Here is a 57,671-nt window from a genome sequence, read left to right as displayed (position 1 = left end):
TCAAAAAAAGATATCACAGTATTCGAAAAGATTTGCTTGCTAAGAGTTTTTCGTTTGGGAGAGCAGTTGATGCGCTTGAAGAGAAACTGGGAACGATGGAATCCGATTTTGCAACTTTTTCACATCTAACAGTAACAGGCGATCACGAAGAAGCAAACCAATTATTGAAACAACTGGATGAAACAATTAGTGAGATGGAAATTTACATGGTAGATATTCCGGTGATATTGGAGAAAATAGAAGAAGAAACAAAAGAACAAATCCAAGAATTGGAAAGTGGCTATCAGAGTTTGAAAGAAGAAGAGTACATTTTCCCTGATGATTCTATAAAAGAAGCACTTTCGCTGATCCACGTTAAAATAGAAAGTATCAACAAGGATATAAGTAAGCTTGAGATCGCTAAAGCGGAAGAAGAATCAGCCGAGTTAGATCAGAAAATCGATTCGGTTTATGATCAATTAGAGCTGGAAATTGAATCCAAGTCGGAAGTAAAAGAACTGCTGAATCAAATCAGAAAAATTCTTCTTTATTTAAAAGAACAGAATCGCAAATTGTTGGTTGAAATCGATCGTCTTTCTCAAAGTTATCATTTGTATCGAGATGAGGCTGAAGGTGCGGAAACTGTGAATGAAAGTATATCGGAACAAGAAAAAATCTTTATGCAAATCAACCAAAGTCTAACAGATAAACAAATTGCTTTTTCTGAAGCTAGTGAAAAATTGAATGGCTTATTTGATGAATTAGAAGAACTGAATGAAAAACAAGTAGAAATTAGTTCGAATCTATCCGATTACCGTAATAGTGAGTTAGAAATTAAAGCAGATTTAGAAGAAATGGAATTGGCAATGCGAGAAATGAAGAGATATGTTGAAAGCAAAAACTTACCAGGATTGCCTCAGGAATATCTAGACTTTTTCTTCTACACAACGGATCATGTTCAGCAATTAAATCAAGTGCTCGCTAAGCCGCGCTTAGACATGAACGAAGTATACAAGCTTCACGAAATGTGCGAAGATGATGTAGACAAACTTGCGGATAAAACGGACAATCTGGTTGATCAGGCGATTTTAAGCGAATTAGTTAGTCAAAGGCTGTATCGATACAAAAATGAGTATAGTGAAGTTGGAGAGACCATTCGCTATAGTCGCAGTTTGTTCTCAGAAGATTACGATTATGAAACTTCTTTGAAAATGGTTCGAGAAAAACTTGAATCAATTGAACCAGGGGCTTATGAATCAGTAGAAAAAACCTATTTAAAAGAAAAAAGTTTTGCTCAATAAAAAGAAAAAAGTTGGATTGTGATCGTCTATTCACAGTTCAACTTTTTTTGCTACTTGATGGGCGTCGCTTTTTTGCTATAATGGAACTCGTTTGAACAATCGATTATAGAGAAGTGACTAGATTGAAGAGGTGGAAGATGATTTATTTCGATAATAGTGCGACGACCATGATAGATAGTACGGTTTTAGAGACGTATAATAAAGTGAATCAACTTTATTACGGGAACCCTTCTAGTCTGCATACAATAGGAGAAACAGCCTCTGGTCTACTCAAACAGTCCCGTAGTTTAACAGCAGATCTCCTAGGTGTTCTTCCAGAAGAAATCTTTTTTACTAGTGGCGGTACTGAAGGAGATAACTGGGCCATTAAAGGTACAGCGATAGAGAAAATTTCATCCGGAAAACATTTGATTACAACACAAAGTGAACATCCAGCAGTGCTTGAAACGTTTAAACAACTGGAACTGCTAGGTTGGGACATCACTTATCTTCCAGTAAATCAGTTCGGTGTGATTTCGTTAGAAGACTTGAGAAATGCGCTTAAAAAAGATACGGTACTTGTCTCTGTTATGGCAGTAAATAACGAAACGGGAAGTATTCAACCGATAGAAAAAATCGGTAGACTACTCGAAGCCTATCCGACTGTTCACTTTCATGTGGATGCAGTGCAAGCAATTGGAAAAACGGATATCAAGTTAGGAAAGACTAGTCGAATCGATATGGCTGTATTTTCTGGACATAAATTTCATGGGCCTAAAGGAACAGGATTTGTTTATATAAAGAATGGTAGAAGATTATCGCCCCTTTTAAGCGGTGGCGGTCAAGAAGCAAATGCAAGAAGCGGAACGGAAAACATTCCAGGAATTGTGTCTATGGCTAAAGCGTTAAATATACTCTTACAGTCAAAGAAAGAAAAGCATCTCGTTATGAATCAAATGATGGATATGCTGAAAAAAGATCTAAGATCACGGAGTAAGGTTACGATATTTTCGCCGGAGGTTCACGCTCCGCATATTCTGTGCTTTGGAATAAAAGGTATTAGAGGAGAAGTCATCGTGCACGCTCTGGAAAAACGAGAAATTTATGTATCGACTACAAGTGCTTGTTCCAGTAAAAAGCAAAGTGAATCTAGTTCGTTGATTGCAATGGGGATTCCTAGAAAGCAAGCTGAAACGGCTATTAGAGTCAGTTTATCTGAATGGAATACAGTTGACGAGATGGCGCAATTTATTGACCACTTTGATGAAATTTACAAAGGATTTAATGGGATTTTTTAAAAGAGAAACTGAGGGATTAGATGATTACAGAAGTTATGGCAAGGTATGGGGAACTATCAACTAAAGGTAAAAATCGTAAATTATTTATTAAGCAACTAGGTAAAAATGTAGCGTATGTATTAAATGATTTTCCAGCGCTGACAATTAAAGCGAACAGAGATCGATTGCATATTGAATTGAATGGAGAAGCATACGAAGAAATTGTGGATCGTTTGAAAAAAGTCTTTGGCATTCAAACCATTTCTCCTGTTATAAAAGTGGATAAGACGATTGAGCAAGCAAATCGTGCGGCACTTTATTTACTGAACCAAGAGTATAAAGATGGAAAAACATTTAAGATTACAGCTAGAAGAGCCGATCATGACTGGACGTTTGAAACAAATGAAGTGAATCAAATCATTGGTCAGTTTATTACAGAAACTATACCTGGAATCAAAGTTAAGATGAAAAAACCGGATATCAATATCAGAGTTGAAATTAGATTAGATGGGATCTTCCTATCTACAGATTCTATTCAAGGAGCTGGTGGACTTCCGGGAGGTACAAGTGGAAAAGGAATGTTGATGATCTCTGGAGGAATCGATTCTCCGGTAGCGGGGTATTATGCTTTGAAAAGAGGTATAGAATTAGAAGCGGTCCACTTCCACAGTCCACCTTATACAAGCCCACAGGCGCTCCAAAAAGCAAAAGACCTGACGGGAAAATTAGTTGAATTTACTGGACCTATTACATTTATTGAAGTGCCCTTCACTGAGATACAGGAAACCATTAAGAAATATGTGCCTCAAGGTTACGTTATGACTATAACGAGACGCATGATGTTGAAATTGACAGACATCATACGGGCACAGCGAAGTGGGTTAGCCATCATTAATGGAGAATCCCTTGGACAAGTAGCTTCGCAGACTTTGGAAAGCATGTCTGTAATCTCAGAAGTAACTAACACACCGGTTCTTAGACCGCTAATTTCAATGGATAAGAATGACATCATCAAAATTGCAGAAGAAATCGATACTTTTGATCTATCCATTTTGCCTTATGAAGATTGTTGCACAATATTTTCACCGCCCAAACCGCGGACAAAGCCAAAGTTATCTCATGTGCTGGAAAACGAAGCTAAAATAGACGTTGAAGGAATGATTGAGAGAGCTATCGCAGGGATCTCCATTGAAGAAATCGGTCTGAATCAGTCAAAGGAAACAGAGCAGAAAGCATTATTCGAAGACCTTCTGTAGATTTTGTTGTACAAACAGCTTGCTTACCGTTAAAATGAAACTATTAAAAGATAGAAAGAGGTTATCAGCATGGATGTTAAAATGAAAGGTAAACCACTTACTACTAATGGAGAGATACCCGCTAAGGGGTCGCAAGCTCCAGCGTTCACTTTAAAAGATTTGAATGACCAATCAGTATCACTTGAAGATTATAAAGGATACGTTGTTTTGATAAGTACGTTTCCGGACATTAACACAAGTACATGTTCAAGACAGACCGGTAAATTTAATGAAATGGCAAGCACTTTGGATGATACTAAAATTATCTCTATATCTTCAAACACAGTAGAAGAGCAAAAAGACTGGTGTGCTGCAAAATCAATCGATATGGATCTGTTACATGATAGTGAAAGAAGTTTCTCTAAAGATTATGGACTTTATGTAGAGGAGATGGATAAAACTGCTCGTGCAGTTCTTGTGCTAAACAGACAAGGTCAAGTCGTCTATAATGAAGTCGTTAAAGAAATGTCTGAAGATCCAAATTACGAAGCAGCGGTTGCGGCTGCCAAACATGAAGAAGCAGAGATATCTTAAATAAAGCTTTATTTTCAAAGAGTAGTTTGATAGAATATCAATAAATCATAAAAGACCAACTAATTGAATATAGAGCAATGATCAAGAGAAGTATCTGTCGTGTATTCTGTTTAAGAGAATGGGTGTTTGCTGAAAATCCCTAACAGAAGCGATAGAGAAGTAGCTTGTGAGCTAACAGAGTGAACTTTGAGTAACTTTGTTTGAAGTAACGGATCATTACATCCGTATATGAAGAGGTTTGAAGGCGCAATCGTGTTCTTTGATCAATTTAGGTGGTACCGCGAATAAGAGCATTCGTCCTATTATTATAGGACGAATGCTCTTTTTATTTTGTGTTTAATTTGATATTAACAATAGGAGATGAGTATATGACAGAAGAAATCAGCATGTCAAAAAAGTATCAGCCTACTGAAGTAGAAGCTGGTAGATACGAACAGTGGATCGAAAAAGATTTATTTAAGCCAAGTGGAGATGAAAAAGCAGAGCCTTATTCAATCGTAATTCCACCTCCGAACGTAACTGGGAAGTTGCATTTAGGTCATGCTTGGGATACAACACTACAAGATATTATTATTCGTCAGAAAAGAATGCAAGGATACGACACTTTATGGCTTCCAGGAATGGACCATGCGGGAATTGCTACCCAAGCTAAAGTAGAAGAAAAACTAGCCCAAGATAATATCTCTCGTTATGATCTGGGGAGAGAGAAATTCTTGGAAAAAGTATGGGACTGGAAAGAGGAATATGCATCAAACATCAGAGCGCAATGGGCTAAAGTTGGGATCTCTGTTGATTATAGTCGTGAGCGGTTCACGCTTGATGAGGGATTAAATGATGCTGTTAAAAAGGTCTTTGTCGATCTTTATAACAAAGGGTTAATCTACCGTGGCGAATACATCATCAACTGGGATCCTAAAGCTCAAACAGCTTTGTCTGATATCGAAGTTGACCACAAAGATGTTAATGGTGCTTTCTACCATATGAAGTATCCTTTAACAGATGGTTCTGGAGAAGTTGAAATTGCAACGACAAGACCAGAAACGATGCTTGGTGATACGGCAGTTGCCGTACATCCAGAAGACGATCGCTATAAAGATTTAATTGGTAAAACACTTAAATTACCATTAGTAGGTAGAGAACTTCCAATCATTGCGGATGATTATGTTGAAATGGATTTTGGAACAGGTGTGGTTAAAATTACACCAGCTCATGATCCAAATGACTTTGAAGTGGGTAATCGTCATAATTTAGAGAGAATCAATGTTATGAATAACGATGGTTCTATGAATGATTTGGCTGGGCAATATGCGGGAATGGATCGATTTGAAGCCCGTAAAGCGATCATTAAAGATTTAAAAGCGCAAGGATATTTGATTAAAGTAGAAGAAATGGTTCATAGTGTAGGACACTCTGAAAGAACAGGAGTCGTAGTTGAACCAAGACTTTCTACTCAGTGGTTCGTAAAAATGGATTCACTTTCAAAACAGGCAATAGACAATCAGGAAACTGAAAATAAAGTTCATTTCGTTCCTGAACGATTTGAGAAAACATTCAATAACTGGATGGAAAATGTACATGATTGGGTTATTTCAAGACAATTATGGTGGGGGCACCGTATTCCAGCTTGGTATCATAACGAAACTGGTGAAATGTACGTTGGAGAAATTGAACCTGAAGATAGTCAAAACTGGACCCAGGATAACGATGTTTTAGATACTTGGTTTAGTTCAGCACTATGGCCGTTTTCAACAATGGGCTGGCCGAATGAAGACTCTGAAGATTTCAAAAGATACTTCCCAACGAGTACGCTAGTAACAGGATATGACATCATATTCTTTTGGGTAAGCCGTATGATTTTTCAAAGCTTGGAATTTACGGAAGAACGTCCATTTAAAAATGTCTTGATTCACGGGTTAATTCGTGACGAGCAAGGAAGAAAAATGAGTAAGTCTTTAGGTAACGGGATTGATCCTATGGAAGTAATCGACAAGTACGGTGCAGATGCTTTACGCTGGTTCCTGTCGAATGGTTCAGCACCCGGCCAAGATGTCCGCTTTAGTTATGAAAAAATGGATGCCGCTTGGAATTTCATCAATAAAATCTGGAATGCCAGTCGATATGTTATCATGAATTTAGAAGACTTTGATTTAAAAGACATGAACTTAAAAGGTAAACAATCAATCGCTGATAAATGGATTTTAGCTAGATTGAATGAAACTATTGCACAGGTAACCGATCTCTTTGAGAAGTTTGAATTTGGAGAAGCCGGAAGAGCGCTTTATAAATTCATCTGGGATGATTACTGTGACTGGTATATTGAAATGAGTAAAGAAATTCTTTTCAATGGTTCAGAAGAAGAGAAAAACTCAACACGAAGTATTTTGGTGCATGTACTAGACCAAACACTTAAGTTATTGCATCCAGTTATGCCATTCGTTACAGAAGAGATTTGGGAGAATATGCCACACTCTGGAGAGTCTCTAGTTGTTGCAGAGTACCCTAAAGTGAATGCTGACTTTGAAGACGAAGAAGCTGTTAGCAATATGGACATGCTGATTGAACTCATTCGATCTATAAGAACGATTCGAGCTGAAGTGAACCGTCCATTATCTAAAAAAATCGATATCTTAGTTCGTGCGAAATCAGATAAAGAAAAACAATTTTTAACAGATAATAAAAGTTTCATTGAAAGGTTCTGTAATCCAGAAGCTTTAACAATCGATACAACGATATCAGTGCCTGATGAGGTGAAGACGGCAGTGATTTCAGGAGCAGATATTTTCTTACCGCTTGCTGGATTAGTAGATGTTGATGAAGAAATTGAGCGTTTAAGCAAAGAACTGGACAAATGGGCACAAGAAATCAAACGAGTGGAAGGCAAATTATCAAACCAGAAGTTTGTTGCCAATGCACCTGAGAAAATTGTTGAAGAAGAAAGAGCAAAAGAGAGTGCATACAGAGAAAGACAAGCTTCTGTTGCAGACCAACTTGAAAAACTTAAAGCTTTAAAAGGAGCAGAGTAATGAGCAAAGTGAAAGCTGTCATTTTTGATATGGATGGATTGATTTTTGATACAGAAAAAATTTATTATCAGTCCAATCAATCCATTGCAGATCAAATCGGTTTACCGTTCACATATGAATTTTATGAAAGATATGTTGGTGCTAGTGATAAAGACTTTTTTGCGGCGTTACACGAAGAATATAAAAACAAATCTTTAGTTGAAGAATTTATTCAAAAAAGTCAAATTGATATTCATGAGACACTTTTAGAGGCGACGATTCCAATGAAAAAAGGATTGCTCGAATTACTGGAATTTCTGAAAGATCAGCAGATTGAGATGGTAGTTGCTTCGTCCACTGAACGTAGTATGGTAGAGACTTTGATCAAAAATGCTGGAATTGCGGATTATTTCATCGGAGTTGTAGGTGGAAACGAAGTTGAGAATTCTAAGCCGGACCCTGCGATCTTTTTGAAAGCGATCAGTCTGACAACAGCTGAAAAAGAAGAAGCTGTCGTCTTGGAGGATTCATTGAATGGTGTAAGAGCAGCGCATGCTGCAAATATCCCAGTATTAATGGTGCCGGATTTACTCACTCCAAATGAAGAAGCCATAGATAAAGCTACGCATATTATTGAAGATTTAACCAAAGTGATCGATTATGTAAAAAATAAGGATAAATAAATCAATAATCCAATTTTTCGTAAGTATATAGAAGAGAGAGGTGATCATTTACCTCTCTCTTTTTATATAGAGGAGGACTTTGATGACCGTCTTGACGCAAAAATTTATAGATGTACCAGAACAATCTAGACCAAGAGAGCGACTGAATGAATATGGTGCGAAGGCTCTCGCAAACCATGAGTTGCTTGCGATACTCCTAAGAACTGGGACTAGAAATTTGAACGTACTACAGCTCAGTATGAATGTTTTATCTGAATTTGATGATTTGTTTTCTCTTCGTCATGTTAGTGTGGAAGAATTGATGAGAATCCAGGGGATTGGAAAAGCAAAGGCGATAGAGTTGATCGCGGCAATTGAATTGGGTGGACGGGTCGCAAGAGCTTCTCAGATCAAAGAAGGCACGGTGACTTCAAGTTCATATATAGGTAATCTGCTTCAAGAAGAATTAGGAGGATTGCATCAAGAGCATGTTATGGCAATCTATCTGAATACAAAAAACGAAATTATAAAAAAAGAAACGGTATTTAAAGGTAGCTTGAATAGTTCTGTTGCGCATCCGAGAGAAATTTTTAGAGGTGCAGTGAAATATGCTGCAGCGAGAATTATCATAGCGCACAATCATCCTTCCGGAAATCCAGATCCTTCAGAAGCGGATATTTCTTTTACTGAAAGAATGACTAAAGCTGGCGAAATGATAGGGATTGATTTACTAGATCATATTATCGTTGGGGAAAATTCTTATATCAGTTTAAAGGAGTGTGGACTGATCTAATTCTATAACCGTACATAAAATTGGTAAAATAAAAATCTCTTTTTTCGAGAAAGCGTTAGTAAAAAGTTTATAAATTTCAAAATTAATTTTAGGTAAATTTTATTTAATTGATGTAATTGCTTGCGTTATTAAAAAAAGCATGGTATAGTTTACTTAGCATTTTGTTAGGGAAAGAAAAAAGATATGTGTAATAACATTCCGATTCGTTACCATAGCAATAATGTGAAATATAATGTGCTTACGGCACGAGGAGGAAAAGTAATATGGAAAATGGTACAGTAAAATGGTTTAACGCAGAAAAAGGTTTTGGCTTCATCGAACGTGAAGGTGCAGATGATGTATTCGTACACTTCTCAGCTATCAACGAAGAAGGATTCAAATCATTAGAAGAAGGACAAGCTGTAACTTTCGACATCGAAGAAGGCGCACGCGGACCTCAAGCTGCTAACGTAGAAAAAGCTTAATTAAACTTAAAAATTTTCAACCGAGAGAGCGTCTAACGCCCTCTCGGTTTTTTAATTACCCAGAAAAAATTTTATCTTTAAGCGTTACATAGAATCTATAGGCAATCTTCATGTCCTATGTTAGAATTAAGCAACAATTTGAGTTTCTTCTATCAAATTGGTGTCAAATATAAAAAAAGAATTAAAGTCACAATCTAGTAGTGAAAAATTCTTTGTAAAAGGGTACAATGAAGCAATGAATCTTTGCAATTAAACGAATGAATATCTAACAAAGATCGTAATGTTTTATTTTGAGAGGGGAACGAACACGTGCGTTGGTTTAACAAAAAAGGAATCGGGATTGATTTAGGCACAGCGAATACAAATGTTTACGTAGAAGGAAAAGGTATCGCTATAGGAGAACCTTCCGTTGTTGCCAAAGATAATACAACAGGAGAAGTCGTTTCAGTAGGTCTAGACGCTCAGAAAATGATCGGCCGTACTCCTGGAAGTATTGTAGCTATCCGTCCAATGAAAGATGGCGTTATCGCAGATTACGATACAACGATTGCGATGATGGAATACTTTATTTCTAAAGGAACAGGCAAAAAAAATTCTAAGCCAAGTGTCATTGTATGTGTACCTGGTGGAGGAACTGAAGTAGAAAAAAGAGCCATTATTGATGCAACTAAAATGGCAGGCGCAAGTGAAGCATTCTTAATCGAAGAACCATTTGCTGCTGCAATCGGAGCAGGTTTACCAGTCAATGATCCTACCGGAAGCATGGTAGTAGATATCGGAGGCGGTACAACAGACGTTGCGACGATTTCACTGGGCGGTATCGTCAGTAGCCGTACAATTAAAATGGCTGGAGATCAGATGGATATTTCAATCATCCACTATATCCGTAATAAATATAATTTATTAATTGGAGAAAGAACGGCTGAATCTGTGAAAATGGAACTTGGTTGTGCTTCAATTGAAGCAGCAAAAGAACTGGGTTCTACAGATATCCGTGGTAGAGATTTATTGACAGGTTTACCAAAAACTATTGAAATCTCAGCTGTAGATATTGCTGAAGCTATTCAAGAAGTTGTAGACAGCATTGTCATTGCTGTTAAAGGAACGCTTGAAGATACCTCTCCAGAAATCTCAGCAGATGTTATTGATAGAGGAATCGTCTTAACAGGTGGAGGCGCCATGCTGAAACACCTAAGTGAAGTGATTGCAGAGCAAACTGAAGTGCCAGTGTTTGTTGCGAATGATCCATTGAACTGTGTAGCAATTGGTACTGGAGAAGCTTTAAATCATTTAGATCTTTACCGTAAACAAAGCAGATAATTAAATTGGATAACTGAAATAGGCGGGAAGGGCTACTTCCCGCTTATTTATTGAATTCAAGTAAAGTGAAAAACTGTTCAGAGATGATCTGATTTTTTTATAGATGACTTTATAAAAACTACGAATATGCTTGGAATTATGGTAAAATGACCAAAGCTATAGTATTTGAGGTGTGAGAAGTGAACCAATTTTTTACAAACAAAAAAATGATCGTATTATTAGTGAGTGTTATATTATTTGTGTCTTTACTGTCTTTATCTTTGACGCAAGTCGGTTCATCTAATTTTGTACAGCAGTTTACAAACGATATCACTGCCGTTACAGGACGAATTTTTGCTAAGCCAGTTAATGCGGTGAATGATCTTTTCGGTTCGATTGATCGGTTACAAGATACTTTTGAAGAAAATCAGCGATTAAAAAAAGAAATTGACCGTATTTATGAAACACAAGCTGAACTTGCAGTATTAAGAGACGAAAATCAAATCATGCAAGAGGAACTGGATTTACAGAATTCTTTAACAGATTTCCAGACAATTACTGGATCCGTCATTTCTAGAAATCCCGACTCTTGGGTTGATCAAGTGACCATTGATCGGGGAAGTCAAGATGGTCTAGAAAATGGTATGTCTGTTATGTCTAATAATGGTTTAGTTGGGAGAGTTATTGAAACCAACCCGACAAGTTCGAAAGTCGTTCTTTTGACAAATCTTGAAGGATCTTCAAATCAAGTTTCTGCGGAAATTTTATCAGAAGAAGTGATTAATGGGCTTATCAGCGGTTACGATGTTGAATCCAATCGATTAATCATGACTCAAATAACATCTACTGCTGAAATTGCAGAAGGAGAACAAGTGATTACTTCCGGTTTGGGAGGATCTATACCTCGTTCACTGGTTATTGGAACGGTAGATGAAGTTACAATGGATGACCATGGACTAGCACAAAGAGTTTATATCAAACCAGCTGCAGATTTTGAACATATTCGATATGTGACGATTATCAATCGTACTGCTGAAAGCGGGGAATAAGAATGAGTCAATGGAAAAAGATTCTTTATTCCCTCATACTCCTTTTAGTAGCCCTGCTACTAGATGGAGGGCTAACGGCTCAATTAAAAGCGGTATTCACAACGGACGTAGGGACAATTGTTCCAAGACTCACAGTACTCGTGTTACTGATCCTTTCTTTCTATCTGAGCTTTAAACATATTATATGGCTCTCTTTGATTATGGGATTTTTATATGATAGCTACTATACTGGGTATTTAGGTATCTATATGGCTACATTTACATTGATCGCCTATGTGATTCTTCAACTTAGAAGTTATTTCAAGCCCAATTTATTGATTTATGTACTGTTAAGTGTCATCGTGATTACACTTTTAGAGTTTTTTGTATTTGGAGTATACCGCGCCATCAACATTACGCAGCTATCTATGCAACTTTTCATTGTAGAACGTCTGGGAATCAGTTTACTTTTCAATGGAATTATGATGTTAGTCATAGGGTATCCTGTGGATAAAATAGGCCAGAAGGTCGTACAAAAAGAAGAAATAAGATTCAAAAGATAAGTGACATTTAATAGGAACGATAAGTGAAATAAGGAATGCCAATCTTTATTACAGAGGTGAAAAACTTGCAGAAGATTGTAACGCTTAAAGGAACTAAAGATGGATTTCAATTACTCGTTGATCAGTCAGCTGCGTTTCTTACAATCGTTGAAGAAACGACGAAATTAATTAATCCATTAAAAAAAGAAGCGACAGCCGCGAAACCAATTGAATTGACGATCAAGACTGGAAATCGATTGTGGAACGAGAAAGAAAAAGAAGAAATCAGAACGTTGATTGAAGAAAAGTCCTATTTGAAAATCAAAGCGATTGATTCAGAAGTCGTTAAAATACAAAGAGCTTTAGAGTGGCATGATGAAGTGAGCACGAAGCTTGAAGTCAGTACTGTCCGCAGTGGTCAAATCATCGATGTAGAAGGTGATTTACTATTAGTTGGTGGAGTACATCCAGGTGGGACTGTTAAAGCGTCCGGTAGTATCTATATTATTGGAGACCTCAGAGGTATTGCTCATGCGGGTACGAAGGGTAAAGAACAAGCTGTTGTTATTGCTAATTTTTCTTACAATGCACAAGTTCGTATTGCTGACCATGTCCATGTAGTCGATACTGCTGAAAAAGAAATGCAGGATACTGCAGCGAAATTTGAAGTGGTTTATCTAGATGATTTACATATTTTGAGAGTGTCGCCACTCAATGAATTGAAAAAGATTAGACCAGAATTAGGAAATGTTACAGGAGGATTAATCAATGGGTAAAGCCATCGTTATAACATCAGGTAAAGGCGGAGTTGGAAAAACAACTTCAACGGCTAATATTGGTACTGCATTAGCGCTACAAGGGAAAAAAATCTGCCTAGTCGACATGGACATTGGATTAAGAAATCTCGATGTTATACTAGGTTTAGAAAATAGAATTATATATGATATCGTAGATGTAATTGAAGGACGAGCTAAGCTCCACCAGGCCATTATCAAAGACAAAAGATTCAATGATCAGCTATTTCTACTACCAGCAGCTCAGCATGCGGATAAAAACGTCATCAATGAAGATCAGATGATTGAACTAATTAGCGAGTTGAAGAAAGATTATGATTATGTACTCATCGACTGCCCAGCTGGAATCGAACAAGGATTTAAAAACTCAATTGCAGCAGCAGATGATGCTATCCTTATCACTACTCCAGAAATCTCGGCCATCAGAGATGCAGATAGAATCATAGGCTTAGTAGAACAGACTAAGATTGGTTCACCAAAACTAGTCATTAACAGAATTAGAAAGCGCATGATGCAACAAGGTGATGTCATGGATATAGATGAGATTACGAGACATCTTTCTGTTAAGCTTCTAGGAATTGTTTTTGAAGATGATGAAGTCGTCCGTTCTTCAAACAAAGGAAATCCAGTTGCATTAGATCCAGATAATATCTCTTCTCAAGGATATAGAAATATAGCACGAAGAATTCTTGGAGAAACGGTACCTTTAATGACGCTTAAAGAAGAAAAGAAATCTTTCTGGCAAAAGATATTTAACAAAAACTAATTGACTTGAATGGTTCGTTTTGGTATGATAATAACGTTGTATTTGTGCCGCACCACAGCTACAACCGCTCGTATATGAGTTTTCAAGATCTGATTAAGGTCACTTATAACGGCGAGTCTTAGTGCAATAGAGAGCATGGCGTTATGCAGTGTGCTCTACTAAATAAGGAGGTGCAACAAACATGTATGCAATCATCAAAACAGGTGGCAAACAAATCAAAGTAGAAGAAGGAAAAGCAGTCTTCGTTGAAAAATTAGAGGGTGAAGCTGGAGATTCTGTTACTTTTGGTGAAGTATTGTTTGTTGGAGGAGACAACGCAATCGTTGGAACTCCAACAGTTGAGGGAGCTTCAGTAGAAGCTATCATCGAGAAACAGGGACGTGCTAAAAAAGTTACTACGTTCAAGTATCGTCGTAGAAAAGACTCTCATACTAAACGTGGACATCGTCAACCATACACTAAAGTAACAATCAACTCGATTAAAACAAAGTAAGTGAAAGAAGGATTTTAAATGATTCAAGCGCATTTTGATCGTTTGAAGAATAACCAAATCATTTCTATCGAGATTTCTGGTCATGCTGAATCTGGTCCATATGGACAAGATCTTGTATGTGCCGCAGTTTCGGCGCTTAGTATTGGAGCGATAAATAGTATAATAGAGCTGGCTAAATTGACACCTTCTATTGATATCGATGAAGAAAATGGAGGCTATCTTTCCATGACTCTTCCAGACAATCGATCTGAAGAACAGTCTAATGTAGCTCAGATTTTATTGGAAAGTTTATTGCTATCGCTTAAAAGTGTACAGGAAGAGTCCCCAAAATATATCAATATTAAACAGACTAAATAAAGATGGAGGTGCATTCTAATGTTGAAAATGAATTTACAGTTGTTCGCACACAAAAAAGGTGGCGGTTCTACAACTAACGGTCGTGACTCTCAATCAAAACGTTTAGGCGCTAAACGTGGAGATGGTCAAGTCGTTTCAGGTGGTTCAATTTTATTCCGTCAACGCGGAACTAAAATCTATCCTGGAGAAAACGTTGGAAAAGGCGGAGACGACACTCTATTTGCAAAAATTGATGGCGTTGTTCGTTTCGAACGTAAAGGTAAAAACAAAAAACAAGTATCTGTATATCCAGTAGCTAACTAATTTAACGGACTAATTCGTTAAGAAGTTTGCCTGAACGGAAACTATAAGGAATTATGAGGACCTAAGTTAATGGATCCTCATAATTCCTTTTTTGGGTTCTATGTCAATTAGCGTTGGTGAAGAATAAAGCTAGAAAATAATCGTACTTGGAAGAGAACAGATAGTTAGCTTATGCTGCTATGTGTTCTCTTTCTTTTTCGATCATTTTGAGTTTGTTTCTGATTGGTTTTAAATTGAAGTGCAATATAATACGATTTTTATAGTGAATAAAGTTCCTGTAGCCATAGGCTACCCGGTTTAAGACTTTGATTTTGTTATTGATTCCCTCTATCTTTCCATTGTTATAAGGATAGTAGAAGGTGTTTTGAATATAAGGGAAATGAGCTCTCAACGTTTTTAAACTGGTTTTCATATATCCAGATAATTCAGGGGAAGCTGGTTGGTCTAAAATAGCTCTTAATTGATTTGAGTCATTTTCTTCAACGGACTTAAGGACAGCTTGATAAACTCCATACGTTGTTTTTAGTTCTGGATCATAGGCCAACATCTCTGAAACAATCGCTGCTTCTAAACGTTGTCCAAACAGTGGAAAGTATTGATAAGTAGTATAAGATAATTCTGTCTCTTTCTTTAGAAGTTTCTTCCAGAACCGTTTTAATCGTCTATATTTCTTTTGATCTTCTCCATTAGAGGTTCGAAGTCGATTCATGACTTTTACGCGCGTCTTGTTCATTGACCGGTTCACGAGCTGAACGATATGAAATCGATCAATAATGATATCAGCGTTTGGAAATAGCTCTGGAAGGAAACTGACGTAACTCGCATTCATGTCTGTCGTGATTGTTTTGACTTGGTTTCTTTGTTTCTGACTGTATCGAGAAGAAAAGTGCTCTTTGATTGTACGCGTATCTTTACTGGGTAGAATATCTAATATTGTGCCCGTTACGACATCGATATACTCAAAAGCCATTTGTCCCTCACCGTACTTGAATTCATCCACTGACAAGTTCTCTGGCAATGAATGATAGTAAGGTTGATAATACTTCACTTGTTTATTGATGATTCTTTGAATGGTTGTGGCAGAGACAGTCATCTCTTCAGACAAGCTCTTGATTGAACGGGCGTCAGCTGACTTTGTCAGTATTTCTGCTTTGATGAAGTTAGAGATAAAACAATGTTCTTTTACGATTGGAGTTTCTGCAGTAAACGTTGATTCACAAGATTTACACTTGAACCGCTGCTTTTTCACTCTGAGATAGGTCGGATAAATACCAGACATCGGAAACGTAATTCTAGAGGTCTGAGTCCCATTTTTATAGATAGTGAAGTTCTTGTTTGGCGTCTGACATTTCTTGCATTCCGTAGGAATATAGGTCAGTGTACAATCTATAAATTTACATTTCATCTGTTTATGTACGCCATAAGAAACACAGTTATCGTTAAAGATTATATTTTTGTCTTGAATATCTAGTACTTTTTGCATATCATTTGAAGTAGGCAAGTGAGTTCCTCCTAAGGATGTTGGTTTTGGTCGACTATTATTCTACAGGAGAACTCACTTGTTTTCTAATTTAAGCAAAGAAAAATAACGTTAGTGAATTCTCACCAACGTTATTTATTATAGAACCCTTTTTTGTTGGTGTGAATCCTTATTTTAATCCCTTGAGAAAACCAATAGAATCAGTTAAAATGAATATGTTACAGAGTTTAATTTTTCGATTACTTGACCGATTATTTCGTAACGCACACGTTTAGCAACAAAAGCTATTTTTCTCGATTCCAATTCTAGATTCTAGCTTGACGTGTACGGAATGAATTGTCTTAGTCTTGTAGAAAGGCGGGCTAAAGTGTCGACAGAACATATCGAATCTGTTTACCAAGTTCTGGATCAATCTGCTATGATGCTTAAAGAAGATCTTCAGGTCTCCTACATGGAAGCGTTGATTGAAACAGGAGAAAATTTGCTGGATAACAAAACCGTTCGTATTCTGGATGGTAAACCGTCCAAGTACACTCAAGATGAACTTGAAGCTCTGTATGAGCAAGTAGATCTTTCAGAAATCGCTTCAAATGAATTGAGACAGGCAATACAACTCTCAATATTGAGAGGAATGCGTGAAGATTTTGTTCAAGCAAACCACCAGATGACACCAGACTCTATTGGATCATTGATGGCTTACTTGGTAGAAGTCTTAGCGCCACCGAAATCAGAAACACCGTATCATTTACTGGATCTATCTATAGGAACGGGGAACTTGACCTATACACTCTTTCATTTTTTGAATAGAGACAATAGAATCATTCAACTTTCAGGAATAGATAATGATGAGTTACTCTTGTCGTTAGCTGCTACTAGTGCTGCTCTTCAGGATGTAACTATTAGCTTAACGCTCCAAGATGCTTTAAGTAATCTGCTCATTGAACCAGCGGATACAATTGTATCCGACTTACCAGTAGGATATTATCCGTTAGATGAACAAGCTGAAAAGTTTGAAACTTCTTTTCCGACAGGACACTCCTTTACCCACCATTTAATGATTGAACAAGGAATGAACTATCTGAAAGAAGGGGGCTTTGGGTTTTATCTGGTACCTTCAAATATTTTTGAATCAGAAGAAGCCAAAGATTTACTTGCATTTATCCAGAAAGTAGGACACTTTCAAGGAATGCTTACATTACCTAAAGAATTATTCAAAACAGAACAGTCCAAAAAATCTATATTAATTGTTCAAAAAAAAGGTGTGGGTACGCAACAAGCTAAAGAAGTCTTGTTAGCAACTGCTCCTGATTTTAAGAACTTATCAGCTATGCAAGACTTAATAGCTGAAATAACGCAATGGAAACATAATTTTCTGAACTAAATTAACTATAAAAGGAGAGACATGCATGTCTAAGACAATCGCTATTAACGCTGGAAGTTCCAGTTTGAAATGGAAACTTTTTGAAATGCCTGAAGAAACTGTACTAGCTTCTGGTATAGTAGAACGTATCGGATTGAACGATTCGATTTTTACAATTAAATACGGTGAAGGTCAAAAATATAAAAAAGTATTAGATATTAATGATCATGAAGTTGCCGTTGAAATGTTACTAAAACAATTAACTGAATTGAATATTATTGAAGACTTCGATGAAATTACGGGTGTTGGACACCGTGTTGTAGCTGGTGGAGAAATTTTCCAAGATTCAGCACTTGTTACAGATGAAGTCATTGATCAAATCGAAGACTTATCTGAATTCGCACCATTACACAATCCTGCTAACGCAACAGGAATTAGAGCTTTCCGTAAAATTTTACCGGAAATTACAAGTGTAGCGGTATTTGATACTTCTTTCCACCAAACAATGCCGAAGGTAAATTATATGTATAGTATTCCAATGGAATATTACAAAAAGCATAATGCACGTAAATATGGTGCCCACGGAACAAGTCATAAATATGTAGCGGAACGTGCTGCTGAAATGATGGGTAAACCAATTGAAGAGCTTAAAATCATTACATGTCATCTAGGTAATGGGGCTTCAATTACTGCTGTTGATGGAGGTAAATCTGTTGATACGTCAATGGGATTCACACCTTTAGCGGGGGTAACAATGGGTACTCGTTCTGGGGATATCGATGCTTCACTACTTCCATTCTTAATGGAAAAAGAAGGTATTGATAACATTAACGACATGATCTACATTTTGAACAATGAATCTGGCTTAAAAGGTCTTTCTGGAATCTCAAGTGATATGCGTGATCTTGAAGATGCAGAACATACAAATGAAGATGCTGCCTTAGCGCTTCGCATTTTTGAAGATAGAGTTAGAAAATATGTAGGTTCATACGCAGCAACTATGAACGGTGTAGATGCAATCGTATTTACTGCCGGTATTGGTGAGAATGGTGTTGAAACACGTGAGAACGTAATCAACGGTTTAACATTCTTAGGAGCTGAAATTGATACTGAGAAAAATGATGTTCGTGGAGACGAGCGCTTTATCTCTACTGAGGATTCTAAAGTTAAAGTCTTACTTGTTCCAACTGATGAAGAAGTTATGATTGCTCGTGACGTTGAAAAACTTAGATAATAACTAAATAAAAAGCACATTGCCTTTATGAGGAAGGGCGATGTGCTTTTTTGTATATTGTCATTTAATTAAGTTATTTTTTATATCTGTTCTAACGACCAATACATCACAATCTGCATGTCGAATGACGTATTCAGAAACAGAACCTACAAATATTCGCTCAACAGCATTGAGTCCTGTAGCACCTAGCATAATCAAATCGACATCATTGGACTCTGGAATTTGTTTGGCAACCATTATTTTGGGAGAGCCATATTCAAGTACAATTTTAACATTAGAGACGCCGTCTTTTTCAGCTTCAGCTTTGTATTGTTCTAAAGTGTTCTGCGCTTCTTCCCTTGCATTATCAGCAATGGATCCGTCAAAAGTAGAAAAAGACTGATAAGCACGTGTGTCGATAACATGAGCTAAAACTAGAGAAGCACGATTTCGTTCGGCAACAGCAACGGCTTTCTTGAAAGCTTTTTCGGCTGCTTGAGAACCATCAACAGCAACGAGTATTTTATTGTATTCTTGTAACATAGGGATTCCTCTCCTTTGTATTCAAGTTTTCTGTATTTGTATACTTATATTATACAAGAAAAAATATAGATTACGATAATAGTTTAACCTTTTTTTGAAAACCAAGGTATAAAAAAACCACTTTAGTTCCCTAAAGTGGTTCAATCGCTAAGTATAAGAAATCCGATGGTGCCGGTAGATTGTCGTGTTTGGTTGAACCCGCAATATAGCAGGTGGGCTTCACCGGAAAAATATCTGACTACCAAGTGATAAGGCATGTCATGAATTCTTCCTTCAGAATCCCAGGTTTTAAAGAATATGTTCGGTCAACACAGTAGCCGACAACGCGTACACCTCAGAAATCTTACTCTTATAATAGCATCGAATCTTAACTTTGTCAATCAATTGAATTACATGATTAAAACAATATAAGCAAAATAATTCATTGTAACCGTTTGTTCGTTTGATTGAGTTTAAGAATTGTACTTGTTATATTGTTTTGATAAGGCTTCCTCAAATTTACTTTTTGAATTGGGTATATAGTAAAGGGCGCCATCTAGCGAATCAGGTAAATATTGCTGTTCTACCCATGAATCAGGATAAGCATGCGGATATTTATAGGTGACTCCCCGATCAAGCTCACTTGCTCCTTTATAATGACTATCTTTTAAGTGGTTAGGCACGTGTCCACTTTTTCCTTGCCTAACGTCTGCAAGTGCTTGATCGATTGCAGAAATAGCGGAATTTGACTTTGGAGAAAGTGCTAATTCAATGACTGCATTTGCTAACGGAATTCTTGCTTCGGGGAACCCTAATTTTTCTGCAGATTGAACGGCTGTTACAGCTCGAGCAGCACCAGCAGGATTGGAGAGACCGATATCTTCGTAGGCAATAACCATTAATCTTCTACAGATAATTTGAAGCTCTCCTGCCTCAACCAGTCGTGCCATATAATGCAAGGCGGCTTGAACATCACTACCTCGAATAGATTTTTGAAAAGCTGAAATAACATCGTAATGTGCATCACCGTCTTTGTCATGGGTAAGCACTTTTCTTTGCAAGCATTCCTCGGCTATCTCTAATGTAATACGAATAATACCCTCATGATCTACAGGAGTTGACTCAGCAGCCAGTTCAAGAGCATTCAGGGCACTTCTAAGGTCTCCGTTCGTTGCTCTAGCAAAATGCGTTAGAGCCTGCTCATCTACAACGAGCGATAGCTTGCCTAGACCACTTTCCTTATCAAATAAGGCTCTGTTCAGTGCCGATTTGATTTGTTCTTCGGATAGTGGCTGTAATTCAAATATTTGTGATCGACTTCTAATAGCCGGGTGAATAGAAATATATGGATTTTCTGTTGTAGCACCAATCAAGATAATGCGACCATTTTCAAGGTGAGGTAAGAGGAAATCCTGTTTTGGTTTGTCTAAACGATGAACCTCATCTAATAACAAAATAACCGTTCCACTCATTTTTGCTTCTTCAACAACGATTTGTAAGTCTTTCTTTGAATCGGTCGCTGCATTGAGCATTCTAAAAGCATACTGAGTTGATCCTGCAATGGCACTTGCAATACTGGTTTTTCCAATTCCTGGCGGTCCATACAAAATCATAGAAGATAAGCGTTTAGCTTCAACCATACGCCAGATAATTTTTTCTTTCCCTACTAGATGTTTTTGTCCAACAATCATATCTATAGAAGTTGGTCGCATACGATAAGCTAACGGCTGACTCAAACTAGCAGCTCCTTTCAATTTCATTATAGATAGTATAACACGAGAAAAATAGAATCTCTAACTTTAGTGAACACCCGTTTGTGTGAATATATCATATTTATGGCAATCTTATACTGTCTAGACGTACTACTTTGTGATACTATGTATAGTGAATTAGTTCCAAAAAGGGAATAGATGAGGGCATGATATGATGGATATTAAAGGAATAATTAACAATAATCGATTAAATAAAAGTGTAATGCAAGGATCTTTTGGTATTGAAAAAGAAGGTATTCGTGTGGATGAAGAGCAGCGACTTTCGCTAGAAGACCATCCTGCAGTTTTTGGGGATCGTTCGTATCATCCCTATATTCAAACTGATTTCAGCGAAGCGCAGCTGGAAGTTGTAACACCACCAATGACATCTCTCGATGAAGCATTCAAGTGGATGAAAGCATTAAATGATGTTACCCAGCGTTCCGTTCGTGACAGTGAATACGTTTGGCCATTTAGTATGCCAGCAGTTTTACCCGACACAAAGCAGATTCCAATTGTAAGAGTTAGTGATCAAAGTGAAGTAGCTTACAGAGAAAAACTTGCAAAAAAATATGGAAAGAAAAAGCAATTGATTAGTGGTATTCACTATAATTTTGCATTTTCAGATGATTTTATCCAAGCTGTTTTCGAAAATCAAGAAGCGTACAAATCGGCTAAAGAAGTCAAGGATGAAATTCACCTTAAGTTAGCGCGTAATTTCTTAAGTCATCAATGGATAGTGACCTATCTATTTGGTGCGGCACCTTTCGCACATGAGTCCTTCTTTGAAATAGATAAAAAGGAATACATTTTAAAGGATCCGATTCGTTCTATCCGAAATAGTCAGCATGGCTATCACAACACCAACGATATCGTTGTTCGATACGACGAATTACAGCACTATGTGCAAGATGTTGAAGATATGGTCGCAAAAGGCACTCTTAGTGAAGAACGAGAATTTTACGGAGCGGCTAGACTACGAGGTAAATCCAAAAAAATTGGTCGTATGATCGAGACAGGTATTGAGTATGTTGAGTTCAGACCGTTTGATATCAACCCTTATAGCGCTCTTGGATTAACAAAAGAACAAGCAACGTTCATTCATCTGTTTTTTGTGCACATGATTTGGATGGAAGATTCCAAAGATCCAGTTAAGATTCAAGAAGGAACTCGTAAGAATGAAGAAGTGTCTGTAGAAAATCCTTTTAGTCAAACAAAATACTATAAAGAAGGTCTTGAGCTTTTAGAGACTATGAAGCAAATGGCAGAAGAACTCAGCTTAGATGCAGTGTATCATGAAGTAGTGGATACGGCTATAGAACAGTTCAACTCTCCAGAAAAAACACTTGCTGCCCAATTGACCGCTCAAATAGGATCAGTGGATCAGTATCTTGAAGTTGGAAAAGTACTTGGACAAGGATATAAAAAAGAAGCAAATAAAAAACCTTATCTTCTTAGCGGTTTTGAAACGATGGAAATGTCTTCTCAATTATTGATTTTCGATACACTACAAAAAGGTATTCGATTAGAAGTTTTGGATGAAGTCGACCAATTTTTGAAGTTGTCCCATAAAGGACACGAAGAGTATGTGAAAAACGGAAACATGACGGCAAAAGATACCTATATTTCACATTGGATCATGGAAAACAAAACGGTCACGAAAAAAATTCTCAAAAGCAAAGGATTCAAAGTACCTGGTGGAGAAGAGTACCAAACTAAAAAAGATGCGCTTGATGATTTTTATAAATTTAAAGATCGTTCCATAGTTGTTAAACCTAAGTCAACTAATTATGGATTAGGTATTACGGTATTTAAGCATTCTCCAAGTATAGAAGACTTTGAAGAAGCCATTGATATTGCATTTAGTGAAGATGCTTCGGTGCTCGTGGAAGACTTTGCAGCTGGAACAGAATATCGATTTTTTGTACTTGATGGTAAAGTAAAAGCTGTCTTATTAAGAGTTCCTGCAAATGTAACGGGTGATGGTAAACGCTCCGTACGTGAACTGATTGAGCAAAAAAACGAAGATCCTTTAAGAGGAACAAAGCACAGAGCACCTCTTGAGAAGATACAATTAGGTAACATTGAAAAATTAACGTTAAAAGAACAAGGCTATACTTTTGAAAGTATTCCTGAAAAAGGTGAAACAGTTTATCTAAGAGTAAATTCAAATATTTCGACTGGTGGAGATTCTATCGATTTTACAGATGAAATGGACGAAAGTTATAAATTACTGGCAGAAAAAATGGCTGTACCTATTGGAGTAAAAGTAACCGGAATTGATTTGATTATCCCGGATTATACAAAACCTAGTACAGAAGCTGATCCTGGATACACAGTTATTGAAGCCAACTTCAATCCAGCCATGCATATGCATGCGTTTGTGTCTCAAGGAAAAGGTAGAAGACTAACAGTAGAAATTCTTAAAATGCTGTTTCCAGAGGTTTATGTATAAGTCAGTACCTGTTGATTTCCCAAGGAACGCATAGAAAGAAAGTGACATAATGAATCAATCTGTTTATTTAGATTACGCAGCAACAAGTCCGATGCATCCAAAAGTCATTGATGAAATGTCAGAGGCCATGCGCAGTCATTTTGGAAATGCCTCTAGTACGCATCAGTACGGGCGACTTAGTAGAGGGTTATTGGATGAAGCAAGAATTGTTTTTGCGAAGAGTATTCAAGCAAAGCCTAATGAAATTTTGATGACAAGTGGTGGCACAGAAAGTGACAATACGGCTATCTTGAAGACTGCTGAAAAGTTCGGTACAAAAAAGCGTCATATTATTACAACTAATGTAGAACATCAAGCTGTATTGAAACCAATGGAATATTTAGAAGCATTAGGATATGAAGTGACTTATTTGCCTGTCAATGAAGAAGGGTTCGTTACAGCTGATCAAGTGGAACAAGCTTTAAGGGAAGATACCTTTCTGGTTTCAATCATGTTTGGTAACAACGAAGTCGGCACAGTCATGCCCATAGCTGATATTGGCCAATTACTGAAAAATAAAGAACAGCCCATTGTGTTTCATACGGATGCTGTTCAAGCTTACGGTTCAAAAGCTATCGATGTTAACCAGTTGAACGTTGACTTGTTATCTGTTTCTGCACATAAAATTGGTGGACCAAAAGGCATCGGATTTTTATATTGCAGAGAAGGACTTTCCTTACCGAGTCTGATTCTTGGTGGAGAGCAAGAAACTAAAAGACGAGCAGGTACAGAAAATATCCCAGCTGTCGTCGGATTTAAAACAGCTGTCGAATTAATGTTAAGAAATCAAACTCAACGCGTTCAAAATTATTTAGAGTTAAAGACACGACTAGTGAATCAATTAGAAAAAGCCAATATTGCCTATAAGGTTAATGGGAATTTGGAAAAGTCATTACCTCAAATCATCAGCTTACATCTAACGGGAGTAAACGCAGAGCGGATGTTGATCAAGTTGGATCTTTCCGGCATAGCAGTATCGGCCGGATCAGCGTGTACAGCGGGGAATATTGATCCAAGTCATGTACTCACAGCTATGTATGGAGAAAAGCATCCAGCGATTAGTGAGACCATTAGAATCAGTATGGGATTTGAAACGAAAGAACAAGATATCGACAGACTCGTTACAGTATTAGATAAAGAGATCAACAACCAGTGAGCACAAAAGGAAAAAATGAGTTTCAATGATAAGGAGAGCGTAAAATGGCCACTAAATTAATCGACAGTCTAACAGGAAGCAAGGATCAGTATAAAGTAAATGACCAAGCAAAAAGGTATACTTTAAAAGACCACGGATTTATTGAAACTAAAAATGGGTCTTTTCAGTATGAAAGAACATTAAGTAGCGTAATTTCCGATAAAACAGCACCTAAATTAAAAATTACAATTTCAAAAGATTTAAAAGAATTAAAGCTCGTAACGGTCACAGCAAATGGATTAAAGAAGATAGATATTTTTAAAGACACTGACCTTAAACAAGCTCAATTGATGGTTGAAAATATTTTAAATACCTTTGTAGAAGAGTCCGTACTAGAAAAAGTATAAATAATCATCAAAGCAGTCTTATCAGATTAAAATACTTTTAAACAACTTGATTTCTTCTTTTAAGTAAGTATAATGATAAAGACTGAAACTTACGAACCTTCAATTCGTGTATAGTTCAGAATCTAAACTGAAATGATGGTGATTTTATGACTGACAACTCGAAAACTAGAGTCGTCGTCGGAATGAGCGGAGGAGTGGATTCTTCTGTAACAGCTTTGTTGCTCAAAGAACAAGGTTATGAAGTTATAGGCGTATTCATGAAAAACTGGGATGATACAGATGAAAATGGCGTTTGTACGGCTACCGAAGACTATAAAGACGTCGCATTAGTCGCAAACAAAATTGGTATACCTTATTATTCTATCAACTTCGAAAAAGAATATTGGGACAAAGTATTTACGTATTTCTTAGATGAATATAAAAAGGGCAGAACACCAAACCCAGACGTAATGTGTAACAAGGAAATCAAATTCAAAGCATTCCTTGATTATGCAATGGAATTAGGTGCAGATTACGTGGCTACAGGTCACTACGCTCGTGTTACGCGAGATGAAAATAATGTTACACACTTGCTAAGAGGACTAGATAATAATAAAGATCAAACGTATTTTTTGAATCAATTATCTCAAGAACAGTTATCAAAAGTGATGTTCCCGTTAGGCGATATGGATAAGAAAGAAGTTCGTAGAATAGCTGAAGAAGCAGATCTTGCAACAGCGAAAAAGAAAGATTCCACTGGGATCTGTTTTATCGGAGAAAAAGATTTCAAACAATTTTTAATGAATTATCTTCCAGCACAACCGGGTAATATGGTGACATTGGATGGAGAAATCATGAAACAACATGATGGTTTGATGTATTATACGATTGGTCAGAGAAAAGGTCTTGGGATCGGTGGGAATGGTACTTCTAATGAGCCATGGTTTGTTATCGGTAAAGACTTGGAAAAAAATGAATTGTATGTCGGACAAGGATACGAACATCCAACGCTTTATGCCACTCATTTAGATGCAAGTGATTTTTCTTTCACTAACCATGAAGAAAAACCAGAAACGTTTCACTGTACTGCTAAATTTAGATACAGACAAACGGATGTTGGCGTAACGGTACACCTTGATAAAGAACAAGGAACAGCGCAAATTGAGTTTGATGAGCCAGCTCGTGCAATCACACCTGGACAAGCAATCGTTTTGTATGATGGAGACGAATGTATCGGTGGCGGATTAATAGATGCTGCTTACAGTAAAGAAACTGAACTACAATATGTTTAGTAACAGTTAAATAACTGAATAAGTAAGGAGATAAATGGTCAGCCATCTATCTCCTTTTTTATTTTAGTGTATACTGATTTAAGTCAGGCACTAGAAAAACAGCTGTGATTTCGATAAAATAGTAAAGGCGAAAACGAGGAGGGATATGATGGAAGAAGAAACGCTTCGATTAGAAGATCATCAAGAGAAATACATCAACGGAGAAGTGTTGGCTATTTATTTTTCCAGTCCTTCGAACTTTTTCAAGGTGATGCTCGTGTCTGTTACGGAGACAAATACTACGTATGACAGTACGCAAGTAGTCGTTACTGGTAGTTTCGGACAAGTGCATGAGGGGGAAAGTTATCGTTTTTTTGGAAAACTTACGGAGCATCCAAAGTATGGACTTCAATTCTTAGCGGATCGCTATGCAAAAGAACAGCCTTCAAGTGGTCAAGCCGTTGTTTCATACTTATCCAGTAGTCGATTCAAAGGTGTTGGAAAAAAAACGGCAGAAACTATTGTCGATACACTGGGTGACGGTGTCCTAGATTTGATTTTAGATGACCCCAATCAACTTGACCGAGTCCCCGGTTTGAATCAAACAAAAAAACAAATGATCATAGACGTTCTTGATAAAGAACAAGGGATGCAAAGAGTCGTCCTCGCTTTAAATAAATACGGTCTAGGAAATCAGTTAGCTTATAAGGTTTATCAGAAGTACGAAAGTAAAACCTTATCTGTTATTCAAGAGAATCCTTACCAGTTAATAAAAGAAATCGAAGGAATTGGGTTTAACCGTGCGGATCTGATTGCCGAAGAGATCGGAATCAAGTCGGATGCACCTGCTAGAATTCAAGCAAGCATATTGTATTCTATTCAAGAACTTACATTAAGTGATGGAGATACATATGCTTCTAGCAAACCACTTCTTCAGAAAACCATACAGGTGCTCGAAGAAAGTCGACCATTTATTATTGATCCTGAAATCGCTGCGGACAATATTATTGCGCTGGTTCAAAACCAAGAAATCATTCAAGATGAGGACCGCTTTTATATTCCTTCCTTGTATGCATCTGAGTGGGGAATCGCAACATCAGTAGAGAGACTAATCGAGCATGCTAGTAAGATTGCTCATTCAAAAAAGACTATCCACAAAAAACTCATAAAACTTGAAAAAACTATGGGTATTACCTATGGAGATTCTCAAAAGAATGCCATTGAAGAAGCGCTTAAATCACCGATTTTTTTACTTACAGGTGGACCAGGTACTGGAAAAACGACCGTGTTAAATGGTATTGTGACACTTTTTGCTGAACTGAATGATTTGTCACTTGACCCGAATGAGTACAAAGACGAAGCATATCCTATTCTACTGGCGGCACCCACTGGAAGAGCAGCTAAACGTATGAAAGAAACAACAGGATTGCCCGCCTCTACCATTCACAGATTACTAGGGTTAACGGCTACAGATGATGAAGAAGATCTTGGTGATCATGATCGTAACTTGAAGGGGAAACTACTCGTAATCGATGAAATGTCAATGGTTGATACATGGCTTGCTTATCAGCTACTCAAAGCTGTTCCCAGCGATATGCAAGTAATTATGGTTGGAGATAAAGACCAACTCCCCTCTGTAGGGCCAGGGCAGGTTTTAAGAGATTTTCTCGAAAGTGACGTTGTACCCCAGAAAGAATTGAAAGATATTTATCGTCAGGGAAATGATTCTTCCATTATTCCTTTAGCACATAGTATCAAGGAAAACAAACTACCAGACGATTTCAGAGAAAAGAAAATCGATCGTAGCTTTTTCCCTTGTTCAACCAATAAAGTACTGGATGTTATCACACAAGTTGTATCAAGAGCGATTGAAAAAGGTTTTTCGGCTCAAGATATACAGGTCTTAGCACCTATGTATAAAGGACCTGCTGGTATCAATACATTAAATAAGCATTTACAAGATTTGTTTAATCCAAATCCAAATGGTGAAAAAAAAGAAATGAAATTCGTAGACAGTGTCTATAGAATCGGCGACAAAGTACTGCAACTCGTCAATGATCCTGAAAGAAATGTATTCAATGGGGATATGGGGATGATTACAGGAATTATTCCAGCTAAAGAATCTGAAACGAAGACGGACAATCTGGTTATTGACTTTGAGGGAAATGAAGTAACCTATCTCAGAAATGAATGGAATAAAATCACGCTCGCATACTGCTGTTCTATTCATAAAGCACAAGGAAGCGAATATAAGATGGTCATCTTACCGATGGTCAATGGCTACCGTAGAATGTTGAAAAAAGACTTACTTTATACCGCAATCACACGTGCCAGTCAGATCTTAATTTTATGCGGAGAAGAAGCAGCCTATAGAAATAGTTTACACTCTACAAGTATGCTGAGAAAAACGACGTTAAAAGAAAGATTACTAGCGGAAGATCCTCTAAGTATTGAAGAGTCTGAAGAGTTCACAACGGTTGAAGAGACTGAAAAACAAGATAATCAGACTGAAAAGCAATCCAAATACCTTACTCCAGCTATGGTTGATAACAATGAGGTGGATCCGCTTATTGGGATGGTTGGTATAACGCCTTATAGTGAATAATAAAACGCCTAAGAAGACGATTTTGAGCCTTCTTAGGCGTTTATAGTTATTACCATAGTTTAATGGATCCAAAAGGCCCTTTTCTTGCTTGAAATGGTATAGTCCCCATAAATTTCTTTTAACTCACCATCACGTTGTCCGTATTGATGAGACTGTACGTGTATAGTGTAATCTGCCATTTTAACTACATGCATTTTTTTATGAGCAAGGTGATCTTTTTTTAAGATAACTCTAGTGAGTAAAGACAAAAGTTCGCTAAAAGATACTGTTTCAGCAATCACGAGTTCAAATACACTATCAGTTGGATCGGCTTTTGGGTGAATCGGAATTCCTCCACCGAAATACCGATGATTCACACAGACAGCTAATAGTATATTTGAGAATTCCAAAGAATGTTTACCCGTATCAATACTGATATTAAAGGGTTTTTGTTTAAAGTAGGCAGATAGAATCGAGCTGAAATATGCTGCATTACCAATAATTTTTTTTAATTTCGATTCAGCTAAAGAATGGATAACCATTCCATCAATTCCAACCCCAAAACTGTTTAAAGCATATGAGCGGGTGTGTTTATGTTGAATTTCAATGATATCGAGTTGTCTAGGTATTGTCGTTTCAAGCATATATTGAATAGATGCCTGAATTGTCAGAGGAATGTTATGAGAACGAGCAAAATCATTTCCGGAACCTGTTGGAATATAGCCAATAGGACAATCAGTATGTATTGATTCTAATCCATTAATAACTTCACTAAGCGTACCGTCTCCACCAACCACCACTAGTAGATTATGGATTGGTAACGTCGGGGCAAGCGAACGAGCTAATTCGAAAGCATGACCAGAATATTGAGTTTTGTGGACAGTATAAATATAACCTTGTTCGTCAGAATACTGTTTGATCTGCTTCAAAGCTTTATGACCATTTCGTGAATATTCGTTTAGTATGTAAGTAAACTGTAGGTTTGTATTCATGGAATCACTCCATTCTTTATATAACAGTAGTATACGGTATCCAAGGTCTTTGTAAACCCTACTATGATAAAATACTCATGAATCCGCCAACAGGGTTGAGAAAGTGATTTACATAATGATAGAATGATTCGAGTTACTAACGAATTGAGGAGGAATGATATGCTAAAAATAGCAAGACGATTTACTTTAAGTGCAGTCGATTATGTTTATATCGTGATTGGATGCTTGATTACGGCAGTTTCTTTTCAAGTATTTTTACTACCAAATGAAATTGTATCTGGAGGGATAACAGGGCTATCGATTATAGCCAATAATCTTTATGGATGGACTCCAGCAGTTTTTCAGTATGCGGTCAATATTCCTTTACTGATAGTATGTTTCGTATTACTAGGTAAAGCCGCAGGATACAAAACGATTCTTGGAAGTATGCTGCTACCTTTTTATCTGATTTTTCTTGAAGATTTAGCCCCTCTAACAAATGATCCTTTACTAGCAGCAGTTTTTGGTGGAGTATTCACAGGACTAGGATTAGGAATTGTATTTCGTGCTAAGGCCACAACTGGTGGAACAAGTATTATTGTTCAGATTTTATATCAATATGCTCGCCTTCAATTCGGGCTGAGTACTGTCTTGGTAGATGGAGCAGTGATTTTCTGCGCATTAATTGTATTTGATCCAGAAACAGTTATGTATTCACTGATTGCTTTATTCATCATTTCAAGAACGATTGACTTGGTACAGCTTGGTTTCAATCGAAACAAAAATATCTTTATTATTTCTGATAATCCAAAAGCCATCAAACAAGAAGTTTTGCATACCCTACAAAGAGGCGTTACAAACCTTGGTGTACGTGGAGGATATGGAAATACTGAAAAAGATATGCTAATGGTCGTTATCCAAGAAAGAGAGTTCACACTCTTGAAAGAAACGGTATTGGAAGTTGATCCGGATGCATTCGTCGTTGCAATGAGTGCAAGCGAAGTATTGGGTAGAGGATTTTCTCTGCATAAACAATTCAATGTAGATGAGCCGTTGTTATAAATATACCTTTAGATTATTTGATAAACGGTCTAGATTTTCAGCAAGTATTGACTGTATTTGAAAACTAGGCTATACTCATTTTAATGAAACTATAGGATATAGTTGATGGAAAGCTATTTAAGAGAGATTCTTATCACGGTGGAAAAGAATCATAGCGAACCTTTAATTGCTCCCTATTGTACTGTGTGAGAAATCATACCGCTTTCTTGGCGTTAACAAGACTTAAGAGGTAATGACAAACTGAGTAAAGTCATTGCAAACGAGGTGGTACCGCGCATAATACGTCCTCGTGAGCAGTGTTCTTTAGTCAGTTTTTTTGTGTGATCAAAAGTTAAAAGACGAGAGGATAGATTTGAAAATGAAACAAGTAAACAGTTCTGAATTAAGACAACTCTATTTAGATTTTTTTGCAGAGAAACATCATAAAATTGAAAAAAGTGCATCTTTAGTACCGATTGAAGATCCGTCACTATTATGGGTCAATTCTGGGGTTGCTACAATGAAAAAATATTTTGATGGTTCTGTGAAACCAGAAAATCCTAGACTTGCAAGCTCACAAAAAAGTATTCGTACCAATGACATCGAAAACGTTGGTAAGACAGCAAGACACCATACTTTATTTGAAATGCTTGGCAACTTTTCTATTGGTGATTATTTCAAAACAGAAGCTATCGAGTGGGCTTGGGAATTTCTTACAAGTGAAAAGTGGATGGCTATGGATCCAGAAAAGTTGTATGTAACCGTCTATCCTGAAGACAAAGAAGCGTATAAAATCTGGAATGAAGTCGTTGGACTAAGTGAAGATCATATCGTTGAAGAAGAGGGGAATTTCTGGGATATCGGTGAAGGCCCTTGTGGACCTAACTCTGAAATTTTCTATGACCGTGGACCTGAATACAATGATTTGTCAGAAGATGATCCGGAAAGTTATCCAGGAGGAGAAAATGAACGCTGGTTAGAAATCTGGAATTTAGTCTTTTCTCAATTCAATCACAAACCGGATGATACCTATGACCCACTTCCAAACAAAAATATTGATACGGGTATGGGACTTGAAAGAATGCTATCTGTTGTTCAAGATGTACCAACAAACTTTGAAACAGACTTGTTCATGCCGATTATTCAAAAAGTAGAAGAAATTTCTGGAAAAACGTATACAGATGCAAAGAACAAAGGAATGAGTTTTAAAGTGATTGCAGACCATGTGCGTGCAATTACATTTGCAATTGGAGATGGCGCATTACCTTCTAATGAAGGACGTGGATATGTATTAAGACGCCTACTCAGACGTGCTGTTATGCACGGCCGTAAGTTAGGTATTGAGAAACCGTTCTTAACCAAACTAGTTCCAGTGGTAGGCGAAATCATGCAAGAACACTACCCTGAAGTACTAGAAAAGGCTGATTTTATTACAAAAGTCATTTCTAATGAAGAAGATCGATTCCATGAGACTCTGGCTGAAGGTCTAGGAAGACTCAACGAAATCACTGAGCACATTCAAAAAAATAAAGAAACGGTTATTAGTGGAGAAGATGCATTTCAGTTATATGATACATTTGGATTCCCAATTGAGTTAACAGAAGAAGTAGCGGATGAACAAGGTTTAACAGTAGATATCAGTGGATTTGAGAAAGAGATGGAGAAACAGCGCGAACGTGCGAGATCTGCTCGAAGTGATGAAGGATCCATGTCTGTTCAAAGTAATCTACTAACTTCTCTGGATAAAGATAGTGAGTTTATTGGGTATAACAATATCCAGTCCGAAGCGACTCTTGAGACTATATTATTTGAAGAAGCTTTTCAGGATAGAATCTCTTCTGGTAGCAAAGCTAGACTTATATTCGATGTAACACCTTTCTATGCTGAAAAAGGTGGGCAAATTGGAGATACTGGTCAAATCAAAAATCAATCTGGAGAAGTTGTGGCTAAGATAGAAACGGTTAAAGCAGCTCCAGCAGGACAACCCCTTCATGAAGCAAACATATTAGCTGAAATGAAAACAGGAGAAGTCTATACATTAGAAGTTGATCGTAACCGCCGAAACTTGATTGAAAGAAATCACACAGCAACACACTTATTGCACCAAGCGCTTAAAGATGTCCTTGGAGATCATGCCAATCAAGCTGGTTCATTAGTAACACCAGACCAGTTAAGATTTGATTTCACTCATTTTGGACAAGTGACAGATCAGGAATTGAAGCAAATGGAAGAGATTGTAAACCAGAAGATATTTGAATCACTTTCTGTTTCTACTGTTGTGACTTCAATTGAAGAAGCTAAAAAACTTGGCGCAATGGCACTTTTCGGAGAAAAATATGGTGATAGCGTCCGCGTTGTAATGATTGGAGAATATTCCAAAGAATTTTGTGGAGGCACCCATGTTTCAAATACATCAGATATCGGTTTATTCAAAATTGTATCGGAATCTGGTATCGGAGCAGGTACAAGAAGAATCATTGCTAAAACCAGTGAAGGTTATTATAGATGGATGGAAGGCCAGCTAGCATTATTACATGAAACAAGTGCAATGGTTAAAGCTCAGACGATTGAAGAAGTGCCTAATAAGGTTTCTCAATTATTAACAGAATTGAAAGAAGTTAAACAAGAAAATGAATCATTGAATGCTAAAATGGCCAATGCTCAAGCGGATGACGTATTCAAACAAATTGAAGAAGAAGCTGGAATGACGTTTATAGCACAAGAAGTTCAGGTTAAAGATATGAATCAATTACGTCAACTAGCAGACAAGTGGAAGCAAGAAGTTTACTCAGATGTACTGGTATTAGGATTGAAAAATGAAGATAAAGTTAATTTGATTGTTGCAATGAGCGATAAAGCTATAGCTGCCGGCCTCAAAGCAGGGAATTTAATCAAAGCGATTGCTCCTAAAGTTGGTGGTGGCGGTGGTGGACGCCCTGATATGGCTCAAGCCGGCGGTAAAAACCCAGAAGGACTTGCAGATGCTCTAAGTGCTGTACAGAATTGGATTCTAGAAAACCAATAAGTTAATCAAAGATATCTTTTCAGATATGTAGTTTAGAGAATCCCCTAGAACAATACGAATAAAAGGGATTTCTTGATTTCACTATATAATAGGCAAACCGTTTATTGGTCATTGTACTTTTATTTAATTTCTTGTAAAATAATAACACATAAGCTTTATACGAAGATAAAAATTAAAGGATTTGCTTATGAAGTACGGAGGGAGATTTATGACTTCAAACGATCATACAGTACGCTTTAGTGTAGATAACAATCAAGAACACAACGTAGAGGATACTTTGAGAATTGTATATAAAGCACTTGAGGAAAAGGGGTACAATCCGATCAATCAAATCGTTGGATATCTACTTTCCGGTGACCCAGCTTATATACCAAGACATCATGACGCTAGAAATTTGATCAAACGACACGAACGTGACGAAATTCTAGAAGAATTAATGACTAAATATCTAGAAAGTGACAAATAAATCATGCGCGTAATGGGATTAGATGTTGGATCTAGAACAATTGGAATAGCCGTTAGTGATCCACTTGGGTGGACAGCACAAGGTATTGAAATCATCAAAATCAATGAAGATAAAGGTGACTACGGGATTGAACGTATGAAAGAACTCACTGAATCTTATGAAGTAGAGCGGTTTATCGTAGGGTTACCAAAAAATATGGATAGTTCAATAGGTCCAAGAGCAGAAGCGTCGCTTGAATATGGTAAACTATTAGAAGAGACTTTCGGATTACCTGTCGAATATCAGGATGAGAGATTGACCACAATGCAAGCTAATCGAATGCTGATAGAAGAAGGAAATGCGTCTCGAAAAAAAAGAAAACAAGTAATCGATAAGTTGGCTGCAGTAATGATTTTACAAGGCTATCTTGATCGAAAAGCAAATAATCATTAATGAGGAGATGTAAAAATGGCAAACGATCACAATCACGAGCATGATCACGACCACGAACATATTACAATAATCGATGAAGAAGGTAATGAAGAATTATACGAAATCTTATTTACTTTTGATTCAGACGATTTTGAGAAATCTTACGTACTTGTTTACCCTGCTGGTACAAGCGAAGGAGAAGAAGTTGAACTTTCAGCATTCTCATATACTGAAGTAGACGGAGGACTTGAAGGAACACTAAGTTCTATCGACTCTGATGAAGAATGGGAAATGATTGAAGAGGTACTCAACACGTTCATCGAAGAAGAAGACGAAGAAGCTTAAAAAGGATAACAATAGCCATGCGAAATGCTCCTGTTAATTTCACATGGCTATTTTCTTTTGTAAATTAGGTTTGAGCGATAGAGTACATACAAGATACTTGATCAAATAGAACCTTTAGAAAATTAGCTTTAATCTAGCAAGTGTATTGTGTATAATAGAACAGATATAAACATTTTTGAAAAGGAATGGTTCAAATATGCCAGACCAGGAATCTACACATACTGTGCGCAAAATCGTACTGAGTATCGTGGCTATATTGGTTGTTTTAATTGTGATTCTAGGTTTTTCAAGTTATCACTACTATACTTCTTCTCTAGAACCTCTAGACCCAGAAAGTAATGAAGAGATACCTGTTGAAATACCTATCGGATCATCTAGAACAGATATTGCACGTATTTTGGAAGAGAAAGGCATTATAAATAGTGCGTTTGTATTTAATTATCACCTTAGATTCAATGGTGAACAAGGATTTCAAGCGGGATACTATCTATTCTCTCCTGCTTTGTCTTCAGATGAAATTGTTCAGAGCTTGAAAGAAGGTGGCTCACCTATAACAGAGGAATCTGCTGGCAGATTAACGATACCAGAAGGTTACACAATCGAGCAAATTGCTGTAGTTATTGATGATCAGACTGACTTCACAGAAAAAGAATTTTTTGATCTGATCAAAAGCGAAACTTTCCTCCAAGAAAAAGTAGAAGAATTTCCTGAGCTTCTAACAAGTGCATATGAAGCGAGAGAAGAGACCATATACGCTTTAGAAGGCTATCTATATCCTGCAACTTACGAATTCAACGATGATACGACACTGGAAGCCGTCGTCACTCAAATGCTTTCTAGAATGAATCAGGTTATAGAAACGTATTATTCAGATATTCAAGAACAGGAAACAACCGTTCATGCGATTCTGACGATGGCATCTTTCATAGAGCGAGAAGGCATTACTTTCGAAGATCGCGAAGTGATTTCGGGTGTATTCTACAATCGCTTAGCAATTGATATGCCACTTCAAACAGATGTTAGTGTGACCTATGCCTTAGGAGAGCATCAGGAAAGAATCACCTATGATGATCTGGAAACGGACTCCCCCTATAATCTTTATCAACATAGAGGGTTAGGGCCAGGTCCAGTTAACAGCCCGGCAGAAGATTCTATAAAAGCTAGTGTTTATCCGGCTGAAACGGATTATTACTATTTTATAGCAGATCTATCTACGAAAGAAGTTTATTTCTCACAAACGTATCAGCAACATTTAGAATTACGAGAAGAATTAAATTAAAGCATTGAGCCTTCTAGGCTCAGTGCTTTTATTGAGAAAATCGAACCATCTCTTTAAATGAGCATGTTCAATCGAGAGGAAAATTCATTATGAAAAAAACAAAACCAATAGTAATAGGTGTCACAGGCGGTTCAGGTAGTGGTAAGACAAGTGTAAGTCAGGCAATCTTTAATCATTTTCCTGGTAGATCGATCATGATGTTAGAACAAGATTCCTACTACAAAAATCAGGACCATCTAGATTTTGAAGAAAGACTTGCTACAAACTATGACCATCCCTATGCATTTGATACAGATCTGTTAATTGAGCATTTAAACAAACTCGTTAATTATGAAACCATTGAAAAACCTGTTTATGATTATACTAAGCACACCAGAAGTAGTGAAGTGATCGTTCAGGAACCAAAAGAAGTCATCATACTTGAAGGAATCTTGATACTAGAAGATTCAAGACTTAGAGAAATGATGGATATAAAAGTGTATGTTGATACAGATGATGATATCAGAATTATTAGAAGGATTAAAAGAGATATCGAAGAGCGCGCGCGTACGTTGGACCAAGTTATTGAACAATATCTAACTGTGGTGAAACCAATGCATACACAATTTATCGAGCCTACTAAAAAGAACGCAGATATTATCATACCTGAAGGTGGAAGAAATCAAGTTGCAATCGATTTGATGACGACTAAGATTGATACGATTTTCAAAAAACGCTCTCTTTAAGCAAATTATTCAAGGTGTATTTAATAAAAAAACGCTTTACAAGATGTTAAGTTCGTGGTATCTTGATTCCATTGAGATTCCGAGCCGTGTGTTTGAATCGATATAGTAAGGTTTAATCTATTATCCGGAATACTTGTTTGATCAGATTTTTAACGAATATATTATGGGGTGAAGCACTTGATGACAGAAAAAGTATATCCAATGACTTTAGAAGGTAAAGAAAATTTGGAAAATGAATTAGAAGAACTAAAAACAGTTAAAAGAAAAGAAGTTGTAGAAAGAATTAAAATTGCTCGAGGATTCGGAGATTTATCAGAGAACTCTGAATATGAATCAGCTAAAGATGAACAGGCTTTTATTGAAGGTAGAATCAGTACAGTTGAACACATGCTATCAAATGCAGAGATCATTGACAATTCTAAGTCTAAAACAGATGAAGTATCTTTAGGACGTTCCGTTATCTTCAAAGAACTACCAAATGGTATCGATGAAGAATACACCATCGTCGGTAAAGCAGAAGCTGATCCGTTTTCTGGAAAAATTTCAAATGAATCGCCAATTGCTCAAGCGCTTTTAGGGAAAAAAGTTGGAGAAAAAGTTGAAATCAGTACTCCAGGTGGATCAATGACAGTAGAGATCACTAAAGTATTTTAATTAAATACCAAAAGAACAAAAGATGGTGGTACTGTCTTTTGTTCTTTTTTTATTTTCTACTCATACTTAAGACTGATTTTTCCTCTGTAGTAGTGCGGTATGATCAAATATCCATTATACTATAAGTACATCAATCTTGAGGAGCATGCAAAATGAATCATCCATTATTCAAACTAGTTATGGGGCTACTGGGTATCTGGTTACTTTACGATATCGTTACGAGCGGATCACTTTTAGTTCTATTTTTACTTGGACTATTTTTAATGATCTTTCCAGATAAATTATTTAAAAAAAATCATAAACAAGAAAATCTATTTTGGTTAGGACTCATACTATTTGTGCTATCTATTTTCTTCACAAGTGCTGCTTGGGTGATTCTGATTGTACTACTGATCTTTAAAGTTGGAGAAGATCATAAGATGTTCAAAACTATAAAGGATCCTTTAACTAAAAAACAACCAAAATGGAGAGAAAAGGATTATGTTTCTTTTCAATTCAAAGAAGAGCAAGAAGAAACAGTCAAATTATCTAGAAAAAAATGGTTTGGTGACGATTCGATAGGGTATGATATCTACGAATGGGATGATATCAATTTTTCTAAAGCGATGGGTGACACAGTGATCGATCTAGGGAATACCATACTTCCGAAAAAGGAAAATATTGTTATGATTCGAAAAGGACTGGGCGATACTAAAGTTCTGATTCCTGAAGAAGTTGGTGTATCACTAGATCTTTCTGTACTACTTGGGAAAGTTAAAATTGGGAATGATCATTTAGATTTAAAGAATGAAACATTGAAATGGCAGTCAGCCACTTACCCAGAAAGTTCCAGAAAGATCAAGATTGTATTGAACGCTTTGATTGGAGAAGTTGAGGTGATTTTTATATGAAACGCACTGCGACCGAATTCTCCAAGTACTTTTTTCTATTCTTTATCATGATTTTCTTGTTCACATTGTTTATCTGTTTTACGTACACAAGTGAAGAATGGTTTTATATGATTTTTCAGTATCGATTCCAAGGCTTTCCTTTAATTTTTTACTTATTTTTCTTTTCTGTTTTTTTAACTTTTATTATGCTAGCTTATATGAAATCTTACGAACGAAAGAAACTCAAGAAAGTGGAAGAAGGACTTAAAATGATGTCAAAAGGTCATTATTCAGCTTCGATTTTTCTTGATATGTATTCTTTAGACACCCCCTTACAGGTAAATAAAGAAATCGATCGTCAATTTATTAAGCTTCATGAAAAACTGATGCGAATGGCAGAAGAAGCTATTATAGCCAGTCAGAGATCAACACAGATGAGTAATGAGACAAAAATTGAAATTCTTGAAAATGAACGTCATAGAATTGCGAGAGAGTTGCATGATTCCGTAAGTCAGCAATTATTTGCTGCCTCGATGATGTTGAGTGCTGTCAATCAACAATCGGATGAATTAGATGATAAATTCAGTACTCAATTAAATTTGATTGAAAAAATCATTAATGATTCTCAAACAGAGATGAGAGCATTGCTGTTGCATCTTAGACCGGTTAAATTGGACGGAAAAACCTTAAAGCAAGGTGTAGAACAATTACTGAAAGAATTATGCACTAAAATCAATACAGAGATTCGATTTGAAATCGAAGATGTCAGACTGGCACATGGTATTGAAGATCATTTATTCCGAATTGTTCAAGAATTACTTTCCAATGTATTAAGACATGCAAAAGCTGAAGAATTAGAAGTTTACCTGAAAAGGGTACATGAGACAGTTTTGCTTAGAATGATTGATGATGGTGTCGGTTTCGATATGAGTCATAAAAAATCAGGAAGTTATGGTTTGGAAAATATTCGTGAAAGAATTAATGGGATTGGTGGAGATGTAAAAATCATCTCTTTTCCAGAAAAGGGTACTAGTATTGAAATTAGTATTCCAATTGTAGCAGGAGGAGAAAAATGATACGACTATTATTAATTGATGATCATCAAATGGTTCGTCTAGGACTGTCATCGTATTTTTCGATTCAGGAAGACATGACGGTTGTTGGTGAGGCAGAAGATGGACTTCAAGGATATGAGATTGCAATAAAAGAAAAGCCAGATATTATACTAATGGATTTAGTGATGGAAGTAATGGATGGAATTGAATCTACTCAAAAAATTCTTCGTGAGTGGCCGGAAGCTAAAATTATTATTCTGACCAGCTTTATCGATGATGAAAAAGTCTTTCCAGCTATGGAGGCGGGTGCTTCAGGATATCTTCTTAAAACATCTTCAGCTGGCGAGATAGCTGAAGCTATACGATCTACATACAACGGCGATCCATACTTTGAGACAGAAGTTACAGAAAAACTGATAGAACATGAGAATAACAAGGGTAAACTAATCTTACATGATGAATTGACGAATCGAGAAAAAGAAGTGCTCCAACTGATTTCTCAAGGGTACTCAAATCAGGAAATCGCAGACGCACTTTTCATTACGCTAAAAACTGTAAAAACACATGTATCAAATATTTTATCCAAGCTTCAAGTAGAGGACCGTACACAAGCCGCAATTTATGCCTTTAGACATGATTTAGTAGAATAAAAAATACCCGGTGGGCATGCCCACCGGGTATTTTGCTGTTGACTGGTTTATTTAGTTAAGATTACTGGCAATATTATAGGTTTACGTTCTGTTTCAGCGAACAAGAACTGTTTAACATCCTCAATCAGATCGTTACGCATTTTGTATTCATTCACCTGTTTGAATTCAAAAGATCTTTGGATACTTTCAAAAGCAACTTTTTGAGCACTTTGAATTAATTTTTCAGATTCTCTCATGTAAATGAATCCTCTTGAAATAATGTCCGGACCTGCAAGAACTGTACGCTTATCTGTGTCAATCGTTGCAACAACAACAACAAGACCATTGTCAGACAATAATTTACGGTCTTTCAATACGACATTGCCGATGTCACCAATACCGCTACCATCAATATAAACGTCTTGAGCATTAAATTCTCCAGCGCGTCTAGCAGAATCTTCTGTGAATGCAACAATTTGACCATTATCAAGTATAAAACAATGATCTTCAGGGACACCTGTTTGCTGTGCTAAATTAGCGTGAATACGTTGCATACGGTGCTCTCCGTGAATAGGAACAAAGAACTTAGGTTTCATTAAGCGAAGCATCAATTTCTGTTCTTCTTGACCACCATGGCCAGAAGTATGAACATTGTTGACTTTACCGTGAATAACGTTGGCACCAGCTTCTAGTAACTGGTTAATGACTCTATTTACACTAACTGTATTACCTGGAATTGGAGAACTTGAAAATACAACTGAATCTCCTGGTTGAATCGTGATCTGACGGTGTGTACCATTTGCAACACGGCTTAAAGCAGCCATTGGTTCTCCTTGAGAACCAGTACATAAAATCAATACTTCATTGTCTTTGTAGCGCTTCAGTTCATTTGGATGAATAAAAGTACCTTCTTCGGCTTCGATATAGCCCAGTTCTTGACCTGTTTCCAATGAAGTCACCATACTACGTCCAAAAACAGCGACTTTACGACCTGTTTCGTTTGCAGCTTTGACTACTTGCTGTACTCGAGATATATTAGAAGCGAAGGTAGCGAAAATAATTCTACCGTCAATCTTTTTCAGTAAGCTTTGAATGGATTCCCCAACAACTTGTTCTGATTTTGTAAAGTTGGGTACTTCAGCATTAGTACTATCAGAAAGTAATGCCAAGACGCCTTCTTCACCGATTTTAGCCATTTTATGCAAATCAGCAGGTTCCCCAACAGGCGTGAAGTCAAATTTAAAATCACCTGTCTGAACAATATTACCATTTGGTGTTTTTACAACAATACCGTAAGATTCTGGAACACTATGGGTTGTACGGAAGAATGATATAGACGTTTTTCTGAATTTTACAACTGTATCTTCGTTGATTTCATTGAGCTCAGCAGAACGTAGTAATTGATGTTCATTTAATTTGTTACGAATCAGAGCCAGAGCTAATTTACCAGCGTAAATAGGAATATTCAATTGTTTAAGAAGGAACGGAATTCCCCCAACATGATCTTCGTGACCATGCGTAATGAATAGTCCTTGTATTTTATCTTTGTTTTCAATGATGTAAGAATAGTCCGGGATAACATAGTCAATACCTAGAAGATCATCTTCAGGGAATTTGATCCCAGCATCGATCAGGATAATTTCATCCTGAAACTGAACTCCGTAAGTATTTTTACCAATTTCATTTAAACCACCTAAAGCAAAAATAGCAGCTTCATTATTTTTAATATTCGGTTTCATCAAAAATCTCCTTTTAATATTGTTTTCAATCAGATTGTATATTTAACGTTTGAACAAAAGCTTGAACAAACGAATACAGTAAAGACTAAGTTGACTAAGTCTTTTTGCATATTATGAAAAAAAGCCACTTTGAGTAAAGTTCGATCAAGACATGGCTCGAGTTTTCATTTTTCATTTTTAATATCCGTCCGATGAGTTGGCCTATTTCAGCCAACGGTTAGTACAATTCTACCATACTCAAAACAATAAGTATAGAAGAAGCGAATTCATGAAAACGGAGTCCGACAAGGGGGTTTGATTTAATACAATCACTAATCGTTCATTTTAATATTCTTAGTTGTGTGGAATGGATTACACGGGTTACACTAGCAGAGTAAAGACAAATAGAGCTAAGAACTTAAGGAGACGAACAATGACTAAAAAAATGATCTTTTTCGATATAGATGGTACGCTTTTAACAGATGAGAAAACGATTTTGAACAGTACTAGAGAGGCAATCAGGACTTTACAAGAAAATGGTCACGAAGTAGCCATTGCAACCGGTAGAAATGCATTAATGGCAAAAGAATTAATTGATGAACTTAACGTACCCAATTATATCGTTTGTAATGGTGCTGCTGGTTTTTTCCATCACGAAGAAGTTTATTCTAATCCTCTTAATGATCAGGCTTTAGAACGTTTGATTAAAGTCGCGGATAAGCACGACCATCAGATGATTTATGAAACAGCTAAAGAACTTAAAAGACGGAGTGAAAAGGTCAATGAAGAAGTCAGTTCAGGAATGAAGCATGTCGGCTTCCCAGTTCCGGATGCTGATCGATCGTTCTACGAAAATCATGATTTAACTCAAGCATTGATTTTTTACAATGAAAAAGAGAGTCATCTGTATGAAGATGGCCAGTTTCCTGAATTCAGGTTTGTAAGATGGTACGAATCTGGTGTGGATATTCTTCCGGCAGATGGTTCAAAATTTGAAACAATCGCAAAAATGGCTGCTTTAAAAGGGTTTGAAAAAGAAGATGTTATAGCTTTTGGTGATGGACTCAATGATTATGAAATGATAGCAAATGTTGGGCTAGGTATAGCTATGGGGAATGGAGAAAGTATTGTTAGAGAAGTAGCCGATATGGTTACGGCTTCGAACAACGATGACGGAATTTACAAAGCTTTAAAAGAATTAGAGTTGATTTAACATTTAACAAAAGTTCGTTTTAACAAGTTTCATCCAGTTGTTTCATGAAAATTCATTCTTTCTAAAACAGGTACGATTTAGTGCGTTTTAATTAATAGATTGAAACTAGTCTAGTCATTCGATATAATTAGTTTTACAATTCTATTAAATAAAGCGGTTTACAAAAATTTCACTTGATTTAGAAATGGAGATGTTCATGGAAACAAACAATAAAATAGTTGCTACTTCAGCGCGTCAAATTACGCAAAATAGTCAATACTGGATGCTGATATCATTTGGAATATTTCTAGTACTAATATCATTCGTTTTTAATACACCTTTTGAAATTATTAAAGGTCAGGCAGTTATTCTGACAACTGCATCCAATTTAACCACTGACTATTTTGAACTTGCCAATGTGGGGGCAACGTTTTTTAATTCCGGAATACTGACCTTACATGCTTTACTTTTGATCAAAATAACAAAAGCTAAAATTAACGGTTCACTGATTGCCGCTGTATTTACAGTTGCAGCTTTCTCATTCTTTGGTAAAAACCTCTATAACTCTATGCCAATCGTCGTCGGAGCATTTACATATGCTTGGGTAACGAAGGTACCTGCCGAACGGTCATTACTAGCTGCTTTGTTTGGAACAGCGCTAGGACCACTTGTCAATGAAATTACATTTAATATCGGCTTGCCTTTGGGGTTAGGCTTACTACTAGGAAGTGCAGCCGGATTTGTAGCTGGATTTATTTTGCCGCCATTAGCCCATCATTTTGTAGGTTTCACCAAAGGGTTTAGTTTATACAATATTGGATTTTCAAGTGGTGTAGTCGGTACGATTTTCACTTCAATCCTTAGAGCTACTGGAGTCGTAATTGAACCAATTTCATTAATCTCCAAAGGAAACAATGTGCCGATGTCACTATTGTTTTTCCCATTATTTACAGTCATGTTAATGTACGGGCTCTATTTAAATTCTTGGTCATTAAATGGGTATAGTCGTATGATGAAGCATTCTGGACAATTATCCTCAGACTTTGTAAAAAAGAATGGATTCAACCTTACACTGATTAATATGTCTCTATTAGGATTTGTCGCTTTGGGATTCGTATTATCCTTAGGAGGCGAACTAAACGGGCCAGTCATTGGGGGGATTCTGACTGTAGTAGGGTTTGGTGCGTTTGGTAAACATCTTAAAAATGTTATCCCTATCTTGTTGGGCGTTACATTGATTGGGCACCTCAACAATTACGATATGAGTGATACTTCAGTTATCATAGCAGGATTGTTTGGAACAACAATAGCACCTATAGCTGGTCGCTACGGACTAGTTATGGGAATGGTTGCTGGTGGATTACATTTAACGGTTGTTAGTAATACAAGTTATCTTCATGGTGGAATCAACCTTTACAATAACGGTTTTGCCGGCGGATTTGTAGCGGCGCTAATGATTCCATTATTAGAAGCTGTTCATTACCATAGAGAGCAGCGCAGAGAAATTAGAGAACCAGTCGATCCAGCAGAATCTATTAGAACAGAAGAAGATTAAAAAAGCTGAAAATGATGTGTTTAACTTTACTCAAAAGTTTTGTTAAACATCATTTTCAGCTTTTTTGTTTTGATCAGTTTATTCTCCTGATCCTAAGACGTCGATTCCGTCTGGAAGAGCAAGTGGATTTTCTGGATCAATTCGGTCGTAGAACATAACACCATTCAAATGATCGATTTCGTGCTGAACCACAATAGCTGGTAAGCCTCTTAAACGTTCTTTATGTTTTTCGCCATCCAAATCAACATATTCAACAGTTATACGTTTATGTCTAGGTACAAAACCTTCGATTTCTCTATCAACAGATAAACAACCTTCGCCATCGGGCAAACAAGTCTGTTGAACTGAGTGGCTTACAATTCTTGGGTTGATCATGATTCTACTAAATTCAGGTTCATCTGATTCTTCATCAGCTGATGATAAATAAACAGCTAGCAATTGACTGGAAACATTCACTTGGGGAGCAGCGATACCGACACCAGCTCTTAATTCATATTCTTCTGCAATTTCAGGGTCTTGACTGTTGATCAGAAACTGTAACAGTTCATTAGCTAACTGTTTTATGTCTTCTGACAAAGGGAAATCTACTTTTTCTGCAATTTTACGTAAAGTAGGGTGACCTTCTCTAATAATATCGTTCATTGTAATCAATTGAATACACTCCTTCATTCAACATTGTTCTACTCAGAGAGTTAGCTACACCATTTTAACAGTTTTATTAAAGAAATGCACGTCACAATAGACCTTTTAGTAGTTGAAATATTAGACAGACAAGGAATCAATCATCGGGTGAAATAGTGAAAAGAATCACAATTGAAAGCGATTAAAACTTTTGAAAAACACATCTTGAATATCCAGGAATATTATATAACAGTTTAAAAGACTGTATTACTATCGATAGCGCTAATTAGTGGGGGTTAGAGCCGCTGAATAAAAACACACCGCTAGTGTTTGATTTCACAAACGTCTTTATAACCTTGTTCTATCAACGTTTTTAGACATATTCTCAGAGTTAATGACTTGCAATATAGAGTGATGCGTGGTAAATTTAATAAGGAATCGAGAAAAATGATACAGTTGATTTCAGCTGTTTCAACTAATAAAAAGTTTAATTAAAAGAGAGGAATGTATAGTCTATGGCAAAGCAACCAGTTGATTACGAAGCACTATTAAGTTCAATTGAAGCTTCGTTTCCGATGGTTCAGATTCTTGATAAAGATGGTAAAGTTGTAAATGAAGACATTATGCCTGATTTATCAGATGACGAGTTAGTAGAATTAATGGAAAGAATGGTGTGGTCACGTGTGTTACACGATCGCTCTATGGCTTTAGCGCGTCAAGGACGTTTAGGATTTTACGCTCCAACTATGGGACAAGAAGCTTCTCAATTAGCAAGTCACTTCGCATTCAAGAAACAAGATTGGTTATATCCAGGTTACCGTGATGTTCCACAATTAATTCAACACGGCTTACCACTATCACAAGCATTCCTATGGTCAAGAGGAAATGTTGAAGGAAACAATTATCCAGAAGGTCTTAACGCAATCCCACCTCAAATCATTATTGGTGCACAATATATCCAGGCAATGGGTAATGCAGTGGGACAAAAACTATCTGGACAAGAAGATGTTGTTACATTCACTTATACTGGTGACGGTGGTTCTTCACAAGGTGATGTTTACGAAGGTATGAACTTTGCCGGACGTTACAAAGCACCAGTAGTATTCTACATTCAAAACAATGGCTACGCGATTTCTACTCCACGTGAGAAACAATCTGCAGCAAATGCGTTAGCTCAAAAAGCAGCAGCAGCAGGTATTCCTGGTATCCAAGTTGACGGAATGGATCCGTTAGCAGTATACGCTGTTTCTAAACAAGCACGTGACTGGGCAGCGGCTGGTAATGGTCCTGTTCTTATTGAAACAATTACTTCGCGTTTCGGACCACACTCAACTTCTGGGGATGATCCAACTCGTTACCGTGAACAAGAATCATTCGATTACTGGGAACAACGCGATCCACTGATCCGTTTCCGTAACTTCTTAACTGAAAAAGGTCTATGGACTGAAGAACGTGAAGAAGAATTGATTGAAAAAACTAGAGAAGAAGTTAAACAAGCTGCTAAAGAAGCAGATCAAGCTCCAAAAATGAAAATCTCTAAATTCTTAGAAAGTATGTTTGATGCACCAGGTCAAAACATTACTGAACAGATTGAGAAATACCAAGCAAAGGAGAGTAAATAAGCATGGCGAATCTAACAATGATTCAAGCAATCACTGAAGCTTTAGATCAAGAATTAGCTCGTGATGAAAAAGTCTTGATTTTCGGAGAAGATGTTGGTAAAAACGGAGGAGTTTTCCGTGCGACTCAAGGTCTTTACGACAAACATGGTGAAGATAGAGTGAACGATACGCCTCTTGCTGAGTCAGGTATCGGTGGTATGGCATTCGGTTTAGCTGTACAAGGCTTCCGTCCAGTAATGGAAATCCAATTCTTTGGTTTCGTATTCGAAGTAATGGATTCAATTGTAGGACAAATCGCTCGTACACGTTACCGTATGGGTGGAAACATGAACATGCCAGTAGTTGTACGTTCTCCATTCGGTGGAGGGGTACACACTCCTGAAATGCATGCTGATTCACTTGAAGGACTAATGGCTCAATCTCCTGGATTAAAAGTAGTTATTCCTTCTAACCCTTATGATGCAAAAGGACTTTTAACTTCAGCTATTCGTGAAAACGATCCTGTAGTATTCCTTGAGCATATGAAACTTTACCGTTCATTCCGTGATGAAGTACCTGAAGAACAGTATACTGTACCAATCGGGAAAGCTGCTGTTGCTAAAGAAGGAACAGACGTTACTGTTGTAGCTTATGGTTACATGGTTCGTGAAGCTCTTAAAGCTGCCGAAAACCTTGAAAAAGATGGTGTTTCTGTAGAAGTAATCGATTTACGTACAGTTTCACCAATCGATTACGAAACAGTTGTAGCATCAGTTGAAAAAACTGGTCGTATGGTTATGGTCCAAGAAGCTCAACGTCAAGCTGGCGTGGGTAACACTGTAATTTCTGAAGTATCTCAACGTTCTGTACTTTCACTTGAAGCACCAATCGGATTTGTATCTGCACCTGATACAATCTATCCATTTGGTCAAGCTGAAAACACTTGGTTACCAAGTGCTGACGATATTTCTGAAGCAATCAACGAAGCTGTAAACTTTTAATTAAATCAATAAGATCGGTATTTTAAGAATCGATCTATCAACAAAAGGAGAAAAACTAGTTCAGTATCTCGAGCATCTGTATTGGTTTTTCTTCCTATTGTTGTATGTATTGATCAACGTAGTTAGAAAACAGATGATTGAATAATCATAAACGAGAAGGGAAGAGCGCAAAAATGGCTTTTACATTTAAACTCCCTGATGTAGGGGAAGGAATGGCAGAAGGCGAGATCGTTAGCTGGTTAGTTTCTGAAGGAGACACAGTAGAAGAAGGCGACTCAATTGCTGAAATTCAAAACGATAAATCAGTAGAAGAATTAGCATCACCAGTTGATGGAACAATCAAGAAATTCTTGGTAGAACCAGGTACTGTTGCAGCAGTTGGAGATCCAATTGTTGAAATAGACGCTGAAGGTCACGAATCAGCAGAAGCTGCAGCTCCGGCTGAAGAGAAAGCTGAAGAAAAACCAGCAGAAGCTAAAACTGAATCTAATGGATCTACAGGTACTTTCACATTCAAACTTCCAGATGTTGGAGAAGGAATGGCAGAAGGCGAGATCGTTAGCTGGTTAGTTTCTGAAGGAGACACAGTAGAAGAAGGCGATTCAATCGCTGAAATTCAAAACGATAAATCAGTAGAAGAATTAGCATCACCAGTTGACGGAACTATCAAAAAATTCTTGGTAGAACCAGGTACTGTTGCAGCAGTTGGAGATCCAATTGTTGAAATCAGCGCAGAAGGTCACGGATCTGAAGAATCTTCAGAAGCAGATACTTCTAAAACTGAGGCTGGAACTGCTAAAACAGACCCAGCAGGAGCTGAAGGATCGACTACAGGCGAAATCGTTAAAACATCTAACCCTGATAAACGTGTTCTAGCTATGCCTTCTGTTCGTCAATATGCTCGTGAAAAAGATGTTGATATCAGTGCTGTAGAAGCTACTGGTAAAGGCGGACGCACAACTCGTGAAGACATCGATACATTTGTGTCAGGTGGTGGATCTACTGCTGCTGCGAAGACTGAAGAAACTTCATCTTCTAAAGAAGAAGCAACTCAGTCTACTCCAGCTGCATCTAAATCTTCTGGTTCATCTAAATCAGTTTCTGCTGATGTTAAACCGTTCAAATCTGGACGTTCAGATGAAGAGACTCGTGAGAAAATGAGTACAACTCGTAAAGCAATCGCTAAAGCAATGGTTAACAGCACGTTAACAATTCCTTCAGTTGCATTGTTTGACGAAGTAGACTTCTCTAAAGTTATTGCTCACCGTACGAAATTTAAAGCAATTGCTGCTGAAAGAGGAACAAAATTAACGTTCTTACCATATGTTGTTAAAGCTTTGATTTCAGTAATGAAAAAATATCCAGCACTTAATGCATCAATTGATGATACTACTGACGAAGTAGTTTACAAAAACTACTTTAACATTGGTATCGCTGCTGATACAGAACAAGGTCTATACGTACCAGTAGTTTCAGATGCGAATACTAAATCAGTATTTGATATCGCTGACGAAATCAATGATTTAGCTTCTAAAGCACAAGAAGGAAAACTTAAAGGAAGCGATATGGCAGATGGATCAATTTCAATCTCTAATATCGGTTCTGTAAACGGTCAGTTCTTTACACCAATCATCAACCACCCAGAAGTGGCAATTTTAGGTGTTGGACGTTCATTCAAGAAACCAATTGTTAATGCTGAAGGTGAAATCGTAGCGGCTCCAATGCTTCCATTATCACTTGTATTCGATCACCGTATTATTGATGGTGCAACAGGACAAGCAGCAATGAACGAATTGAAAAAATTATTGGCAGACCCAGATTTATTATTAATGGAAGGCTAAGGTGAAATTTAAATGGTTGTAGGAGATTTCGCAATTGAGTTAGACACAGTCGTAATCGGCGCTGGACCTGGTGGCTATGTAGCTGCCATCCGCGCTGCTCAAATGGGACAAAAAGTTGCCATTGTAGAAAAAGAATTTATTGGTGGAGTTTGCTTGAACGTTGGATGTATTCCTTCTAAAGCATTAATCTCTGCTGGACACAAATACCAAGAGTCATTAGATTCTCAAGTTTTCGGTATTACTACTGAAAACGTAACACTTGATTTCTCAAAAACTCAAGAGTGGAAAAAAACTCAAGTTGTTGACAAATTAACTAAAGGGGTAGAAATGCTTCTTAAAAAGAACAAAGTTGAGATTCTTTATGGAGAAGCTTTTTTCAACGATGAACACACTTTACGTGTAATGGGTGAAGATAGTGCTCAAACTTATTCTTTTAACAATGCTATTGTTGCAACTGGTAGCCGTCCGGTACAAATCCCTGGATTCAAATTCAGCGATCGCGTATTAGATTCTACTGGAGCTTTAAACCTTACTGAAGTTCCTAAGAGAATGGCTATCGTTGGTGGTGGTTACATCGGTTCTGAATTAGCTGGAGTCTATGCTAACTTAGGTACTGAAATCACTATTCTTGAAGGTCTTCCTTCAATTCTTAATGGTTTTGACAAAGACATGGTTAAATTAGTTGAGAAAAACTTCAAAAACCGTGGTGTTAACATTGTTACTAAAGCTATGGCTAAAGAAGCAGTAAAAACTGATGATGGTGTAACAGTTAAATACGAAGCTAACGGAAAAGAAGAATCTTTAGACGTTGATTATGTATTAGTAACCGTTGGTCGTCGTCCGAACACTGACGAACTTGGTCTAGAACAAGCTGGCGTAAACATGAGTGATCGTGGCTTAATCGAAGTAGATAACCAAGGACGTACAAATATCGAAAGTATTTTTGCTATTGGTGATGTCGTTCCTGGTCCTGCACTAGCTCATAAAGCTAGTTATGAAGCTAAAATTGCCGCAGAAGCAATCGCAGGTAAAAAAGTGGCTGTTGATTATCGTGCGCTTCCAGCAGTAGCCTTTACAGATCCTGAAATTGCATCTGTTGGGTTAACTGAAGCAGAAGCTAAAGACAAAGGCTTAGACACTAAAACGACTAAATTCTCATTAGCTGGAAATGGTCGTGCATTATCTCTTAACGCTACTGAAGGTTTTGTACGTTTAGTAACGACTAAAGAAGATAACGTAATTGTTGGAGCTCAAGTTGCTGGACACAGCGCTTCTGATGTTATTGCTGAACTTGGGTTGGCGATTGAAAGTGGAATGAATGCGGAAGATATCGCATTAACTATTCACGGACACCCTTCTCTAGGTGAATCTGTAATGGACGCAGCTGAAGCTGCTCTAGGCTTACCAATTCACATGTAAGAATGGATAGTTTTAATCGAGTGGGGATTTTCCTCACTCGATTTTTTTACATAGAATAAACGCAACAGCTATACTTTGATAGAAAACCTAAAAACTTATATAATGAATAGAACGAATAGAAAAGAGGAATGTACATGTCTGTTATTCAAAAAAGAGACGAATTAATTAAACAATGGATAAAAGAAACTGCTGAGATGATTGAAGAAGCAAAAGAAAAGAGTTTAGAAGTAGAAGAGAAATCAGCAAGAAATGACCTTGTGACAAATATGGATAAAAAAATTGAAGAGGTCTTGACTGATAAAATTAGAAGTCATTTTCCTGATGATCGTATCTGTGGGGAAGAGGGTTTTGGAGATGACCTGGAAGATTTGAAGGGGACTGTCTGGTTTATTGACCCAATTGATGGAACGTTAAACTTTGTTCTCCAACAAGAAAATTTCGCTGTAATGATTGCAGTGTACGAAGAGGGTGAAGGTGTACAAGGATATATCTATAACGTAACAGAAGAGAAACTTTATCACGCTGTTAAAGGACAAGGTGTATTTTGTAATGGCCAGCCAGTAAGCGCGCCTGAGAATAAAAGTTTATCAGATGGACTGATGGCTACAAATAGCCAATTGATGACACAAGATGATTTCAGCGATTACAGAAAAATTGCAGGTCGTACTATGGGCGTCAGAATGTTGGGCTCTGCTGGTCTGGAAGTAACAGAATTGATTAAAGGAAATATTATTGCGTATGTAGCCACTAAATTAAGCCCGTGGGATATTGCACCCGGAAAATTGATGCTAGAAGAATTTGGGTTTAAAATTTCAAACTTCTCCGGAGAACCGGTTGATTTACTGAAAACGAACCAGACAATTTTCGCAACACCGAGCGCCTACGACGAAATTGTGACAACGAAATTGAAATAGTTTCAAAAAACAGTGTTTTTTCTGAAAATTACTGTTATAATAAGAAGTGGAAAAAAAGGTCCAATGACTTAGCATTTATTCTTGCGTTGAAGTCAAACCAAGAGTAAGTGTCTTTTTGTGTGAAAATCTGTTAAAACTTTTATAGAAGTTTAATTTGACTGAATATGAAAATTTGGATTCTAAAGATTTGTAGTTTAAAAATGATAAAGTCTCACCGTAGTTATTAAGGAGTGAATGATTAAATGGAAATTAGAAATGATATTCGTAACATTGCAATTATTGCCCACGTCGACCATGGTAAAACAACACTGGTTGATGAATTAATGAAACAGTCAGATACACTGGAAGCTCACAACAAGTTTAGTGAACGTGCAATGGATTCAAACGATCTTGAAAAAGAACGTGGAATCACGATTCTTGCAAAAAACACTGCCGTTAAATACCAAGATACTCAAATCAACATTTTGGATACACCTGGTCACGCCGATTTCGGTGGTGAAGTTGAGCGTATCATGAAAATGGTTGATGGTGTAATTTTAGTTGTTGATGCTTATGAAGGAACGATGCCACAAACACGTTTCGTATTGAAAAAAGCATTAGAGCAAAAATTACGTCCAATCGTGGTTGTAAATAAAATTGACAAACCTTCTGCTCGTCCTAAAGAAGTTTTGGATGAAGTATTAGATTTATTGATTGAGTTGGATGCAGACGAAGAACAATTAGAATTTCCGGTAATCTATGCTTCAGCATTGAACGGAACTTCAAGCTTCTCTGACAACCCAGACGATCAAGAAAACACAATGAACCCAGTTTTTGAAACAATCGTTTCTGAAATTCCTGCACCTGTGGATAATAGTAGTGAACCATTACAATTCCAAGTATCTCTTTTAGATTACAACGATTATGTTGGACGTATCGGTATCGGTCGTGTATTCCGTGGTACGATTAAAGTTGGAGATAATGTAACATTAAGTAAATTAGACGGATCAACTAAAAACTTCCGTGTAACAAAACTATTTGGTTTCTTCGGTCTAGGCCGTGTTGAAATTCAATCTGCTAAAGCAGGTGATTTGATCGCAGTATCTGGTTTTGAAGATATCTTCGTTGGAGAAACCGTTACACCTGTTGACCATGTAGATCCATTACCAATCTTGCGTATCGATGAGCCAACATTACAGATGACTTTCTTAGTAAACAACTCTCCTTTTGCAGGTCGCGAAGGTAAATGGGTTACTTCTAGTAAGTTAAATGAAAGATTGAATATGGAATTACAGACAGACGTTTCTCTAAGAATCGATCCGACTGACTCTCCAGATGCATGGATTGTTTCAGGTCGTGGTGAGTTACACTTGTCTATCTTGATTGAAAACTTACGTCGTGAAGGATACGAGTTACAAGTATCTCGTCCAGAAGTTATCATCAGAGAAATCAACGGTAAAAAACACGAGCCGTTTGAGCGTGTTCAAATTGATACCCCAGAAGAATACATGGGATCAATTATTGAAAACCTTGGACAACGTAAAGCTGAGATGAAAGATATGGTCCATACTGGAAATGGTCAAGTACGTTTGATTTTCTCTGCTCCTGCACGTGGTTTAATCGGATTTACAACTGAATTCCTTTCTATGACTCGTGGATATGGTATCTTGAACCATACATTCGAGGAATATTTACCAATGGTTGCTGGTGGAGCTGGAGAGCGCCGTCAAGGAGCACTGGTTTCTATGGAAAATGGTGCTGCTACAACATACGGTATCATGAACTTAGAAGACCGTGGTGTAATCTTTGTTGAACCAACAACTGAAGTATATGCTGGAATGATTGTTGGACAACATAACCGTGATAATGACCTTTCTGTTAACGTTGTTAGAGAAAAACAAAAAACAAATATCCGTTCTGCGAATAAAGATCAGACAAATGTTATCAAACGTCCTCGTATCTTAACGCTTGAAGAATCATTAGAATTCTTGGCTGAAGATGAGTACTGTGAAGTAACACCTGAATCTATTCGTCTACGTAAAAAAATCTTAGATAAAAACCTACGTGAAAAAGCTGGTAAAAAATCTAAATAAATATTCTAAGTCAGTAGTGCTCACTACTGGCTTTTTTTATTTAACAAATATAAATGATTAGTTGTCTCAAAGCGCTTTTATGCTATACTATTACTAACAATGATTATCAAGGGGGCCTGCAGAGTGGATCGCTTAAGAAATGCACTTGCTAAAGATATTCTAATGGAAGACGCTAGTAAAATTTCTACTTTGATCGAAAATCAGAAACACTTGTGTGTGGCATGCCCTGCTTTTGAAGAGGTTATTGACACACAGATGTTTGGATTCTCAAAAAAAATTGAGTTTGCATCCTCTATGGGGATATTAGATGAAGAAGAAGGTCAGCTCATGTTAAGTGAACTGGAGAAACATCTAAACGATTTAATTAATGAAGCTTACGACGAATCAAAAGAATGAGAAAAAGATAAATACTAAAAATCCTCTCATATTGAGTGGATTTTTTTGTTATAATAGGTGAAATCAATCGTTTCGAGGAGAGAATAAAATGTTAGAAGACCAAAATGAAAGATCCTGTCTAGTCGTATGGGTCTATACAACCAAATATATCAATAAATTGAAACGATATGGATTAGTCCATTATGTCTCAAAAAAAATGAATTATGCTATTTTATATATAGATAAAAAGGATAAAGAATCCGTTCAACAAAATCTTTCCAAGCAACATTTTGTAAAAAAAGTTGAAGAATCTTATCAATGTGAGATGCCTAAGACTTTCGACGGCGTACTCGATGAAGTCCGAGTACTCGCAGCTCAAAGAAAAAAAGAAGATGAAAGTAAAGAAATTTCAATATTTAATCAGCTTTCTTCTGGCTGGAACTGAGGTTAAAAATGAGAGTGATATCTGGAGAATATGGTGGTCGTCCTTTAAAAGCAGTACCGGGAACGACTACTAGACCAACAACCGATAAAATCAAAGAATCTGTATTCCACATGATTGGACCGTATTTTGACGGAGGAACTGTCTTAGATTTGTATGCTGGAAGTGGATCTCTTGGAATAGAAGCTGTTTCAAGAGGGATGGATCGAGCGGTTTTAGTAGATTCTAATTTCAAAGCATTCAAGGTTATTCAAGAAAATATCGAAATGACAAAAGAACCTGAAAAATTCACAGTTTTAAAGAAAAAAGATCGTCAAGCCATAGTAGAATTAGAAACAGCTAAGCGATTATTTGAATTAGTCATCCTAGATCCTCCATATGCGTTACAAGAAATTACAGAGATTGTTAAAGATCTTGAAAGCAAAAAATTAATTGACTCAACTTCGATGATTTTATGTGAAACAGATAAAACGACCGTTTTACCTGAATCTATAGGATCTTTCAGTGTAACAAAACAAAAAGTCTATGGGTCAACAAGAATCACGGTTTATAGAGGAGGCCTTGAGTAAGTATGAAGGCTCTATATGCAGGTAGTTTCGATCCATTTACAAATGGACATTTAGATATTGTCAAACGAGCATCTACGCTATTCGATGAAGTCATTATTGCTGTTAGCGAAAATATTTCAAAACAACCTTTATTTGACGTTGACCAAAGAATGCAGATGATTATTGATTCACTTGAATCTCAATTACCAGGCTCAAATGTGAAGGTGATAAAACATAAAGGTGGCTTAACGATTGACCTGGCAGAAGAGTTAGGGGTCAAAGCTTTGATTAGAGGTATCCGTTCTATTAAAGATATGGAATACGAGATGGACATTGCTTCAATGAATAAAACGCAAAACAAAGAAATTGAGACAATTTTCCTCATGTCAGATGAACACTATCGCTTCGTCAGTTCTTCGTTAGTTAAAGAAGTTGCAAGGTTTCAAGGGAACATCCATGGATTGGTTCCAGAAAACGTAGAAAAACAAATAAAACAAAAGAATAGGTAACTAAGAAAGCAGGGAAAGTGATTGAAAAAGATACCTTTATGGATAAAACTTGTCGTGATACTAGGATTCGGCTATTTATTTTTTTTAAGGCCGATTCCTTATTATATTGAAAGACCGGGTGGCGCTTTAGATCTCAACCCCGTAGTAGAAGTTGAAGGAGCTTATTCTGAAGAACCTGGTAAATTCATGATGACGACCGTTGAAATTCTTCAAGCTACACCTTTCTCTTACCTATTCCAGTTTCTACCCTATAATGATGTTGTTACCGAAGCAGAACTCTTTGGGGAAATAGATGACTACGAAGCTTATAATAGGTTGCAGAAATACTATATGGATAGCTCAGTTCATTCAGCAGTGGTTGCAGCATTTGACGCCGCAGAGTTACCTTATGATCTTACTTATAACGGCGTTTACGTTATGAGTGTAACTGAAAATTCAAACTTCTCGTCCTCTCTTCAAATGGGAGATACCATTACTTCTGTGGATGAGTTAAGATTTGAGAATACAGACGAATTTATGGATTACATCAAATCAAAAGAAGTGGGTAATACCGTTACGATTCATTATGAACGTGACGGCGTAGAGAATGTATCTGAAGGACAATTAATCGAATTAGAAGAGACTGGAGAGCCAGGTATTGGAATTTCTTTAGTAGACCAGTCGACCGTCGTAACAGATCCGGAAGTAACCATTCATTCTGGTCAAATAGGTGGACCTTCTGCTGGATTAATGTATTCTCTACAAATTTACTCGATGGTTACGGATTCTGATTTGAGAGACGGACAAACCATTGCAGGAACGGGGACCATTTCAGATGATGGAACCGTAGGACCTATTGGTGGAATTGACAAAAAGGTCGTTGCTGCTGATAAAGAAGGAGCAACTGTTTTCTTCGCTCCAGATGATGAACTGCCTGCTGAACTGAAGGAAGATTATCCTGATTATAAAACAAATTATGAAGTCGCATTAGAAGCTGCTGAAGATATTGAGACAGATATGGTGATCGTACCAGTTAAAACTTTCAGAGATGCAGTCGACTATCTGGAAAACCTAGATCCTGTAGCTCAATTGTCTTCTGATAAAGACTTAGTTTGCTTAATCGCTGCGTAAATCATTCAAATAAGAAGATCAGGTGAAAAACTTGATCTTCTTATTTTTTGGTTCTATGTCAATTAGCGTTGGTGAAGAATAAAGCTAGAAAGTAATCGTACTTGGAAGAGAACATATAGTTAGCTTATGCTGCTATGTGTTCTCTTTCTTTTTCGATCATTTTGAGTTTGTTTCTGATTGGTTTTAAATTGAAGTGCAAGATAATACGATTTTTATAGT

General features: G+C 37.0%; 53 protein-coding genes, 1 other RNA gene and 2 other annotated features (1 of these 56 running past the window's edge). Of the genes, 47 read left to right on the top strand and 7 right to left on the bottom strand.

Annotated features, from left to right (window positions below):
• The 16 genes from ACFP65_RS10550 to rpmA form a co-directional block, all read left to right on the top strand.
• A protein-coding gene (locus ACFP65_RS10550) for a septation ring formation regulator EzrA (protein ID WP_379918416.1) crosses the window boundary here: on the top strand, positions 1-1,280 show its 3' portion. Its footprint begins 436 nt before the window's first position; the window shows 1,280 of its 1,716 coding nt (coding positions 437-1,716); its start codon lies beyond the left edge, outside the window; its stop codon occupies positions 1,278-1,280.
• A 137-nt stretch (positions 1,281-1,417) separates the two neighbouring features.
• The gene (locus tag ACFP65_RS10545; protein ID WP_379918414.1) at positions 1,418-2,557 is read left to right on the top strand and encodes a cysteine desulfurase family protein; all 1,140 of its coding nucleotides are present in this window, start codon (positions 1,418-1,420) and stop codon (positions 2,555-2,557) included.
• A gap of 20 nt (positions 2,558-2,577) precedes the next feature.
• Positions 2,578-3,792, top strand: coding sequence for a tRNA uracil 4-sulfurtransferase ThiI (thiI, locus tag ACFP65_RS10540; protein WP_379918412.1), 1,215 nt, complete (start codon positions 2,578-2,580; stop codon positions 3,790-3,792).
• A 69-nt stretch (positions 3,793-3,861) separates the two neighbouring features.
• A complete protein-coding gene (gene tpx / locus ACFP65_RS10535; RefSeq protein WP_379918410.1) occupies positions 3,862-4,365 on the top strand; it encodes a thiol peroxidase in 504 nt (167 codons plus the stop codon).
• Positions 4,366-4,433: 68 nt separating this feature from the next.
• Positions 4,434-4,670, top strand: a binding site (T-box leader).
• Positions 4,671-4,733: 63 nt separating this feature from the next.
• On the top strand, positions 4,734-7,388 hold the full coding sequence (locus ACFP65_RS10530) for a valine--tRNA ligase (RefSeq protein WP_379918408.1): 2,655 nt from the start codon (positions 4,734-4,736) through the stop codon (positions 7,386-7,388).
• Positions 7,388-8,050: an HAD family hydrolase gene (locus ACFP65_RS10525; protein ID WP_379918406.1), complete on the top strand. Its 663-nt coding sequence runs from the start codon at positions 7,388-7,390 to the stop codon at positions 8,048-8,050. Before ACFP65_RS10530 ends, ACFP65_RS10525 begins: the two co-directional genes overlap by 1 nt.
• A gap of 82 nt (positions 8,051-8,132) precedes the next feature.
• Complete coding sequence (gene radC / locus ACFP65_RS10520) at positions 8,133-8,822, top strand: RadC family protein (protein ID WP_379918405.1); 690 nt, start codon at positions 8,133-8,135, stop codon at positions 8,820-8,822.
• Between the two features lie 263 nt (positions 8,823-9,085).
• Positions 9,086-9,286, top strand: a complete 201-nt coding sequence (locus tag ACFP65_RS10515; protein ID WP_034302391.1) for a cold-shock protein — start codon at positions 9,086-9,088, stop codon at positions 9,284-9,286.
• A 309-nt stretch (positions 9,287-9,595) separates the two neighbouring features.
• Positions 9,596-10,606 carry a rod shape-determining protein gene (locus tag ACFP65_RS10510; RefSeq protein ID WP_379918402.1) on the top strand — a complete coding sequence of 337 codons (1,011 nt, stop codon included), beginning with the start codon at positions 9,596-9,598 and terminating at the stop codon, positions 10,604-10,606.
• Positions 10,607-10,785: 179 nt separating this feature from the next.
• A complete protein-coding gene (mreC, locus tag ACFP65_RS10505; protein WP_379918400.1) occupies positions 10,786-11,634 on the top strand; it encodes a rod shape-determining protein MreC in 849 nt (282 codons plus the stop codon).
• Positions 11,635-11,636: 2 nt separating this feature from the next.
• Positions 11,637-12,176: a rod shape-determining protein MreD gene (gene mreD / locus ACFP65_RS10500; protein ID WP_379918398.1), complete on the top strand. Its 540-nt coding sequence runs from the start codon at positions 11,637-11,639 to the stop codon at positions 12,174-12,176.
• Between the two features lie 65 nt (positions 12,177-12,241).
• Positions 12,242-12,931, top strand: coding sequence for a septum site-determining protein MinC (locus tag ACFP65_RS10495; RefSeq protein WP_379918396.1), 690 nt, complete (start codon positions 12,242-12,244; stop codon positions 12,929-12,931).
• Positions 12,924-13,715, top strand: coding sequence for a septum site-determining protein MinD (gene minD, locus ACFP65_RS10490; protein WP_379918395.1), 792 nt, complete (start codon positions 12,924-12,926; stop codon positions 13,713-13,715). Before ACFP65_RS10495 ends, minD begins: the two co-directional genes overlap by 8 nt.
• A gap of 52 nt (positions 13,716-13,767) precedes the next feature.
• Positions 13,768-13,844, top strand: a sequence feature (ribosomal protein L21 leader region).
• Between the two features lie 52 nt (positions 13,845-13,896).
• A complete protein-coding gene (gene rplU / locus ACFP65_RS10485) occupies positions 13,897-14,208 on the top strand; it encodes a 50S ribosomal protein L21 (RefSeq protein WP_379918393.1) in 312 nt (103 codons plus the stop codon).
• 18 nt (positions 14,209-14,226) lie between these two features.
• Positions 14,227-14,565 carry a ribosomal-processing cysteine protease Prp gene (locus ACFP65_RS10480; protein WP_379918391.1) on the top strand — a complete coding sequence of 113 codons (339 nt, stop codon included), beginning with the start codon at positions 14,227-14,229 and terminating at the stop codon, positions 14,563-14,565.
• Between the two features lie 27 nt (positions 14,566-14,592).
• On the top strand, positions 14,593-14,868 hold the full coding sequence (gene rpmA, locus ACFP65_RS10475; RefSeq protein ID WP_305067565.1) for a 50S ribosomal protein L27: 276 nt from the start codon (positions 14,593-14,595) through the stop codon (positions 14,866-14,868).
• A 169-nt stretch (positions 14,869-15,037) separates the two neighbouring features.
• Here rpmA and ACFP65_RS10470 read toward each other — a convergent pair whose 3' ends face one another.
• Entirely contained in the window at positions 15,038-16,369 is a 1,332-nt protein-coding gene (locus ACFP65_RS10470; RefSeq protein WP_379918389.1) for an ISL3 family transposase, read from the bottom strand.
• A gap of 346 nt (positions 16,370-16,715) precedes the next feature.
• On the opposite strand from ACFP65_RS10470, the gene ACFP65_RS10465 reads away from it, so the two are divergent.
• Both ACFP65_RS10465 and ACFP65_RS10460 read left to right on the top strand, forming a co-directional pair.
• Entirely contained in the window at positions 16,716-17,729 is a 1,014-nt protein-coding gene (locus ACFP65_RS10465) for a class I SAM-dependent methyltransferase (protein ID WP_379918387.1), read from the top strand.
• Between the two features lie 25 nt (positions 17,730-17,754).
• The gene (locus ACFP65_RS10460) at positions 17,755-18,942 is read left to right on the top strand and encodes an acetate/propionate family kinase (protein ID WP_379918385.1); all 1,188 of its coding nucleotides are present in this window, start codon (positions 17,755-17,757) and stop codon (positions 18,940-18,942) included.
• A gap of 60 nt (positions 18,943-19,002) precedes the next feature.
• Here ACFP65_RS10460 and ACFP65_RS10455 read toward each other — a convergent pair whose 3' ends face one another.
• From ACFP65_RS10455 to ACFP65_RS10445, 3 genes are all read right to left on the bottom strand, one after another.
• Positions 19,003-19,464, bottom strand: a complete 462-nt coding sequence (locus tag ACFP65_RS10455; RefSeq protein ID WP_379918383.1) for a universal stress protein — start codon at positions 19,462-19,464, stop codon at positions 19,003-19,005.
• Positions 19,465-19,619: 155 nt separating this feature from the next.
• A non-coding RNA gene (gene ssrS, locus ACFP65_RS10450) (6S RNA) lies at positions 19,620-19,808 on the bottom strand.
• 108 nt (positions 19,809-19,916) lie between these two features.
• Complete coding sequence (locus ACFP65_RS10445) at positions 19,917-21,179, bottom strand: replication-associated recombination protein A (protein WP_379918381.1); 1,263 nt, start codon at positions 21,177-21,179, stop codon at positions 19,917-19,919.
• A 187-nt stretch (positions 21,180-21,366) separates the two neighbouring features.
• On the opposite strand from ACFP65_RS10445, the gene gshAB reads away from it, so the two are divergent.
• The 5 genes from gshAB (at position 21,367) to ACFP65_RS10420 (ending at position 29,085) form a co-directional block, all read left to right on the top strand.
• The gene (gshAB, locus tag ACFP65_RS10440; protein ID WP_379918379.1) at positions 21,367-23,649 is read left to right on the top strand and encodes a bifunctional glutamate--cysteine ligase GshA/glutathione synthetase GshB; all 2,283 of its coding nucleotides are present in this window, start codon (positions 21,367-21,369) and stop codon (positions 23,647-23,649) included.
• A 49-nt stretch (positions 23,650-23,698) separates the two neighbouring features.
• Positions 23,699-24,844 carry a cysteine desulfurase family protein gene (locus ACFP65_RS10435; protein ID WP_379918377.1) on the top strand — a complete coding sequence of 382 codons (1,146 nt, stop codon included), beginning with the start codon at positions 23,699-23,701 and terminating at the stop codon, positions 24,842-24,844.
• 44 nt (positions 24,845-24,888) lie between these two features.
• Positions 24,889-25,230 carry a hypothetical protein gene (locus tag ACFP65_RS10430; protein ID WP_379918375.1) on the top strand — a complete coding sequence of 114 codons (342 nt, stop codon included), beginning with the start codon at positions 24,889-24,891 and terminating at the stop codon, positions 25,228-25,230.
• Positions 25,231-25,376: 146 nt separating this feature from the next.
• Positions 25,377-26,501: a tRNA 2-thiouridine(34) synthase MnmA gene (gene mnmA / locus ACFP65_RS10425; protein ID WP_379918373.1), complete on the top strand. Its 1,125-nt coding sequence runs from the start codon at positions 25,377-25,379 to the stop codon at positions 26,499-26,501.
• A 145-nt stretch (positions 26,502-26,646) separates the two neighbouring features.
• Entirely contained in the window at positions 26,647-29,085 is a 2,439-nt protein-coding gene (locus ACFP65_RS10420; protein WP_379918371.1) for an ATP-dependent RecD-like DNA helicase, read from the top strand.
• Between the two features lie 59 nt (positions 29,086-29,144).
• Here ACFP65_RS10420 and ACFP65_RS10415 read toward each other — a convergent pair whose 3' ends face one another.
• Positions 29,145-30,056, bottom strand: a complete 912-nt coding sequence (locus ACFP65_RS10415) for a diacylglycerol/lipid kinase family protein (RefSeq protein ID WP_379918369.1) — start codon at positions 30,054-30,056, stop codon at positions 29,145-29,147.
• Positions 30,057-30,215: 159 nt separating this feature from the next.
• Between ACFP65_RS10415 and ACFP65_RS10410 the strand changes: the two genes are divergently transcribed.
• The 11 genes from ACFP65_RS10410 (at position 30,216) to ACFP65_RS10360 (ending at position 40,555) form a co-directional block, all read left to right on the top strand.
• Positions 30,216-31,097, top strand: coding sequence for a YitT family protein (locus ACFP65_RS10410; RefSeq protein ID WP_379918367.1), 882 nt, complete (start codon positions 30,216-30,218; stop codon positions 31,095-31,097).
• Positions 31,098-31,455: 358 nt separating this feature from the next.
• Positions 31,456-34,101, top strand: coding sequence for an alanine--tRNA ligase (gene alaS / locus ACFP65_RS10405; protein ID WP_379918497.1), 2,646 nt, complete (start codon positions 31,456-31,458; stop codon positions 34,099-34,101).
• A gap of 208 nt (positions 34,102-34,309) precedes the next feature.
• Positions 34,310-34,567, top strand: coding sequence for an IreB family regulatory phosphoprotein (locus tag ACFP65_RS10400; RefSeq protein ID WP_327756537.1), 258 nt, complete (start codon positions 34,310-34,312; stop codon positions 34,565-34,567).
• Positions 34,568-34,570: 3 nt separating this feature from the next.
• Positions 34,571-34,999 (top strand): Holliday junction resolvase RuvX, encoded by a 429-nt coding sequence (ruvX, locus tag ACFP65_RS10395; RefSeq protein WP_379918365.1) that lies wholly within the window; start codon positions 34,571-34,573, stop codon positions 34,997-34,999.
• A gap of 15 nt (positions 35,000-35,014) precedes the next feature.
• Positions 35,015-35,323 carry a DUF1292 domain-containing protein gene (locus ACFP65_RS10390; RefSeq protein ID WP_379918363.1) on the top strand — a complete coding sequence of 103 codons (309 nt, stop codon included), beginning with the start codon at positions 35,015-35,017 and terminating at the stop codon, positions 35,321-35,323.
• Between the two features lie 196 nt (positions 35,324-35,519).
• Positions 35,520-36,602: an endolytic transglycosylase MltG gene (mltG, locus tag ACFP65_RS10385; RefSeq protein ID WP_379918361.1), complete on the top strand. Its 1,083-nt coding sequence runs from the start codon at positions 35,520-35,522 to the stop codon at positions 36,600-36,602.
• An 89-nt stretch (positions 36,603-36,691) separates the two neighbouring features.
• Positions 36,692-37,327, top strand: coding sequence for a uridine kinase (gene udk, locus ACFP65_RS10380; protein ID WP_379918359.1), 636 nt, complete (start codon positions 36,692-36,694; stop codon positions 37,325-37,327).
• A 180-nt stretch (positions 37,328-37,507) separates the two neighbouring features.
• Positions 37,508-37,981, top strand: coding sequence for a transcription elongation factor GreA (gene greA / locus ACFP65_RS10375; protein ID WP_379918357.1), 474 nt, complete (start codon positions 37,508-37,510; stop codon positions 37,979-37,981).
• Positions 37,982-38,133: 152 nt separating this feature from the next.
• Positions 38,134-38,871: a cell wall-active antibiotics response protein LiaF gene (liaF, locus tag ACFP65_RS10370; protein WP_379918355.1), complete on the top strand. Its 738-nt coding sequence runs from the start codon at positions 38,134-38,136 to the stop codon at positions 38,869-38,871.
• Entirely contained in the window at positions 38,868-39,926 is a 1,059-nt protein-coding gene (locus tag ACFP65_RS10365; protein ID WP_379918354.1) for a sensor histidine kinase, read from the top strand. Before liaF ends, ACFP65_RS10365 begins: the two co-directional genes overlap by 4 nt.
• Positions 39,923-40,555 carry a response regulator gene (locus tag ACFP65_RS10360; RefSeq protein WP_379918352.1) on the top strand — a complete coding sequence of 211 codons (633 nt, stop codon included), beginning with the start codon at positions 39,923-39,925 and terminating at the stop codon, positions 40,553-40,555. Before ACFP65_RS10365 ends, ACFP65_RS10360 begins: the two co-directional genes overlap by 4 nt.
• A 47-nt stretch (positions 40,556-40,602) precedes the next feature.
• On the opposite strand, the gene rnjA is transcribed toward ACFP65_RS10360, so the two are convergent.
• Positions 40,603-42,273: a ribonuclease J1 gene (gene rnjA, locus ACFP65_RS10355; protein ID WP_379918350.1), complete on the bottom strand. Its 1,671-nt coding sequence runs from the start codon at positions 42,271-42,273 to the stop codon at positions 40,603-40,605.
• A 412-nt stretch (positions 42,274-42,685) separates the two neighbouring features.
• Here rnjA and ACFP65_RS10350 point away from each other — a divergent pair, with 412 nt between their 5' ends.
• Both ACFP65_RS10350 and ACFP65_RS10345 read left to right on the top strand, forming a co-directional pair.
• Entirely contained in the window at positions 42,686-43,465 is a 780-nt protein-coding gene (locus tag ACFP65_RS10350; RefSeq protein WP_379918348.1) for a Cof-type HAD-IIB family hydrolase, read from the top strand.
• Positions 43,466-43,661: 196 nt separating this feature from the next.
• The gene (locus ACFP65_RS10345; protein ID WP_379918346.1) at positions 43,662-44,999 is read left to right on the top strand and encodes a DUF1576 domain-containing protein; all 1,338 of its coding nucleotides are present in this window, start codon (positions 43,662-43,664) and stop codon (positions 44,997-44,999) included.
• Between the two features lie 78 nt (positions 45,000-45,077).
• On the opposite strand, the gene def is transcribed toward ACFP65_RS10345, so the two are convergent.
• Positions 45,078-45,650 (bottom strand): peptide deformylase, encoded by a 573-nt coding sequence (gene def, locus ACFP65_RS10340; protein WP_379918344.1) that lies wholly within the window; start codon positions 45,648-45,650, stop codon positions 45,078-45,080.
• Positions 45,651-46,135: 485 nt separating this feature from the next.
• On the opposite strand from def, the gene pdhA reads away from it, so the two are divergent.
• From pdhA to ACFP65_RS10285, 11 genes are all read left to right on the top strand, one after another.
• Positions 46,136-47,242, top strand: a complete 1,107-nt coding sequence (gene pdhA, locus ACFP65_RS10335) for a pyruvate dehydrogenase (acetyl-transferring) E1 component subunit alpha (RefSeq protein WP_379918342.1) — start codon at positions 46,136-46,138, stop codon at positions 47,240-47,242.
• 2 nt (positions 47,243-47,244) lie between these two features.
• Positions 47,245-48,222 (top strand): alpha-ketoacid dehydrogenase subunit beta, encoded by a 978-nt coding sequence (locus tag ACFP65_RS10330; RefSeq protein ID WP_379918340.1) that lies wholly within the window; start codon positions 47,245-47,247, stop codon positions 48,220-48,222.
• A gap of 173 nt (positions 48,223-48,395) precedes the next feature.
• Positions 48,396-50,063 carry a 2-oxo acid dehydrogenase subunit E2 gene (locus tag ACFP65_RS10325; protein WP_379918338.1) on the top strand — a complete coding sequence of 556 codons (1,668 nt, stop codon included), beginning with the start codon at positions 48,396-48,398 and terminating at the stop codon, positions 50,061-50,063.
• Positions 50,064-50,075: 12 nt separating this feature from the next.
• Positions 50,076-51,482, top strand: coding sequence for a dihydrolipoyl dehydrogenase (gene lpdA / locus ACFP65_RS10320; protein ID WP_379918336.1), 1,407 nt, complete (start codon positions 50,076-50,078; stop codon positions 51,480-51,482).
• Between the two features lie 134 nt (positions 51,483-51,616).
• Positions 51,617-52,396, top strand: coding sequence for an inositol monophosphatase family protein (locus tag ACFP65_RS10315; protein WP_379918334.1), 780 nt, complete (start codon positions 51,617-51,619; stop codon positions 52,394-52,396).
• Positions 52,397-52,638: 242 nt separating this feature from the next.
• Positions 52,639-54,468 (top strand): translational GTPase TypA, encoded by a 1,830-nt coding sequence (typA, locus tag ACFP65_RS10310; protein WP_379918332.1) that lies wholly within the window; start codon positions 52,639-52,641, stop codon positions 54,466-54,468.
• Between the two features lie 123 nt (positions 54,469-54,591).
• Positions 54,592-54,864, top strand: coding sequence for a DUF1507 family protein (locus tag ACFP65_RS10305; RefSeq protein ID WP_379918330.1), 273 nt, complete (start codon positions 54,592-54,594; stop codon positions 54,862-54,864).
• 88 nt (positions 54,865-54,952) lie between these two features.
• On the top strand, positions 54,953-55,288 hold the full coding sequence (locus ACFP65_RS10300; protein WP_225744261.1) for a YlbG family protein: 336 nt from the start codon (positions 54,953-54,955) through the stop codon (positions 55,286-55,288).
• Between the two features lie 8 nt (positions 55,289-55,296).
• Positions 55,297-55,854 (top strand): 16S rRNA (guanine(966)-N(2))-methyltransferase RsmD, encoded by a 558-nt coding sequence (gene rsmD, locus ACFP65_RS10295; protein ID WP_379918328.1) that lies wholly within the window; start codon positions 55,297-55,299, stop codon positions 55,852-55,854.
• 2 nt (positions 55,855-55,856) lie between these two features.
• Positions 55,857-56,342 (top strand): pantetheine-phosphate adenylyltransferase, encoded by a 486-nt coding sequence (gene coaD / locus ACFP65_RS10290; RefSeq protein ID WP_379918326.1) that lies wholly within the window; start codon positions 55,857-55,859, stop codon positions 56,340-56,342.
• A gap of 21 nt (positions 56,343-56,363) precedes the next feature.
• Positions 56,364-57,452 carry a SepM family pheromone-processing serine protease gene (locus tag ACFP65_RS10285; RefSeq protein WP_379918324.1) on the top strand — a complete coding sequence of 363 codons (1,089 nt, stop codon included), beginning with the start codon at positions 56,364-56,366 and terminating at the stop codon, positions 57,450-57,452.
• Positions 57,453-57,671: the final 219 nt, after the last annotated feature.

This window comes from Marinilactibacillus sp. GCM10026970 (assembly GCF_042660675.1).
In the GTDB taxonomy this organism is placed as follows: domain Bacteria; phylum Bacillota; class Bacilli; order Lactobacillales; family Carnobacteriaceae_A; genus Marinilactibacillus.
This window is presented reverse-complemented; position numbering and strand designations above follow the sequence as displayed.

Bases quoted from the DNA above. Each gene is read 5' to 3' on its own strand.
- ACFP65_RS10325 (WP_379918338.1), top strand. From the start codon at position 48,396: ATGGCTTTTACATTTAAACTCCCTGATGTAGGGGAAGGAATGGCAGAA.
- ACFP65_RS10300 (WP_225744261.1), top strand. From the start codon at position 54,953: ATGTTAGAAGACCAAAATGAAAGATCCTGTCTAGTCGTATGGGTCTAT.
- rnjA (WP_379918350.1), bottom strand. From the start codon at position 42,273: ATGAAACCGAATATTAAAAATAATGAAGCTGCTATTTTTGCTTTAGGT.
- mltG (WP_379918361.1), top strand. From the start codon at position 35,520: ATGCCAGACCAGGAATCTACACATACTGTGCGCAAAATCGTACTGAGT.
- ACFP65_RS10345 (WP_379918346.1), top strand. From the start codon at position 43,662: ATGGAAACAAACAATAAAATAGTTGCTACTTCAGCGCGTCAAATTACG.
- ACFP65_RS10420 (WP_379918371.1), top strand. From the start codon at position 26,647: ATGATGGAAGAAGAAACGCTTCGATTAGAAGATCATCAAGAGAAATAC.
- ACFP65_RS10410 (WP_379918367.1), top strand. From the start codon at position 30,216: ATGCTAAAAATAGCAAGACGATTTACTTTAAGTGCAGTCGATTATGTT.
- ACFP65_RS10430 (WP_379918375.1), top strand. From the start codon at position 24,889: ATGGCCACTAAATTAATCGACAGTCTAACAGGAAGCAAGGATCAGTAT.
- ACFP65_RS10330 (WP_379918340.1), top strand. From the start codon at position 47,245: ATGGCGAATCTAACAATGATTCAAGCAATCACTGAAGCTTTAGATCAA.
- rsmD (WP_379918328.1), top strand. From the start codon at position 55,297: ATGAGAGTGATATCTGGAGAATATGGTGGTCGTCCTTTAAAAGCAGTA.
- ACFP65_RS10400 (WP_327756537.1), top strand. From the start codon at position 34,310: ATGACTTCAAACGATCATACAGTACGCTTTAGTGTAGATAACAATCAA.
- ACFP65_RS10350 (WP_379918348.1), top strand. From the start codon at position 42,686: ATGACTAAAAAAATGATCTTTTTCGATATAGATGGTACGCTTTTAACA.
- ACFP65_RS10460 (WP_379918385.1), top strand. From the start codon at position 17,755: ATGTCTAAGACAATCGCTATTAACGCTGGAAGTTCCAGTTTGAAATGG.
- ACFP65_RS10545 (WP_379918414.1), top strand. From the start codon at position 1,418: ATGATTTATTTCGATAATAGTGCGACGACCATGATAGATAGTACGGTT.
- minD (WP_379918395.1), top strand. From the start codon at position 12,924: ATGGGTAAAGCCATCGTTATAACATCAGGTAAAGGCGGAGTTGGAAAA.
- ACFP65_RS10415 (WP_379918369.1), bottom strand. From the start codon at position 30,056: ATGAATACAAACCTACAGTTTACTTACATACTAAACGAATATTCACGA.
- ACFP65_RS10530 (WP_379918408.1), top strand. From the start codon at position 4,734: ATGACAGAAGAAATCAGCATGTCAAAAAAGTATCAGCCTACTGAAGTA.
- alaS (WP_379918497.1), top strand. From the start codon at position 31,456: ATGAAACAAGTAAACAGTTCTGAATTAAGACAACTCTATTTAGATTTT.
- gshAB (WP_379918379.1), top strand. From the start codon at position 21,367: ATGATGGATATTAAAGGAATAATTAACAATAATCGATTAAATAAAAGT.
- thiI (WP_379918412.1), top strand. From the start codon at position 2,578: ATGATTACAGAAGTTATGGCAAGGTATGGGGAACTATCAACTAAAGGT.
- tpx (WP_379918410.1), top strand. From the start codon at position 3,862: ATGGATGTTAAAATGAAAGGTAAACCACTTACTACTAATGGAGAGATA.
- udk (WP_379918359.1), top strand. From the start codon at position 36,692: ATGAAAAAAACAAAACCAATAGTAATAGGTGTCACAGGCGGTTCAGGT.
- rpmA (WP_305067565.1), top strand. From the start codon at position 14,593: ATGAATTTACAGTTGTTCGCACACAAAAAAGGTGGCGGTTCTACAACT.
- ACFP65_RS10480 (WP_379918391.1), top strand. From the start codon at position 14,227: ATGATTCAAGCGCATTTTGATCGTTTGAAGAATAACCAAATCATTTCT.
- ACFP65_RS10515 (WP_034302391.1), top strand. From the start codon at position 9,086: ATGGAAAATGGTACAGTAAAATGGTTTAACGCAGAAAAAGGTTTTGGC.
- typA (WP_379918332.1), top strand. From the start codon at position 52,639: ATGGAAATTAGAAATGATATTCGTAACATTGCAATTATTGCCCACGTC.
- ACFP65_RS10360 (WP_379918352.1), top strand. From the start codon at position 39,923: ATGATACGACTATTATTAATTGATGATCATCAAATGGTTCGTCTAGGA.
- mnmA (WP_379918373.1), top strand. From the start codon at position 25,377: ATGACTGACAACTCGAAAACTAGAGTCGTCGTCGGAATGAGCGGAGGA.
- ACFP65_RS10390 (WP_379918363.1), top strand. From the start codon at position 35,015: ATGGCAAACGATCACAATCACGAGCATGATCACGACCACGAACATATT.
- pdhA (WP_379918342.1), top strand. From the start codon at position 46,136: ATGGCAAAGCAACCAGTTGATTACGAAGCACTATTAAGTTCAATTGAA.
- ACFP65_RS10525 (WP_379918406.1), top strand. From the start codon at position 7,388: ATGAGCAAAGTGAAAGCTGTCATTTTTGATATGGATGGATTGATTTTT.
- radC (WP_379918405.1), top strand. From the start codon at position 8,133: ATGACCGTCTTGACGCAAAAATTTATAGATGTACCAGAACAATCTAGA.
- ruvX (WP_379918365.1), top strand. From the start codon at position 34,571: ATGCGCGTAATGGGATTAGATGTTGGATCTAGAACAATTGGAATAGCC.
- ACFP65_RS10435 (WP_379918377.1), top strand. From the start codon at position 23,699: ATGAATCAATCTGTTTATTTAGATTACGCAGCAACAAGTCCGATGCAT.
- coaD (WP_379918326.1), top strand. From the start codon at position 55,857: ATGAAGGCTCTATATGCAGGTAGTTTCGATCCATTTACAAATGGACAT.
- ACFP65_RS10315 (WP_379918334.1), top strand. From the start codon at position 51,617: ATGTCTGTTATTCAAAAAAGAGACGAATTAATTAAACAATGGATAAAA.
- rplU (WP_379918393.1), top strand. From the start codon at position 13,897: ATGTATGCAATCATCAAAACAGGTGGCAAACAAATCAAAGTAGAAGAA.
- liaF (WP_379918355.1), top strand. From the start codon at position 38,134: ATGAATCATCCATTATTCAAACTAGTTATGGGGCTACTGGGTATCTGG.
- ACFP65_RS10455 (WP_379918383.1), bottom strand. From the start codon at position 19,464: ATGTTACAAGAATACAATAAAATACTCGTTGCTGTTGATGGTTCTCAA.
- greA (WP_379918357.1), top strand. From the start codon at position 37,508: ATGACAGAAAAAGTATATCCAATGACTTTAGAAGGTAAAGAAAATTTG.
- ACFP65_RS10365 (WP_379918354.1), top strand. From the start codon at position 38,868: ATGAAACGCACTGCGACCGAATTCTCCAAGTACTTTTTTCTATTCTTT.
- mreD (WP_379918398.1), top strand. From the start codon at position 11,637: ATGAGTCAATGGAAAAAGATTCTTTATTCCCTCATACTCCTTTTAGTA.
- lpdA (WP_379918336.1), top strand. From the start codon at position 50,076: ATGGTTGTAGGAGATTTCGCAATTGAGTTAGACACAGTCGTAATCGGC.